Source organism: Micromonospora sp. M42 (genome assembly GCF_000568915.1).
GTDB lineage: Bacteria > Actinomycetota > Actinomycetes > Mycobacteriales > Micromonosporaceae > Micromonospora > Micromonospora chalcea.
The window spans coordinates 470,306-518,873 of record NZ_KK037233.1; the positions used below are offsets into that span (position 1 = coordinate 470,306).

General features: G+C 74.2%; 42 protein-coding genes, 5 pseudogenes and 2 riboswitches (1 of these 49 only partly in view). Of the genes and pseudogenes, 10 read left to right on the plus strand and 37 right to left on the minus strand.

Annotated features, from left to right (window positions below; genetic code table 11):
* Positions 1-1,204: the 3' portion of an epoxide hydrolase family protein gene (locus MCBG_RS01725; RefSeq protein ID WP_051610913.1), read on the plus strand. It extends 26 nt beyond the left edge of the window; only the last 1,204 of its 1,230 coding nucleotides appear in the window; its start codon lies beyond the left edge, outside the window; it ends in the stop codon at positions 1,202-1,204.
* Between the two features lie 53 nt (positions 1,205-1,257).
* On the opposite strand, the gene MCBG_RS01730 is transcribed toward MCBG_RS01725, so the two are convergent.
* A complete protein-coding gene (locus MCBG_RS01730; RefSeq protein ID WP_030499177.1) occupies positions 1,258-2,223 on the minus strand; it encodes a golvesin C-terminal-like domain-containing protein in 966 nt (321 codons plus the stop codon).
* Entirely contained in the window at positions 2,223-2,375 is a 153-nt protein-coding gene (locus tag MCBG_RS32840; protein ID WP_166456009.1) for a hypothetical protein, read from the minus strand. The genes MCBG_RS01730 and MCBG_RS32840 overlap by 1 nt, the downstream gene beginning before the upstream one ends.
* 210 nt (positions 2,376-2,585) lie before the next feature.
* On the opposite strand from MCBG_RS32840, the gene MCBG_RS01735 reads away from it, so the two are divergent.
* Positions 2,586-3,821 (plus strand): glycoside hydrolase domain-containing protein, encoded by a 1,236-nt coding sequence (locus MCBG_RS01735; protein ID WP_043323354.1) that lies wholly within the window; start codon positions 2,586-2,588, stop codon positions 3,819-3,821.
* Between the two features lie 55 nt (positions 3,822-3,876).
* Here the strand turns inward: MCBG_RS01735 and MCBG_RS01740 are convergent, their stop codons facing one another.
* Entirely contained in the window at positions 3,877-4,767 is an 891-nt protein-coding gene (locus MCBG_RS01740) for an SGNH/GDSL hydrolase family protein (RefSeq protein ID WP_043323357.1), read from the minus strand.
* A 411-nt stretch (positions 4,768-5,178) separates the two neighbouring features.
* On the opposite strand from MCBG_RS01740, the gene MCBG_RS01745 reads away from it, so the two are divergent.
* Positions 5,179-6,252, plus strand: a complete 1,074-nt coding sequence (locus MCBG_RS01745) for a hypothetical protein (protein ID WP_043323358.1) — start codon at positions 5,179-5,181, stop codon at positions 6,250-6,252.
* A gap of 63 nt (positions 6,253-6,315) precedes the next feature.
* Here MCBG_RS01745 and MCBG_RS01750 read toward each other — a convergent pair whose 3' ends face one another.
* The 17 genes and pseudogenes from MCBG_RS01750 to MCBG_RS01810 form a co-directional block, all read right to left on the minus strand.
* On the minus strand, positions 6,316-8,259 hold the full coding sequence (locus MCBG_RS01750; protein WP_223200988.1) for an AfsR/SARP family transcriptional regulator: 1,944 nt from the start codon (positions 8,257-8,259) through the stop codon (positions 6,316-6,318).
* A gap of 4 nt (positions 8,260-8,263) precedes the next feature.
* The gene (locus tag MCBG_RS01755) at positions 8,264-9,220 is read right to left on the minus strand and encodes a Gfo/Idh/MocA family protein (RefSeq protein WP_043323360.1); all 957 of its coding nucleotides are present in this window, start codon (positions 9,218-9,220) and stop codon (positions 8,264-8,266) included.
* Entirely contained in the window at positions 9,217-10,050 is an 834-nt protein-coding gene (locus MCBG_RS31025) for an inositol monophosphatase family protein (protein ID WP_223200989.1), read from the minus strand. The genes MCBG_RS01755 and MCBG_RS31025 overlap by 4 nt, the downstream gene beginning before the upstream one ends.
* Positions 10,047-10,844, minus strand: a complete 798-nt coding sequence (locus MCBG_RS34640) for a flavin reductase family protein (RefSeq protein WP_369799348.1) — start codon at positions 10,842-10,844, stop codon at positions 10,047-10,049. Before MCBG_RS34640 ends, MCBG_RS31025 begins: the two co-directional genes overlap by 4 nt.
* 38 nt (positions 10,845-10,882) lie before the next feature.
* The gene (locus MCBG_RS33420) at positions 10,883-11,764 is read right to left on the minus strand and encodes an AMP-binding protein (RefSeq protein ID WP_369799244.1); all 882 of its coding nucleotides are present in this window, start codon (positions 11,762-11,764) and stop codon (positions 10,883-10,885) included.
* The gene (locus MCBG_RS33425) at positions 11,761-12,069 is read right to left on the minus strand and encodes an AMP-binding protein (RefSeq protein ID WP_223200990.1); all 309 of its coding nucleotides are present in this window, start codon (positions 12,067-12,069) and stop codon (positions 11,761-11,763) included. The genes MCBG_RS33420 and MCBG_RS33425 overlap by 4 nt, the downstream gene beginning before the upstream one ends.
* Before the next feature lie 71 nt (positions 12,070-12,140).
* The gene (locus MCBG_RS33430) at positions 12,141-12,530 is read right to left on the minus strand and encodes an acyl-CoA dehydrogenase family protein (RefSeq protein ID WP_369799349.1); all 390 of its coding nucleotides are present in this window, start codon (positions 12,528-12,530) and stop codon (positions 12,141-12,143) included.
* 127 nt (positions 12,531-12,657) lie between these two features.
* Positions 12,658-12,945 (minus strand): annotated as a pseudogene (locus MCBG_RS33435) (acyl-CoA dehydrogenase family protein); the annotation flags it as partial.
* Between the two features lie 295 nt (positions 12,946-13,240).
* Positions 13,241-14,401: an acyl-CoA dehydrogenase family protein gene (locus tag MCBG_RS01780; protein WP_043323364.1), complete on the minus strand. Its 1,161-nt coding sequence runs from the start codon at positions 14,399-14,401 to the stop codon at positions 13,241-13,243.
* Complete coding sequence (locus MCBG_RS01785; RefSeq protein WP_043323366.1) at positions 14,398-14,652, minus strand: phosphopantetheine-binding protein; 255 nt, start codon at positions 14,650-14,652, stop codon at positions 14,398-14,400. Before MCBG_RS01785 ends, MCBG_RS01780 begins: the two co-directional genes overlap by 4 nt.
* A 4-nt stretch (positions 14,653-14,656) precedes the next feature.
* The gene (locus MCBG_RS01790) at positions 14,657-15,904 is read right to left on the minus strand and encodes a type III PLP-dependent enzyme domain-containing protein (protein ID WP_043323367.1); all 1,248 of its coding nucleotides are present in this window, start codon (positions 15,902-15,904) and stop codon (positions 14,657-14,659) included.
* Complete coding sequence (locus MCBG_RS34645) at positions 15,897-16,331, minus strand: AMP-binding enzyme (protein WP_369799350.1); 435 nt, start codon at positions 16,329-16,331, stop codon at positions 15,897-15,899. Before MCBG_RS34645 ends, MCBG_RS01790 begins: the two co-directional genes overlap by 8 nt.
* A gap of 45 nt (positions 16,332-16,376) precedes the next feature.
* Positions 16,377-16,906 (minus strand): annotated as a pseudogene (locus MCBG_RS34650) (AMP-binding protein); the annotation flags it as partial.
* Positions 16,907-16,929: 23 nt separating this feature from the next.
* Positions 16,930-17,394: an AMP-binding protein gene (locus MCBG_RS33450; protein WP_223200991.1), complete on the minus strand. Its 465-nt coding sequence runs from the start codon at positions 17,392-17,394 to the stop codon at positions 16,930-16,932.
* The gene (locus MCBG_RS01800) at positions 17,395-18,639 is read right to left on the minus strand and encodes an acyl carrier protein (RefSeq protein ID WP_223200992.1); all 1,245 of its coding nucleotides are present in this window, start codon (positions 18,637-18,639) and stop codon (positions 17,395-17,397) included.
* Positions 18,640-18,715: 76 nt separating this feature from the next.
* Complete coding sequence (locus tag MCBG_RS01805) at positions 18,716-19,930, minus strand: inositol-3-phosphate synthase (RefSeq protein ID WP_051610915.1); 1,215 nt, start codon at positions 19,928-19,930, stop codon at positions 18,716-18,718.
* Between the two features lie 39 nt (positions 19,931-19,969).
* The gene (locus MCBG_RS01810; RefSeq protein WP_223200993.1) at positions 19,970-21,244 is read right to left on the minus strand and encodes a DegT/DnrJ/EryC1/StrS family aminotransferase; all 1,275 of its coding nucleotides are present in this window, start codon (positions 21,242-21,244) and stop codon (positions 19,970-19,972) included.
* 105 nt (positions 21,245-21,349) lie between these two features.
* Between MCBG_RS01810 and MCBG_RS01815 the strand changes: the two genes are divergently transcribed.
* The 4 genes and pseudogenes from MCBG_RS01815 to MCBG_RS01825 all read left to right on the plus strand — a co-directional run bounded on the left by MCBG_RS01815 (position 21,350) and on the right by MCBG_RS01825 (position 25,210).
* A complete protein-coding gene (locus tag MCBG_RS01815) occupies positions 21,350-22,486 on the plus strand; it encodes a glycosyltransferase (RefSeq protein ID WP_223200994.1) in 1,137 nt (378 codons plus the stop codon).
* A gap of 165 nt (positions 22,487-22,651) precedes the next feature.
* Positions 22,652-22,780, plus strand: a pseudogene (locus MCBG_RS34980) (hypothetical protein); the annotation flags it as partial.
* A gap of 163 nt (positions 22,781-22,943) precedes the next feature.
* Positions 22,944-23,936, plus strand: a complete 993-nt coding sequence (locus MCBG_RS01820; RefSeq protein ID WP_223200996.1) for a condensation domain-containing protein — start codon at positions 22,944-22,946, stop codon at positions 23,934-23,936.
* A gap of 38 nt (positions 23,937-23,974) precedes the next feature.
* The gene (locus MCBG_RS01825) at positions 23,975-25,210 is read left to right on the plus strand and encodes an MFS transporter (protein WP_043323370.1); all 1,236 of its coding nucleotides are present in this window, start codon (positions 23,975-23,977) and stop codon (positions 25,208-25,210) included.
* A gap of 21 nt (positions 25,211-25,231) precedes the next feature.
* On the opposite strand, the gene MCBG_RS01830 is transcribed toward MCBG_RS01825, so the two are convergent.
* Both MCBG_RS01830 and MCBG_RS01835 read right to left on the minus strand, forming a co-directional pair.
* Positions 25,232-26,260 (minus strand): ribonucleotide-diphosphate reductase subunit beta, encoded by a 1,029-nt coding sequence (locus MCBG_RS01830; RefSeq protein ID WP_043323372.1) that lies wholly within the window; start codon positions 26,258-26,260, stop codon positions 25,232-25,234.
* Positions 26,251-28,647 carry a ribonucleoside-diphosphate reductase subunit alpha gene (locus tag MCBG_RS01835; protein WP_043323373.1) on the minus strand — a complete coding sequence of 799 codons (2,397 nt, stop codon included), beginning with the start codon at positions 28,645-28,647 and terminating at the stop codon, positions 26,251-26,253. Before MCBG_RS01835 ends, MCBG_RS01830 begins: the two co-directional genes overlap by 10 nt.
* A gap of 112 nt (positions 28,648-28,759) precedes the next feature.
* Positions 28,760-28,976, minus strand: a riboswitch (cobalamin riboswitch).
* Positions 28,977-29,096: 120 nt separating this feature from the next.
* On the opposite strand from MCBG_RS01835, the gene MCBG_RS01840 reads away from it, so the two are divergent.
* Positions 29,097-29,924 carry a PrsW family glutamic-type intramembrane protease gene (locus MCBG_RS01840; protein ID WP_043323375.1) on the plus strand — a complete coding sequence of 276 codons (828 nt, stop codon included), beginning with the start codon at positions 29,097-29,099 and terminating at the stop codon, positions 29,922-29,924.
* 35 nt (positions 29,925-29,959) lie between these two features.
* Here MCBG_RS01840 and MCBG_RS01845 read toward each other — a convergent pair whose 3' ends face one another.
* The 5 genes and pseudogenes from MCBG_RS01845 to MCBG_RS01865 all read right to left on the minus strand — a co-directional run bounded on the left by MCBG_RS01845 (position 29,960) and on the right by MCBG_RS01865 (position 34,396).
* Positions 29,960-30,586 carry a LysE family translocator gene (locus tag MCBG_RS01845; protein WP_030499184.1) on the minus strand — a complete coding sequence of 209 codons (627 nt, stop codon included), beginning with the start codon at positions 30,584-30,586 and terminating at the stop codon, positions 29,960-29,962.
* Between the two features lie 3 nt (positions 30,587-30,589).
* Positions 30,590-31,102, minus strand: a complete 513-nt coding sequence (locus tag MCBG_RS01850; RefSeq protein ID WP_043323377.1) for an acyl-CoA thioesterase — start codon at positions 31,100-31,102, stop codon at positions 30,590-30,592.
* A 130-nt stretch (positions 31,103-31,232) separates the two neighbouring features.
* Positions 31,233-31,434: riboswitch (cobalamin riboswitch) on the minus strand.
* Positions 31,435-31,671: 237 nt separating this feature from the next.
* Positions 31,672-32,298: a copper resistance CopC family protein gene (locus MCBG_RS01855; protein WP_043323378.1), complete on the minus strand. Its 627-nt coding sequence runs from the start codon at positions 32,296-32,298 to the stop codon at positions 31,672-31,674.
* Positions 32,299-32,331: 33 nt separating this feature from the next.
* Positions 32,332-33,288, minus strand: a pseudogene (locus MCBG_RS01860) (Dyp-type peroxidase); the annotation flags it as partial.
* A gap of 542 nt (positions 33,289-33,830) precedes the next feature.
* Positions 33,831-34,396 (minus strand): annotated as a pseudogene (locus tag MCBG_RS01865) (copper chaperone PCu(A)C).
* Between the two features lie 214 nt (positions 34,397-34,610).
* Between MCBG_RS01865 and MCBG_RS01870 the strand changes: the two are divergent.
* Positions 34,611-35,012, plus strand: a complete 402-nt coding sequence (locus MCBG_RS01870; protein ID WP_043323380.1) for a Fur family transcriptional regulator — start codon at positions 34,611-34,613, stop codon at positions 35,010-35,012.
* Between the two features lie 47 nt (positions 35,013-35,059).
* On the opposite strand, the gene MCBG_RS01875 is transcribed toward MCBG_RS01870, so the two are convergent.
* From MCBG_RS01875 to MCBG_RS01890, 4 genes are all read right to left on the minus strand, one after another.
* Positions 35,060-35,452 carry an SCO5389 family protein gene (locus MCBG_RS01875; RefSeq protein WP_043323383.1) on the minus strand — a complete coding sequence of 131 codons (393 nt, stop codon included), beginning with the start codon at positions 35,450-35,452 and terminating at the stop codon, positions 35,060-35,062.
* Between the two features lie 141 nt (positions 35,453-35,593).
* The gene (locus tag MCBG_RS01880) at positions 35,594-41,053 is read right to left on the minus strand and encodes an ATP-binding protein (RefSeq protein ID WP_043323385.1); all 5,460 of its coding nucleotides are present in this window, start codon (positions 41,051-41,053) and stop codon (positions 35,594-35,596) included.
* A 235-nt stretch (positions 41,054-41,288) separates the two neighbouring features.
* The gene (locus tag MCBG_RS01885; RefSeq protein ID WP_043323386.1) at positions 41,289-41,519 is read right to left on the minus strand and encodes a DUF2188 domain-containing protein; all 231 of its coding nucleotides are present in this window, start codon (positions 41,517-41,519) and stop codon (positions 41,289-41,291) included.
* A gap of 86 nt (positions 41,520-41,605) precedes the next feature.
* Complete coding sequence (locus MCBG_RS01890) at positions 41,606-42,985, minus strand: MBL fold metallo-hydrolase (protein WP_043323388.1); 1,380 nt, start codon at positions 42,983-42,985, stop codon at positions 41,606-41,608.
* A 191-nt stretch (positions 42,986-43,176) separates the two neighbouring features.
* Here MCBG_RS01890 and MCBG_RS01895 point away from each other — a divergent pair, with 191 nt between their 5' ends.
* Entirely contained in the window at positions 43,177-43,827 is a 651-nt protein-coding gene (locus MCBG_RS01895) for a class I SAM-dependent methyltransferase (protein ID WP_043323390.1), read from the plus strand.
* 6 nt (positions 43,828-43,833) lie between these two features.
* On the opposite strand, the gene MCBG_RS01900 is transcribed toward MCBG_RS01895, so the two are convergent.
* From MCBG_RS01900 to MCBG_RS01925, 6 genes are all read right to left on the minus strand, one after another.
* Complete coding sequence (locus MCBG_RS01900; RefSeq protein WP_223200997.1) at positions 43,834-45,036, minus strand: sugar efflux transporter; 1,203 nt, start codon at positions 45,034-45,036, stop codon at positions 43,834-43,836.
* Between the two features lie 68 nt (positions 45,037-45,104).
* On the minus strand, positions 45,105-45,410 hold the full coding sequence (locus tag MCBG_RS01905; protein ID WP_013286808.1) for a DUF2470 domain-containing protein: 306 nt from the start codon (positions 45,408-45,410) through the stop codon (positions 45,105-45,107).
* Positions 45,407-46,072 (minus strand): biliverdin-producing heme oxygenase, encoded by a 666-nt coding sequence (locus tag MCBG_RS33460; protein ID WP_043323393.1) that lies wholly within the window; start codon positions 46,070-46,072, stop codon positions 45,407-45,409. Before MCBG_RS33460 ends, MCBG_RS01905 begins: the two co-directional genes overlap by 4 nt.
* Before the next feature lie 3 nt (positions 46,073-46,075).
* Positions 46,076-46,945: a heme ABC transporter ATP-binding protein gene (locus MCBG_RS33465; protein ID WP_051610918.1), complete on the minus strand. Its 870-nt coding sequence runs from the start codon at positions 46,943-46,945 to the stop codon at positions 46,076-46,078.
* Positions 46,942-48,042 (minus strand): FecCD family ABC transporter permease, encoded by a 1,101-nt coding sequence (locus tag MCBG_RS01920; RefSeq protein ID WP_043323395.1) that lies wholly within the window; start codon positions 48,040-48,042, stop codon positions 46,942-46,944. Before MCBG_RS01920 ends, MCBG_RS33465 begins: the two co-directional genes overlap by 4 nt.
* Positions 48,039-48,568, minus strand: a 530-nt coding sequence (locus MCBG_RS01925; RefSeq protein WP_043323397.1) for a heme/hemin ABC transporter substrate-binding protein, incomplete at its 5' end; no start/stop codon positions are given. The genes MCBG_RS01925 and MCBG_RS01920, both read right to left, overlap by 4 nt.

Here is a 48,568-nt window from a genome sequence, read left to right on the forward strand (position 1 = left end):
GCGTACCGGCGCCGACATCCGCGAGTTCCGCGTCGACGTGCCGGAGGCGGACCTGCAGGACCTGCGGACCCGGCTCGCGGCCACCCGGTGGCCAGAGCGCCAGACGGTGGACGACCAGTCCCAGGGTGTGCCGCTGGAGACCAGCCAGGCGCTGGCCCGGTACTGGGCGACCGAGTACGACTGGCGCAAGGTCGAGGCGCGGCTCAACGACCTGCCGAACTTCGTCACCGAGATCGACGGCCTGGACATCCACTTCATCCACGTCCGGTCCCGGCACGACGACGCGCTGCCGCTGATCGTCACTCACGGGTGGCCGGGATCGGTGATCGAGCAGCTGAAGATCATCGGCCCGCTCACCGACCCGACCGCGCACGGCGGCCGCGCCTCGGACGCGTTCCACCTGGTGATCCCGTCGATGCCCGGCTACGGCTTCTCCGGCAAGCCGGACGGGCCCGGCTGGGACCCGCAGCACATCGCCCGCGCCTGGACCGAGCTGATGCGGCGGCTGGGTTACACCCGGTTCGTGGCCCAGGGCGGCGACTGGGGCGCGCTGATCACCGACATGCTCGGCGTGCAGGCGCCGCCGGAGCTGGCCGGCATCCACACGAACATGCCGTGCGTGGTGCCGCCGGACATCGACGCGCTGCTGCAACGCGGCATCACCGGCGTGAACAACCCCCTCGCGGAGCTGCCGGCCGGGCTCTCGGACGAGGAGCGGGCCGCCTGCGAGCGGATCGACTTCTTCTGGAAGCACTCCGCGTACGCGCTGATCATGACGACCCGCCCGGAGACGCTGACGGCGCTCGCCGACTCGCCGGCCGGGCTGGCGACGTTCATGCTCGACCACGACGCAGCCAGCCTGGATCTGATCTGCGCCGCCTTCGCCGGCCGGCCCGGCGGCCTGAGCCGCGACGACATCCTGGACAACGTCACGCTCTACTGGCTGACCAACACCGGCGTGTCCTCGGCCCGGCTGTACGCGCAGAACGCGCTGTCGTTCTTCGCCGCGAAGGGCGTCCGGGTGCCGGCCGCGGTGAGCCAGTTCCCGGACGAGATCCTGCTCGCGCCGCGCAGCTGGGCGGAGCGGGCGTACCCGAACCTGATCCACTACAACCAGCTGGACCGGGGTGGGCACTTCGCCGCCTGGGAGCAGCCGGAGTTGTTCGCGCAGGAGATGCGGGCGGCCTTCCGCTCGCTGCGCTGACTGCCGGGACGGATGCGGCCGGGTGGGATGTCCACCCGGCCGCGTCCGCGGATTCAGACCTCGGTCAGCCGGACCGCGTCGGCGATGACCAGGCCGGCGGCGGAGCTCCACCGGCTGACCGCCACCCGGTTGGCGTCCCCGGCCGGCAGCGTGAACGTGCCGAGTGAGCGCCACTGCCCGCCGGTCGCCCGCTGGTCGACGGTGACCGTCCGGTTGCCGGTGGTGGTGGCGACGATGTACGGCGTGGCCGCGTTGTAGCCCGCGTTCGCCGGCCACCACGCGTCGACCCGGTAGTTGCCGGTACGGGGGACGTTGAACTTGTACCAGGCGGCGTCGCTCGCGGCGACCGGGTCCGCGTACCGGTAGTCGGCGCCGTAGCGCTGCCCGGAGTAGGTCGAGGTGCCCCAGTTGGCGCTGGCGGTGAACCGGCCCGCGGTGGCGTTGTCCACCGTCGACGTCCAGCCGGTGCCGCCGCCGGCCATCTTGGCGGCCACGTCGGCGCGCATCGTGTTCAGGTCGATGAAGGACGGGTCGATCTTGCCGGTGGTGCTGGTCTCCCGGTGCCCCCGGGCGTAGCTGGAGTCCCGGCCGAGCCGCTTGAGCACGGCGGCGGTGGCCGCGATGCTCGCGTTGTACTGGGCGGTGGTCATCCGCTGGTCGACGCCGTTGTAGTCGATCTCCCAGCCGATCATCAGGGTGTTGCCGTCGCCGGCCGGGATCGGGCCGCTGCCGCCGCTGGTGCCGGCGTGGTTGCACCGGCCGGCCGAGATCACGTGGAACACGCCGTGGTAGTCCACGAGCGCCTGGCAGAGCGGGCCGGGCAGGTCGGAGCGGCCGTTGATGCAGATGTTCAGCGCCGGGTGCGGGTTGGTGGCGCTGGACGTGGCGGCGGTGTGGTGCCAGAGCACGCCAATCGGGTCGAACGAGCCGGAGCGCATCCGGTTGAGCCAGTCGCCCTCGACCACCACCTGCACGCCGGCGGCCCGCAGCACGTCAACGAGCCAGGGAATGGTGGCCATCACTGCTCCCGGAGCAGGTCGGCGAGGCACTCGGCCTTCGGCGCGGCGTGCGCCGTACCGGGGCGGACGGCCACCACGAGGGCGGCGGCCGCCAGGGCGGGTACGCCGAGCAGACCTCGGCGTCGCAGACGGGGGGATCGTGACGTGGGCATGGCGCTCCTCGGGTGACGGCGCAGTATCGATCGACGCTCGTGAGTGTGGGCACGCTATCCCGGCGTCGGGCGCTCTGTCGATACCCTTCAATGATCGTTTCCATTGTGAAAACTTTCGCCACCGCCATCTGTCGTCGTTCGTCGATGCGTGGTAGAAATCCTGCCCAAGTCTCGCCGTCGAGCGAGGAATCCTTCACAGGAGGGGCGCCGATGAGAGCGTTCGTCACGGCCCTGACACTTCTCGCCGTGGCCGCGGCCGCGGCCCCGGCCACCGCGGCCGCCCCGGCCGAGGCCGCCGCCACTGTCGCCGCGGTCGGCCCGCAGCCCGGCACCTTCACCGGCAAGGGCTTCGACACGTGCACCGCGCCGTCGCAGGCCGCGATGGACGCCTGGCTGACCGCCTCGCCGTACCGCGCGGTCGGCGTCTACATCAGCGGCGCCAGCCGCACGTGCGCCCAGCCCAACCTGACCGCGACCTGGGTCGCCGACCAGACCCGCAAGGGCTGGCGGCTGATCCCGATCGAGCTGGGCTACCAGGCGCCGTGCGGCACCCGTACGCCGAAGATGTCCGCCGACCCGGCCACCGCCCGCGGGCAGGGCCGGACCGCGGCGGACAGCGCGGCCGCCGCCGCGGCGGCGCTCGGCATCGGCGCGGGCAGCACGCTCTACAACGACATCGAGCAGTACCCGTCGAACGCGAGCTGCCGCGCCGCCGTGCTCTCCTTCCTCTCCGGCTGGGTCGAGCGGCTGCACACGCGCGGCTACCTCGCCGGCATGTACTCCAGCGGCTCGTCCGGCATCACCGATGTCTGCGCCGCCTACGACGACACCCGGTACCTGCGCCTGGACCAGATCTGGATCGCCTGGTGGAACGGCGTCGCGGACACCGACGGGGGCACGTACTGCGCCGACGACCGCTACGCCGACCAGCAGCGCCTGCACCAGTACGCCGGGGACGTCACCGAGACGTGGGGCGGCGTGACCATGAAGATCGACCGCAACTACCTGGACGTACGGGCCGGCACCCCGCCCGCGTCGTGGAGCGTCACGGTCGACAACGCCACGTCGGGCGGGTTCAGCGCGGGCGCGGCGTGGGGCGCCTCCGCGTACTCCGGGCAGCGCTACGGCGCCGACTACCGCTTCGCCACGCCGGTGGCGGCCAGCGATGTGGCCTGGTTCCGGGCGAGCCTGCCCGCGACCGGCGCCTACGAGGTGTCGGTGTGGTACCCGGCCGACCCCGGCTACAACGACCGCACCCCGTACCTGGTCGCCACCACGACCGGCAACCGGTCGGTGGCGGTCGACCAGCGCACCGGCGGCGGACGCTGGGTCTCGCTCGGCGTGTTCACGCTCGCCGCCGGCGCCGGGGACAAGGTCGGGGTGAGCCGCTGGAGCGCCGGGACCGGGTACGTGGTCGCCGACGCGGTCCGTATCACCCGGCTGTGAACCCGCGGGCCGTGAGCCGGTTCCGCCTCGGCGGGGCCGGCTCACGGCGTCCGGGTCAGCTCAGGTGCGCCAGCAGGGCGGTGGCCATGCCCTGCTCACCGCGGGCGTTCGGGTGGAACGGCGCGGCGGAGTTCTGCGGCACCAGCCCCTCCACCCAGCGGGTGCCGCTGCTCTTGCACGCGTCCCGGCCGATCGACGGGGTGTAGACGTCGGCGTAGCTGGCCCCGCCCGCCGCCGCGGTGTCGGCGAGCATCGTGTTGAGCGCCTTCTGGACGCCGCGCAGGTACGGCACGTCCTGGTAGGCGATCGGCACCACCGGCCAGCAGCCGTACCCGCTGTCGGGCAGGATCGCCGGATAGCCGAGCACCACCACGCGCGCGTTCGGCGCGGCCTGGCGGACCGCCCGCAGCACAGCCGTCACCTTCGGCGCGGCGGCGGCGATCCGGGCCCGCAACTGGTCGGTGCCGCCCGCGGTGAACCGGTCCTTGCAGGGCGACCCGAGCGGGCTGCTCACGCTCGCCTCGGCGCAGTCGCCGATGATGCCGGAGAAGCCGATGTCGTTGCCGCCGATCTGGACCGTGACCAGCGCCGTGCTGGCGGTGACCGCGTTGACCTGCGGTGGCAGCGCGATGCCCAGCGCGCCGTCGCCGCCGTACAGGATGTCCTCGGTGGTGGCCCCGGAGCAGCTCACGTCGGTGAACGACGACGAACCGGCGGACGCCGCGACCAGGGACGGGTAGTTGCGGTTGGAGCGCAGGCAGTTCAGGTCGACCTGGGTGGGCACGAGCGGGGCGGAGGTGTAGGAGTCGCCGAGCGCCACGTACCGCCCGGTGGGCGCGGCGGCGACGGCGGGCGCGGTGGCCGCGAGCAGCACGCCGGCGGTGGCGGCGGCGACCGCGGCGAGTCTGGTGGCGGTCCGCATCAGCGGCAGGCGGGGACGGTTCATGGGGCCCTCCCGGAGGGGTCCTGGTGGTGGTGCTGGGATTCTGTCCACGCCTGTGGCGCACGTCAATATAGACAGCGCTCACTAAAGCGTGTCCCGGGATGTGGTCCGGCACTGCCTGGGGGAGGGTTGCCGACGCGGCCTCAGGTGTTGTGTGTGTCACACTTTTCGGCGTCCCCGGAATCGGGTGCCGGGAGCCCGTCGACGGGTCGATTCGTTGCGGCGCAACGCTCCCCGGCACTGTCGCTCCTGGTGGCTGGACCGGGGCCGGATTCGCGGAGGCACGCACCGGAGCCACCCCGGCACGGCTGGTGAGCGACCGATCGAACGTCGGCGATCCCGGATTTGCGGCCGTCATTACGCTGCGAAGTGGTTGATCGCCGGAACCACGGACGACAGGTGGAAGAACCTCAGATGAGTGACAATCACCCTCCCTACGGAGGCTATCCGGACCCGAACGCCGGAGCGTGGGGCAACCAGCCCGACCCGAACGCCCCGTACGGCGCGCAGCCGGCCTCCGGCGCGCCCTACGGCTCGCCGCCGGCGTCAGGTGCCCCCTACGGTTCGCAGCCGGCGTCGGGCGCGCCCTACGGCGCCCAGCCGGCCTCCGGCGCACCGTACGGCGCCCAGCCCGCTTCCGGCGCGCCCTACGGATCGCAGCCGGCCTCCGGCGCGCCGTACGGGGCGCCGCAGCCCGCGGTGTCGTACCCGGGGCAGGCCGGCTTCCCGCCGCCGGCCGCGCCCTACGCGCCCGGCACGCCCCAGGGCGGCGGCGGCAAGAGCAAGGGGCTGATCGTCGGCCTCGCCGCCGGTGCGGTGACGCTGACGCTGCTCTGCTGCGGCGGCGGGCTCGCCTACGTCGCCTTCAACGGCGACGAGGAGGACCCGAAGCCGGTCGCCTCCGGCAGCGCCACCCCCGGGCCGGACGGCAGTCCGTCCGCGACCCCCAGCGCTGACGGGCCGGAGTCGCCCGGGCCGGACGGTCCCACCAACAACGACGCGATCACCGCGCGGTACGCCAGCGAGATGTCGGCGGTCTGCGACGGGGGACCGATCCTCAACGCCGCCCCGTACACCGCGCCGGCGGGCTCGAAGGCGTACGTCTTCTCCAACTCCCCGGACCGGCCGACGTTCTGGTCGCAGAAGACGATCAGCTCGGCCAAGCCGTACTACGCCAAGTCGGCGGACTTCGCCACCGTGTCCGTCATCGGCTGCCTGAAGATGGTCGAGGGCAGCGAGGGCACGCCGAAGAAGTGCCAGTACAAGAACAGCGAGGACAAGGTCGTCACCGTCGACTACATCTCCTCGCGGTACACGCTGACGTTCCACGCCGCCAAGACCGCCGAGAAGGTCGGTGACGGCGGCACGGTGAACGCTCCGGCCGCCCGCTGCCCGAGCTTCATCTCCTACAACAAGGTGACGATGAAGTCGTACGCGACGCCGGACAGCGGCACCATCGAGGCCGCGCTGGACCGCTTCCTCAAGTGAGGAGACCCGGATCGGGGTGTGCGCGTCGGCTGACCCGCACACCCCGATCCGGCTGCCGGCGGGTCAGGTGGCCGGCAACGGGCGGCCGTGCGCGTCCACACACTCGCGGGCGAAGAGCCGCAGCAGCTCCGGCAGGTGGAAGTGCTGGCCCGGATCGTCCGAGTCGACGGGCAGCAGCAGATTGTGCTGGACCAGGTGCTCCACCATCCGGTTGGCCTGCTGCCGGGGCAGGCGCAGGATCTCCACCGCGCTGGCCGGGGTGATGAACGAGCCGGCGCGGGCCAGCGCGCGCAGCGCCCGGCGGGCGTCGACGTCCAGCGCCTGGTAGCTGACCGAGAGGCTGCCGCGCACCGAGATGTCCCCGACGGCCAGCTCGGACAGCCGGTTCTCCTCGTCCTCCAGGTGCGCGGCGAAGCCGGGCAGGGCGACGTCGGGCTGGGTGACGAGCCGGCTGCCGACGATCCGCAGCGCCAGTGGCAACAGGTCGCAGGCCGCGGCGATCCGGCCGAACACCTCCGGTTGCTCGCGTACCCGGCGCTCACCGGCGATCGTGGCCAGCAGTTCCACCGCGTCGGCGCGGTCGAGCGCGCCGAGCGTCAACCGCCAGCCGACGTCCAGGTCCAGCAGGCGCTGCCGGCTGTTGATCAGCACCAGGCTGCGGCCCGCGCCGGGCAGCAGCGGGCGCACCTGCTGCGCGCAGTGGACGTCGTCGATGATGAGCAGCAGCCGTCGGCCGGCGAGCGCGCACCGCAGCGCGGCGGAACGCTCCCGGATGTCCTCGGACACGTCGGCCAGCGGTACACCCAGCTCGACGAGCAGCTCCCTGATCAGTTCGCCGCTGCCGCGGGGTGTCTCGTCGCTGCTGTCGAAGCTGACGAAGAGCTGACCGTCGGGAAAGAGGTCGGCCAGGTCGTACCCGCTGGACACCGAGAACGACGACTTGCCGACGCCCGGCGCGCCGGACACGAGCACGACCCCGGCGTGCTCGTCGGCGCCGGCCGGGTCGGCGATCCCCTCGGCGATGGTGCGGAGCTGGCTGGCCGTGGTGTCCCGGCCGACCAGGGACGGCGGCTTCATCGGCAGGGCCTGCGGGCTCGGCGGCGGGCCGGGCGGCGCCGCGGGCCCGGCGCCGAGGACCGCCGGCCAGCCGGACGGTGGTCGGACCTCGGCGGAGTCCCCGTCCAGCGCGGCCTGGAGGGCGCCCTGGAGGGTGGGACCGGGGTCGACGCCGAGCTCGTCGACGATGCCGCGCCGGGCCTGCTGGTACACGGCCAGCGCCTCGGCCACACGCCCCTCCAGCGTCAGCGCGGTCACCAGCTGCGCCTGCCGGCGTTCGTCGAGCGGCTCCTCGGCCACCATCCGGCGCAGCGACGGGATGACCCGGGCCGGTTGCCGCAGTCGCAGGCGCAGGTCGAACAGCTCGGTCGTGATCTCCCGGTGCTGCTCCCGCAGCGCCGTGACGGTCGCGCCCAGGTCGGTGCCCGGATCCGCCAGGTCCTCCAGCGGGGGCCCGCCCCACAGCTCGACCGCCTGGTCGAACAGCTCGGCGGCGACCTCCGGCCGGTCCCCCCGCGCGGCCCGGCGGGCGTCGTCGGTGAGACGCCGGAACCGCAGCAGGTCCAGCTCGTCCTCGTCGACCCGCAGGTGGTAGCCGGCGCCGTCGTGGACCAGCCGGTCGGCCGAGTCGCCGCCGCGGTCCAGCGCCTGCCGCAGCCGGTGTACGTACGTCCGCAGGTTGCGTACCGCCGACGCGGCGCCCGGCCAAGGCCGTCGACCAGCCGGGAGGTGGCGACTTTTCGCCCCGGGCTCAGCAGCAGCACGGCGAGCAGAAGGCGGGGCTTGGTGCCGGTGAGCGTGATCGGGTGATCGTCCACGTGAAGGGCCAGCGGGCCGAGGACACTGAACCGCATCGATGTATTCCCCCGCTCCGCAGGACCGTCCACAGTGTGGTGCACGGCTGGAATTCCCACCTTCGGCTGGGGAATACCTCGATCCCAGATGGTGCAAGTTGTCACCGATCGGTGTGTATCTCGTGACCCCGGGTGAGTTGCGCCGTCGCCCGGTGCGCCGCGTCGAGCACCGCCACCGCGTCCGCCACCCCGGCGCCCGCCGACCGGCCCGCGCGGACCAGCTCGGCGAAGTCCTCCGCCTGGCAGGCCAGGGCCGCGTACATGGTGGCGTCCCCGTCGGCCGGGTCGAGGAAGGTCAACCGCTCGTGGTCCCGGGTGCCGAACACCTCCACCGTCGCCATGTCGCCGCCCCTGTGGTGCCGGCCGAGCGAGACCAGCGCGGTACCGCCGCCGGACAGGCCGAGCAGCGCCTGCGCGCTGTCCACGTCCCGGCCGCGTACCGCCGGGTCGGTGACCGGACCGGCGGGCTGCGCGGCGACCCGGTCGATCTCCTGCCCGGTCAGCCACCGGATCTGGTCGAACTCGTGCACGCCCATGTCCACGAAGATCCCGCCGCTGCCGGTGCGGAACGCCGCCGCCGGCGGCTCGCCGTCCCACTGCGACGCGGCCACGAACAGGACCTCGCCGAGCGCGCCGCCGGCGATCCGCTCGCGCAGCCGGCGCAGCTGCGGGACGAACCGCCGCCAGTAGGCGACCTGGAACGGGATCCCGGCGGCGGCGGCCACCCGCCCCGCCTGCGCGGCCCCGGCCGGGTCGAGCCCGGCCGGCTTCTCGCACAGCACCGGCAGCCCGGCCTCGGCGGCGGCCGCGACCAGCTCGCCGTGCCGGCCGGTGGGCGCGGTCACCAGGAGACCGTCCGGCGTGGCGTCCGCGAGCAGGTCCGCCACGCTCGGGTACGCGGGCAGCCCGGCCGCGGCGACCTCCGCCCGTGCCGCCGGAACCGGGTCGACCACGTGCCGGATCCGGACCGTCCGGTGGTCGGCCAGGGCCCGCAGGTGGTGGCGGCCCATCCGGCCCGCCCCCACAAGTGCCAGCCGGAACTCATCGCTGCCGGTCATCGTCGGTTCCCTTCTTCTCGTCGGCGTCGTCCGTACGGTCGGGGCTCAGCCAGCCGGCCAGCGCGGCCACGACGGCCGGCGCGCCGGTGGCCAGGACCGCCATCCCGTCGTGGCGCCACCGTCGGGTCACCCCACCGGCGGGCCTCGACCAGCGCGGTGCCGGCCGCGACGTCCCACGGCGCGGGGTCGAAGCTGACGAACGCGTCCAGTTCCCCCCGGGCCACCGCCGCCAGGTCGCAGACCGTGGAGCCGGAGTTGCGCAGGTCCGCGACGAGGGGCGCGACGCCGACGAGCGACTGGTACGCCCGCCGCCGCGGGCCGGGCGCGTTCGGCACCGCGAACGCCACCAGGGCGTGCCCCGGCGCGGCCTCCCGGTCGACGGTGACCGGGACGTCGCCGTCGAGCGCGCCGTCGCCGTCGAGCACCAGGCAGGCGCCGGTTGCCGGTTGCAGGATGGTGGCGGCGACCACCTGGCCGTCGCCGTCGTCACAGCCGGTCGCCACCGCGATGCTCACCGCGTAGCGGCTCGCCCCGTGGCTGAAGTTCAGCGTGCCGTCGAGCGGGTCGACGATCCAGCGCAGGCCGGAGCAGCCGGCGCTGAGCCCGGACTCCTCGGCCAGGACGGCGTCCTGCGGCCGGTCGCGGGCGAGCAGGTCGAGGATGGCCCGTTCGCTGGCGTGGTCGGCGGTGGTCACCGGGTCCTGCGCCGCCCCGCCCTTGTGCATGGTCCGGAAACCCTGGCTCCGTGCCTCGCGGATCGCGTCCGCCCCGGCCCGCGCGGCGCGCAGGCTCAGGTGGCGCAGGTCGCCGGGAGCGGCGCCGATGCTCATCGCGCCACCTGCGCTTCCGCCGGTGCGGCGACCCGCGCGTAGTGGCCGTCCACGAACAGCAGCGGTGGGGTCGGCCGGAGCAGGCCGGCGGAGCGGACCGCGCCGATCAGCACGGCGTGGTCACCGGCCGGGTCGGCGGAGACGGCCTCGCAGCCGAAGTACGCCACCCCGTCGGTCAGGCGCGGGCAGCCGGTCGCCCGCTCCGCGTCGTAGGTGACACCGGTGAAGCCGTCGGCGCCGCTGGGCCGTCCCCGGCTGGCGAACCAGGCCGCCTCCGCGCGCTGGTCGTCGGCGAGCACCGTCACCGCGAAACGCCCGGTACGCCGGACCGCGCCGAGCAGCCGGCAGTCCCGCCGCAGGCAGACCAGCAGCATCCGGGGCGACAGCGACACGGTGGTGAAGGAGTTGACCGTCATGCCCACCGGGCCGTCGGGTCCGACGGCCGTCGCCACCGCCACTCCGGTGGCGAACCGCCCGGCCACCGAGCGGAACGCCCCTTCCTGCTCGTGTCCGTCTCCTGTCCCGGTCATCGTCGTTCTCCTCTCGTCGCGCTGCCGACCAGGTCGGCGGTCCGGCGCCGGTCGGTCTTGCCGTTGGCGTTCGTGGGAAGCGCGGCCACGTGGTGGATCCGGGCCGGCACCATGTAGCCGGGCAGCCGGTCCGCGCACCAGGCGGGTCAACTCGGCGGTGATCCCGGCGGCGCCGGTGTAGACGGCGCGCAGGGCGACGTCGGCGCCCGCGCCGAACGCCAGCACCACCGCGTCCTGCACCCCCGGGTGGCCGCGCAGAACCATTTCGATCTCGCCGAGTTCGATCCGGTAGCCGCGCAGCTTCACCTGGTCGTCCAGGCGGCCGTGGTGCACGAGCGTGCCGTGCTCGCGGCGGACCCGGTCCCCGGTGCGGTAGTACCGGCGACCGGCGTACGTGACGAACCGGTCCTCGTCGTCGGCCGGGTCGAGGTAGCCGTCGAACCGCTGCGGCCCGTGCACGCACAGCTCCCGTCGTCACCGCCGACGGTGCCGTCCTCGCCGCGCAGGATCGCGTCGAGCCCGGGGTGCGCGTCACCGATCGGCACGGTGCCGTTCGAGGTGGCCGGCCAGTCCGCCGGATCCGCGGGCAGCCGGTGACCGGTGCAGGTCACGGTCAGCTCGGTGGGACCGTAGAGGTTCTCCACCACGCTGCCCGGCGCCGCCGCCGCCCACGCCCGCGCCTGCTCCAGCGTCAGCGCCTCGCCGGCGAAGAGGCTGTGCCGCAGGCCCGGCATGGCGCCGGGGGAGAGCATCCGCATCCGGCGGGCCAGCGAGACCACCGAGGGCACCGAGAACCAGTGCGTGATCCGTCGTTCGTTGACGAACCGCACCGGCGTCAGCACCTCGTCGGGCTGCGGCACCACGAGCGTGGCGCCGCCGCCCCAGGCGACGAACATGTCGAAGACGGACGGGTCGAAGGTCAGGTCGAAGGTCTGCGACAGCCGGTCGCCCGGGCCGACCGGGTAGCGGTCCCGGCAGCACGTGAGGAACGCGTCGACGTTGCGGTGCCGGATCGGCACGCCCTTGGGCCGCCCGGTCGAGCCGGAGGTGAACAGCAGGTACGCCACCTCGTCCGGCGCCACCGGGGCGGCCGGCGGCGGGACGCCCGGCGCGCCGTCGAGGCGTACCGTCACGGCGTCGCCCGCAACCTGCGCCGCCGTCGCGGCGCCGGCGTCGTCGATCACAGCGCGTCCACCCTCGCGTCCCGGCACAGCCGGGCGGTGCGGGCCGGCGGGAAGGCCGGGTTGAGCGGCACCACCACCGCTCCGGCGCGCAGCGCGGCCAGATAACCGGCGTACGCGGGCAGGCTGCGGGCGGCCAGCAGGCCGACCGCGCGGGGGCGTCGGCCCACCTCGGCGTGGATCCGGCCGGCGAGACCGTCGGCGAGCTCGCGCAGCCGGTGGTAGGTCACCGACTCCCCGCCGACCTCCAGCGCGACCGCCTCCGGCACCCGTGCCGCGGTTCGCTCGAACCACTGGTAGAGACTCACGGCGTTGCTCCCTTCGCTGTGCTGTCGTCGATCGGCGTCCCGCCGCCACCGGGCGCGGGACGCCCTTCAGGTCACCGCGCCGGCAAGCTCGTCGGCGTGGTCGGCGATGCCGGCGAGCATCGCTCCGGTGGCTCCACCGGCGATGCCGAACATGGCCGCCTCGGTGCGTAGCTGAGCCTCCCCGCCGTCGCGGACGCGTCCGCGCCGCGCAGGCGCACCGCCTCGGCGGCGACCCGGTCCACGGTCTCGGCGGCGCTGACCTTCAGCAGCATCCCGGCGACCGCGGACGGGACGGCCGCCGGCGCGTCCAGCAGCGGCGCGCACAGCGCGTCGAGCTGGTGCACGGCGACCAGGCACCGGGCGTACCGCTCGCGGACCGCGGGGCGGTCCCACAGCGTGCCCGTCCCGGCCGGCCGCCGCCGCAGCCAGTCGCGCAGGCCCGTCAGCATCCGGTGGCACATCGCCCGGGCCCACAGCGCCCCGGCTATCCGTTTTTACGCCGACCTGCCGGGCGAACCCGGCCAGCGCCCGGCCGGGGCGGCCCAGCACGGCGTCCGGGCCCAGCGCCACGCCGGCGAAGCACAGGTGGCCCACGCCGGACCCGGCGAACGCCCGGCCGGCGGATCCGACTGTCACGCCGGGCGCGTCGGCCGGCACCAGCACCCAGCAGAAGCTGGTGAAGTGCCGCGCCTCGCGGTGCCGGGCCAGCACCAGCGCCGCGTCACAGCTCGTCGCGTTGGTGATCCAGTCCTTGCCGCCGTCCAGGACGGCGCCGTCGTCGCCCAGCTTCACCCGGGTCGCGGCGTCGAGCAGGTCCGAGCCCGACCCGGCGGAGTCGGTGACGGCCAGCGCCACCACCGTCTCGCCGCGCAGCATCCCGCGCCGCGCGCGCTCCGCCGGCCCGGTCGCGCCGGCCAGCAGCGGCAGCACCGTGGCGACCTGGACGCAGACCGACAGCGTCACGCCGAGCGGGCACCGGGCGTCCAGCTCGGTGAGCAGGGCCGACAGTCGCCGGGGGTCGGGCTGGACGCCGTCGGGGTAGAGCGCCTCGACGATCCCGGCGGCGCCCAGCGCGCGCCACACCGCACCCGGATCGGTGGGGTCCACTCCGGACAGCGCGGCGCCCACCGGGGCGGCGTGGTCCCCGGCCGGCGTCGGTGTCGGTGTCGGCTCAGGCAAGACGCACCCCCGGGTCACGCAGTGACAGCGCCCCGTTCGCCAGGCGCAGCCGGTCGTTCGCGTAGTTCAGCGAGGCCGAGCGCAGATCCCGGAACGTGCGCTCCAGCGCCAGCGGGGAGTCGGTCAGGTAGCCGTGGCGCAGGCCCGCCAGCTCGACCAGTTCGTGCGCGGCGGCGAAGGACTCCTCGGCCGCGCGGATCTTCAGCGTGTTGAGCAGCATCTGCACCGGCGCCGCCGACATGTCCGGCGCGTCGGTGACCACCGAGACGGTGTGCCGCAGCAGCGCGTGCGCCGCGTCCAGCCGGGCCCGGATCCCGGCCAGCCGCAGCAGCACCAGCTCGGAGGAGGGGGCGAACTGCCGCCGTCCCGCCTCGCTGCGGGCGTGCCGCAGCACCCGGGCGTACGCGCCGGCCGCAGCCCCGATCCAGGCCGCCGCCCAGCCGACGTGCGCCAGCGGCGCGAAGACAGTGGTGGCGATCTCCCGGAACCCGCCGTGTTCGCCGATCACCTGCCACTGCGGCACCGCGCCGCGCAGCCGCATCGGGACGCTGTGGGTGGCCCGCATGCCCAGCGGACGCCACCCGCCGATGACCTCGACCTCCACCTGGTCCCGGTCGGCGTAGACCAGGTCCACCTGGGCCGCCGAGTCGGCACCCGGGGCGCGGGTGGTGATCAGGAAGGCGTCCGCGTACGGGCCGCCGGTGACGATCGGGGCCTGCCGGTCGACGCGCAGCATCTCGCCGTCGTGCTCCAGCGCCGACTCGGCGGTCAGCAGGTGACCGCCCTTGCCGGCCTCGGTGGTGACCGAGCCGAGATACCGCTCGCCCCGGGCCACCGACGGCAGCACCTCGGCGCGCAGCTTCTCCCCGCCGTACGCGGTGATCGCGGCGACCTGCTGGCAGTGCATGGCGAAGACCATCGCCACCGACATGTCCACCCGGCCCAGCGCCAGCGTGACGTCGACCAGGTCCGGCAGCGTCCCGCCGGCGCCGCCCTCGGCGACCGGCACCAGCAGCCCCAGCAGCCCGCTGTGACGCATGGCGGCCAGCGCCTCGGTGGGGAAGGCAGCGGTCTCGTCGGCCTCCCGGGCGTGCTCCGCCGCGATCTCGGCGACGGTCTCGACGGCCGGGGCGTACCCGGCGACGGCCGTCATCGGGAACCACCGCCGACCGGTGTGCGCAGCTCCTCGACCACGCCCCACAGCCCGCCGGCGGTGGCGAACGTGGAGTCGACCAGCTTGTCGTCGGGCACGGCGACCCCGAACGTCTCCTCGATGGCGAACAGCAGCTCGATCTCGCGCATGGAGTCCAGGCCGAGGTCGCGCAGCCGGGCGTCCTCGGTGATCTCCTCCGGGCCGGCGAACTTGAGGAACGGCCGGAGCAGCTCGGTGAATTCGGTGTTCATGACGTCACCTTTCTTCTCGTGGTTCGTCAGTGGCTCCCGGCGGGTCGACCGGGTGCCGTGTCAGGGTCAGCCGGGACGTCTCGACGACGCGGTCGCCGTCGCAGACGACCTCGACCGGCGCCGGGTGGCCGAGGAAGGCCAGCAGGCTCGCCGAGAGCCCGTACGCCCCGACGTTCGGCACAGCGAGCACGTCGCCGGGCCGTACGTCGGGCAGGCTCGCGGCTCGGGCCCAGGTGTCCAGCGGCGTGCACAGCGGCCCGGCGACGATCGCGGCCTCCAGTGGCGCGCCGTCGCGGTCGTCAGCGGCGTGCAGGGCGGGCACGAGCGGCGGCAGCCGGCGCAGGCCGGACATCCCGCCGAGGTGGTTGATGCCGGACTCCAGCACCACCACCGGCGTGCCCTGCGACCGCTTGACGTCCAGCACCCGGGTCAGCAGCGTGCCGGCGGTGGCGGTGAGGAACCGTCCCGACTCGAAGGCCACCGTGGGCGCGCCGTCGCGCCAGCCGGGGAAGAGCCCGTCCAGGGCCGGGCCGACCCGGTCGGCGAGGCCGGTCAGGTCCGCGTTGTGGCCGGGCCGGGCGAACGGCGCGCCGAAGCCGCCGCCGAGGTCGAGCAGGTTCAGGTCGATGTCGAGCAGGTCCCGCAACCGCCGGGCGGTACGCGCCGCGGCGGTGAACTGGGACACCAGCGCGTCCACCGAGTCGACGTTGCTGCCGGTGTAGAGGTGGAACCCGCGTACCGGGGCCGACGGGCGGGAGCGGAACCGGTGCGGTTCCCGCTCGATCCAGTCGGCGTCGGCGCCGAACTGGGACGCGACGCCGGTCATGGTGAGCCCCTGACCCGGGTTGGGCACCCGGTCGTTGACCCGCAGCAGGCAGCGCAGTTCGACGCCGTGCGCGGCGGCGATCCGGTCGGCCTGGTCCAGGCCCTCGGGCGAGTCGACGGAGAACCAGCGGACACCGGCACGTACCGCCTCGGTCACCTCGGCGTCGCGCTTGCCCGGTCCGGTGTAGAGCATGCGCTCGCCCGGCACGCCGGCCCGCAGCGCCGCGGCCAGCTCGCCCGGCGAGCAGATCTCCGCGTCGCAGCCGGCGGTGTGCAGCGCCGCGACCAGTGCCGGGTGCGGGTTGGCCTTGAGCGAGTAGAACAGCCGGCTCGGCGCGGGCAGCGCGGCGACCAGGGCGGCGTGGCTGGCGCGTACCCGGGCCAGGTCGTAGCGGTAGGCCGGGGTGTCGAAGGGCAGGTCAGCCATCGTGCTCACCCGCCAGCCGGGCCAGCGCCCGCCGGTCCACCTTGCCGTTGCCGGTGAGCGGCAGGTCGGGCAGCACGACGCAGCGCGCCGGCACCTTCATCTCCTCCAGCTGCTCCCGTAGCCGGCGCAGCACGTCGGCGGGGGTGAGCGCGGCCACCACGAACAGCGTCGCGCCGTCGCGGCCGTCGGCCGGCGGCAGCACCCCGGCCGCGGCCACGCCGTCGACCCGGTACGCCGCGGCCTCCACCTCGGTGGCGCTGACCCGGGTGCCCTTCTCCTTGTAGACATCGTCGCGCCGGCCGGCGAAGTGGACGTACCCGTCGTCGTCCACGTGGCCGTGGTCGCCGGTGTGCAGCTGCGGGAAGAGCCCGTGTACGCGCCGGAACCGCTGGGCGGTCAGCTCGGGCCGCCGCCAGTAGCCGGCCATCACGTGCGGGCCGCGTACCACCAGCTCGCCGGGAACGCCCGGTGGTTGACGCCGCCCCTCGGCGTCCACTGTGAAGATCTCGGTGCCGGGCAGCGCCCGCCCGCAGGCGCCGGGCCGGCGCAGGTCGGCGTCCGGCGGCATGATCGCCGCGCGTTTGCACTCGGTGAGGCCGAACATGAGCTGGACGCTCAGGCCGGGCAGCAGCCGGCGCAGGCCGCCAGCACCTCCGGGGGCATGGCGGCGCCGGTGTTTGTGAGCAGGCGCAGCGGCGGGCGCGGCGCGCCCGCGCGGCCGAGCAGCCGCAGCAGGTTGATCGCCAGCGACGGCACGCAGGGCAGCACCGTGGCGCCGGACTCGACCAGGCTCACCAGCAGGCGGCCACCGGTCTCCGCGCTGTCGCCCAGGCGCAGCCGGGCGCCGGCGACGGTGCTGAGGAAGATCTGGTAGAGGCCGTAGTCGAACGACGGCGGCAGCAGGACGTGCACCACGTCGTCGGGCCGGTAGCGCAGCTCCGACTGGATCGCCCGGACCGCGAACGTGACCTGGGCGTGCGTGGAGACCACGGCCTTGGGCATGCCGGTGCTGCCGGAGGTGTAGATCAGGCAGACCGGGTCGACGGCCAGCGGGCCCGGCCCGGCCGGCGCGTCGCCGCCGGCCGCGCCGGAATGCCGCGCGCCCGCAGCGCGGCGGCCCCTCGCGCCGGGACGCCACGGGCGTGGCACAGGCCGGTGAGCACCCGGTCGTCGGTGAGGACCAGGACCGGTTCGGCGTCGTCCAGCACGTGGGCGAGGGCGACCTCGGGGGCCGGCGTCCGGAGAACGACGAAGACCGCGCCGGTACGGGCGACCGCGTACAGCAGCGCCGGCAGCGTCGCGTCGGCGGGCAGCGCCACCAGCACCCGGTCGCCGCGCCGGACGCCCTGCCCGCGCAGCCAGCCGGCCAGGCGCAGACTGTCGGCCCGCACCTGACGGTACGTGCGCTCGACGGTCCCGTCCCCGGCGGCGGGCGCGTCGGGGCGCGCGCCGGCGGTGCGGTCCAGCAGGTCGTGCAGCAGTTTCGGCACTCATCGGGGCATCTCCGTGTGCGGCGCTGAACATGGCGCACAGGGAAGCCGTACGTCGCGCAGGTCGGCCGCGAAGAGCGCGTGTCTGGACTCGACGTCGAGTCCGCCGCTCGATCCCGTCGATGACGTCACCAGCCGGAACGAGTCGAAGCCGGGAAGCTCCCGGAGCACGTCGGTGGTGCGCAGCGTCGAGCCGTCCAGGTCCAGGGTTTCGCCGAGCGCGCCGAGCACCGCGGCGCGTACGCCCTCCCCACCTGCCGGGTCCGGCGCGGGCGGCACGGCGTCGTGGCCGGGCGTGGCGGCCGGTTCGGCGATCGACTCCAGCGCGTCGAGGTGGTCGGAGATCAGCTCGCCGAGCGCGTCCGCCAGTTCCGGCGCGGCCGGCCGGCCCGCCTGGGCCCGCCGCAGCGCCACGTAGCTGCGCGTGGCGAGCTGCTGCCAGCGCGCGGCCTGCCCGGCCAGCGCGGCGGCGGCCTCGGGCGCGACCGCCGCGAGCCAGCGCTCGTGCAGGTCGCGTGCGCGGGCCAACAGCCAGACGTCGAGCACGAAGCGGTGCAGCCCGGCCACCGTGTCCAGGGCGGCGCCGGTGCGGTCCAGGTAGCGGGCGATCTCCGGGCGGGCCCGGCGAGCCCGGGCGGCGTTGCCGGCGAGCATGGCGGGCACGTCGATCGCCGGCGCCGGGTGCGCCGTCACCGCCAGCGTGTGCGCGCCGCCGGCCAGCGCCGCGTCGAACGCGGCGATGGGCAGCCGCCACACGCCGGGCCGCGCGGGGCCCCAGGCGGTGTCGTTGTGGTAAGCGTCGACCACTGTGACCTGATCCGGCCCGGCCTCGGTGGCGAGGAAGCTGTGCCGCATGTGCTCGTGCCCGTGGTAGGGACACCACGGCAGGTCGTACGCGTCGGCGGTGACGTAGAGCGGCTGGCCGGGCGCGCACAGCCGGCGGACCTGCGGGCCGTCGAGCTGCATCCACCGGCCCTCGACGCGCAGGCCCAGCAGGTCGACCGCTTCGGCGGCCCGGTCGTCCGAGGTCGCCTCGACGGAGATCAGAGCGTCCTGATCCCGGGTGCGGAACCCGTACCGGGCGCCGAGGGCGAGATGGCTGCCGGACCCGTTCGCGTAGTCGGCGAGCAGAGCGAAGCTCGTCTGGAGACAGTCCAGCGCGGTCGCGTGCAGACCGGTCAGGATCGGCGTCCACACCGGATCCGTGCTCGGCCGGTCCGGCGCGTTCGGGACGTGTGGGGACATGGGAGGCTCCTCGATGCGGATACGTGGGGCGGGGCCGCCGGCGCGGGAGTCGCCGCGCCGGCGGCCGGTACGAAGGTCAGCTGTCGCCGCGGCCGTCCAGCCCGTTGGCCCAGCTGGCGAGCGCCTGCGCCTGCTCGGCCAGCGCGTGCTCGTCGGTGCCGATCGGGTCCTTGAAGAAGAACCCCAGCTCCTCGATCGGGCCGACGTGCCCGGCGCGGTGCGCCGCGGCGGTCAGCCGGGCCAGGTCGAGCACCAGCGGGGCGGCCAGCGTGGAGTCCACCCCGCTCCAGGTGAGCTGCATGGACATCCGGACGCCGAGGAAGCCCTCGAACGAGACGTGGTCCCAGGCGGTCTTGTGGTCGCCGAGGTCCGGCACGTTGTCGATGTGCAGCGGGGCGGTGACGTCCTCACCGAGCAGCGCGGGCAGCACGCCCGACTTCGAGCTGAGCTTGCTGCGGGCGTTGCGCGGGTCCTCCAGCGTCGCCCCGTCACCGCCGCCGAGCAGGTTCACCCCGGCCCAGGAGAGCACGTGCAGGGCGCGGCTGGTGAACATCGGCGCCAGGGCGGTACGCAGCAGCGTCTCCCCGGTCTTGCCGTCGGAGCCGGCGAACGGCACCCGCTCCCGCTGCGCCAGCATCTCCAGCGCGGGCAGCCGGGCGCCGGTGGACGGGGTGAAGTCGACGAAGCCGCAGCCGGCCCGGAACGCCGCGTACGCGACCACCGAGCTGGCCGGCAGCGCCTTGTCGTCCGGGTCGGCCAGGGCGCGGGTCAGCGCGTCCAGGTCGTCGTGCTCGGGCCGGTGGTCGGCCGGCGGCTCGGTGGAGGACACGTTGATGACGACGACCCGGGACAGCCCGTGGCGGGCGCGGAACTCCTCGATGTCGCCGGCCAGCCGGTCGACCACCTCGGCCAGCGGTCCGGTCTCGGTACGCGCGTCGTAGCCGGTGCGCAGGTTCTGCTCGACCTCGGGCAGGCTGCCCCGCACGGCGGCCAGCACCGGCGCCGGGATGACACCGGAGTCGACGAGCGACTCGGCCTTCTTCTCCAGCGGCGTGTCGACGATGTCGTGCCCGCCGACCACCAGGTCGGTCCAGCTCACCAGCGGCGCGTCGCGCAGCATTCCGGTGTCGGTGACGCAGCCGGTCGAGTCGGCCATGCCGGCGCGCAGCGCCAGCAGACCGGTGATCGCCGTGGTGGCGACCGAACCGCGGGCGCCGTTGAGCCACACGCCGACGGGTGCGTCCGTTTCGGGGGACGGGGCGTGCGAGGTCTCGCGTTGGGTGACGGTCACGGGAAGACTCCTTCTCTGGGTGCGCCGGGACGGCGCGGTTCAGCGGGTGAGCACCTTGGTGACGGCGGCGGCGATGTCCTCCATGTCCTGTTCGGTGCCGAGGAAGGTGCTGTGGTGTGTCTGGACGGTGTGTGCGGCGAGCCACTCGGTGTTGGGGTACGTGCGCTCCCGGTGGATCGCCGCGAAGCGCTCGGCCAGCGGCGCGAGCAGCGGCTTCGTCCACGGCTGCAGCAGCCGGCTGCGGTGCAGCGGCTCGTCGGTGCAGTAGAACCGCCGGCCCAGCTCGGCGGTGAGCGCGGCGGCCACGGCGGCGTTGTCCAGGCCGGCCGGCAGCTCGTCGAAGACGATCGTGCCCTCGTAGATCGAGATGCGGGTCTGCCCCGGCGCCGGTTGCAGCAGCCGTACGCCGTCGACACCGTCCAGCAGGTCGCCGAGCAGCCGGTAGTTGTGGTTGCGCACGTCGTGCTGGCCGTCCAGGACGGCCAGTTGCGCGCAGGCCACGGCGGCGGAGAACTCGCTCAGGCAGAAGTTGGCGCCCTGCACACCGGCGCTCTCCTCCAGGTCCAGTTCGCCGGCCGGCGTCCGGTCGTCCCGGTAGCGGCGCGAATCGGCCCGCAGCTCCTCGAGCACCGGCGCGAGCGTGTCGTCGTCGGTGACCACGGCCCCGCCCTCACCGCAGGTGAGGACCTTGCCGTGCTGGAAGCTGAAGCAGCCGAGCCGGCCGAGCGAGCCGGCCTGGCGGCCCTGCCAGGTGGCGCCGTGGGCCTGCGCGCAGTCCTCCACGACGGAGATGCCGCGCGGCCGGGTGACCGCGTCGAGCGCCGGCACGTCGGCCATGTTGGAGGCCCAGTGCACGGCGACCACGGCCCGCGGGTCCACGGACAGGTCGAGGTGGTCCGGCCCGACGCAGCCGGTTTCCCGGTCGACGTCGACGAGCACCGGGACCAGGCCGGCGCGCAGCGCGGCGGTCGCGGAGGCGGTCCAGGTCAGCGCCGGTACGAGCACCGTCTCGCCGTAGCCGAGGCCGAGTGACTCCAGGGCCACCACCAGGGCACTGGACCCGTGGTCGACCGGCACGCAGTGGCGGGTGCCGACGTAGCGGGCGAAGTCGGCGGCGAAACGTCGCTCGAACAGGACGGTGTCGCCGACGGACGGGCTGCTGATCGCCCACCGGCCGCCGGTCAGCACCGCGGACAGGTTGGCGGCGGCATCCGGCGCGGGGGTCGGCCAGCGTGGCCATGGGCGGTCCGGCGGGCGGACCGGTCGGCCGCCGTCCACGGCGAGCCGCCGATCGATGGGGATGGAGGTCGTCATGCCTTCGACCTTGATGGCCATCGATACATCAGCGGTACATGCGCGATGGCCGCAACGGCCGGCGCTGTGTATCGGCGCTGTACCCCGGTGGTCGAACCTCGGGGCATGAGCCGATCCGCATCGCCCGTGGGCGAACCGACCGAACCCCGCGCCGTCACGCGCGGCGTCTCCGTGGTCATCCCGGTCAAGGACCGGGTGGCGGAGATGCGCCGCCAGCTCCGCAGTCTGCGCGACGCCGCCCCGAACTGCCCCGAGCCGGTGGAGGTGGTGGTCGTCGACGACTCGGCGCCCGCCGCGGCCGCCGCCCACCGGGCGGCCTGCGCCGAGTACGGCGCCCGCTACGTGCGCGGGCCCCGGCACGTCGGGGCCAAACGGAACCTGGGCGTCCGGCACGCCCGCCACGACCTGGTGCTGTTCACCGACTCCGACTGCCGGGTGCCGGCCGACCTGATCACCCGGTACGCGGCCCGGCTGCGCGCCTCCGGCGAGGAGGTCGCCGGCGTCACCGGCCCGGTGATCGTCGAGCCCGGCGACAGCGCGTTCTTCCGCGTGATGCGCCGCTCCTACCTGCTGCTCGGCGACCTGACCCGGCCGCTGCACTACGAGCGCGTGTCCTGGGGCGCCGGCGCGAACATGGCCGTCAAGCGCGCCGTCTTCGAGGCGGTCGGCGGGTTCCCGGAGGACTCCCCGATGCCGCTGGGCGGGGAGGACCTGCACCTCGGGCTGCTCCTCACCGACGCCGGCTACGTGCTGCTCACCGACCCGGACGGCGTGGTCACCCACGACACCGGCGTCGCCGACACCTTCCGCGCGGTCGCCTACCGGTTCACCACGTACGGGCGCTCCGAGCAGTGGCTCTGCCTGGCCCACCCGCACCGGCGCCGGTTCGTGCTCAACACCGCCAGCACGCTCGCCGTGACCGCGCTGGCCGGGCTGCTGACCGCCCGGCGCAGCGGGGGACGCAGCCTGCTCGCGGTGCCGGCCGTCGCGGCCGCCGTGATCGCCGCGAAGACGCCCGGCCGGCTCGGCGGCGACCGGGGACCGCGTGCGGTGGCCGAGTCGGCGGCCTGCGCGGCGATCGAGACGCTCTTCGACGGGGCCGCGTTCGTCACCTCGCTGCGGCTCGGCCGTCCCGACCTGCTCTTCACCGGCTTCCGCGCGCCGGACGAGGCGGACTACCAGCCGGACGAGACGGACCACCGGCCGGTCGCGCCGGTGGCCGCGCCGCCGGTGGCGGCCTGACGGGGGAGTGGCAGTGCCGACGACGTACCCGCTGGCCCCCGGCCAGCAATGATGTGGGAGTTCATGACCGCGCTCGACCCGGCCCGTCCCGGCGCCTCACGGCTCGTGGTGGTGGAGTTCCGCCGGTTGCGGGGCGCGCTGCGGGTCGACGTGCTGCGGCAGGCGATGCAGGACGTGGTGGACCGGCACGACGCGCTGCGGATGCGGTTCGACCGCATCGGCGTGCAGCCCGAGGTGCGGATCCTGCCGCACGTGGAGTCGCCGCTGGAGTACGTCGACCTGTCCGGACTGCCGCCGGCCGAGCAGCAGGCCCGCGTCGAGCAGATCGCGTACGCGCACCGCAACGACGCGTTCGACCCCGGCCGGCGCCGCTGTGGCGGGCCGCGCTGGTCCGGCTCTCCGCGACCCGGCTCATCCACCGGACAGCCTTCTTCCACATGGTCTCCGACGGCTGGTCGTGCCGCGTCGTGGTTTGAGGACCTGTGCCACGCGTACGCGGCCCGGCTCGGCGCGGCCGACCCGCAGCCGCCGCTGGGCGTGGACCCGGCCGCGCTCGCCGCGCTCCAGGAGGCGGACAGTCCGGCAACGGCGTCGACGCCGCCGCCCGGGCCGCGTACTGGCGGGACCGGCTGCGGCCGGTGGAGCCGTACCAGCTCTTCCCGGCGTCGCCGCCGGCGCCGGACGTCGCGCTCAGCGCCGAGGTGGCCACCCGCTTCGCGTTCCCGCCCGAGATCACCGCGCGCTGCGCCCGGCCGCACGGCGGGCCCGCACCAGCCCGTACGTGCTGCTGCTCGCCGCGTACCTGGTGCTGCTGTCGCGGCGGGCCGGCCGGTCCCGGGTGGTGCTGGGCACCACCACGCTGGGCCGGGAGAGCCCGCTGTCCCGGCAGCTCGTCGGGCAGTTCACCAACAACGTCTACCTGCCGGTCGACGTTGCGCCGGACGCGCCGATGAGCGCTGTGGTCGGCGCCGCGCACGCCTCGCTGGCCGGGGCCGTCGCGCACGCCACCGCGTACCACCGGCTGGCCCGGGCGGTCCGTCCCGGCTTCGCGGCGATCCGCCCCTGGCCGGACAACCACCTGTTCGACGCCTGGTTCCAGTCCGCCGCGTCGGCGTCGCCGGTGCTGCACTGCCCGGATCTGCGGGTGGAGCCGGTCGACATCACCGCCCGGGCCGCGCCCGGCACCCCGCCGCCGGTGGTCGCCGCCGACGTGCCGCCCGAGTGTCTGCCCGTCTGGGTCAAGCGGGGTTCACCGATCGTCGTGGTGGACGACGACCGGGCCGGCGGCGTGGTGATCCGCAACCGGGGTGTCTTCGGCGACGACCTGGTACGCGGGCTGATCGACGACTACGTCGCGGTGGTCTCGGCGCTCGTCACCGACCCCGGCACCACACCGGAACGGGTACGCCTTCCTGACGGTGCGTGCTTCCTCGACCACGCGATCGGGTAGGAGTTCCGACGGACCGATCCCAGAGAGGTACGACGACCATGACGGACACCTCGACGAACCAGCACACGACGGAGCAGCCCGCGCCGCCGGTGCCCCGCTCGGCCGTACGGGCCCGCTGGTCGGTGGCGCTGCTCTTCGTCATCATGGGCCTGGCCATCGGCGGGTGGTCGGCCCGCGTGCCGGAGGTGCGGGACGCGGTAGGGGTCGGCAACACCGGCTGGGGCCTGGCGAACATCGCCACGAACGCGGGGGAGCTGGTCTCCCTGGTCGTGGTGGCGGTGCTGATCAGCCGGATCAACACCCGCCGGCTGGCGCTGGCCGGGGCCGCGCTGATCCTGCTCAACGCGCCGCTGCTGGCCGCGTCCACCACTGTGGTGGCGCTGGTCGGCGGCCTCGCGGTCTGGGGCTTCGCGGCGAACCTGCTGGCCACGCCGATGAACGCCCAGTCGGTCGAGGTGCAGAAGCGGTACGGGCGGCCCATCCTGTCCACGTTCCACGCGGGCTTCAGCATCGGCATGCTGGTCGGCGGCCTCTGCGGCACCGGGGCCGCGGCGATCGGGATGTCGCCGTCGGCGCAGATGGCCGTCACCAGTGTCCTGCTGGGCGCGCTGCTGATCGGCACGCACCGCTGGCTGCCCGACACGCCCCGCCAGGAGACCAAGGACGGCGAGGCGCGGCGCCGGCTGCGTGACCGGTTCACCCCGCAACTGCTGCTGCTCGCGGTGATCGCCTTCCTCGCCTCGTTCATCGAGATGGCCGGCGCCCAGTGGAGCGCGCTGTACGCGACCGAGGTGGCCGGCGCCACGGCGGTGCTCGCCGCGGCCACGTACACCTGTCTCTCGCTGGCCGCGACCGTCGCCCGGCTGTTCGGCGACCGGCTGGCCGGCCGGGTCGGGCGGATCCGCTTCGTCCGGCTGTCCGCGCTGGTCGCGACGGCCGGCGTGGCGCTGCCGGTGGCGTACCCCCATCCGGCGGCGGTGATGGCCGGGTTCGGACTGCTCGGGTTCGGCCTGGCGTGCGTGACCCCGACGGTGCTCGGCTTCGCCGGTGAGCAGCCGGGCCTCACGTCCGGCGAGGGCGTCTCCGTGGTGGCGATGGGCCAGTGGCCGGGCGCGCTGCTCGCGGCGCCGGTGATCGGCCTGCTCGCCGGCGCGCTGGACCTGCGTACCGCGTTCGTGGTGGTGGCCGTGCTGGCGCTCGCCGTGGTGGCGTTGATCGGGCGGGTGCGGGCGGCGGCGCTGCCCGGCGAGAGCCCGGCCCCGCCCCGGCCGTGACGGCCGGGGCGGGGGCGGCGGTCAGAAGTCGTCGTCGAACGTGACGCTGCCGGTCACCCCGACCTGGTACGCCGACACCCGCCGCTCGAAGAAGTTGGACAGCTCCTGCACGTCCTGCAACTCCATGAACGCGAACGGGTTGGCGCTGCCGTACATCGGGGCGATGCCGAGCACCGCCAGGCGCCGGTCGGCCACGTGCTGGAGGTACTCGCGCATGTCGGCCAGCGACATCCCCGGCACGCCCTGGCCCAGCAGGTCCGCGGCGAAGCTCACCTCGCACTCCACCGCCTCGGCCAGCATCTCCTTCACCTGCTTCTCCATCTCGGCGTCGAACAGGTCCGGTTCCTCGGCGCGTACGGTCTCCACCACGTCGAACGCGAACGCCATGTGCATGGACTCGTCCCGGAACACCCAGTTGGTGCCGGAGGCCAGCCCGTTGAGCAGGCCCCGGGACCGCAGGAAGTAGACGTAGGCGAACGCGCCGTAGAAGAACAGGCCCTCGATGCACGCGGCGAAGCAGATCAGGTTGAGCAGGAACGCCCGCCGGTCGTCGCGGGTCCGCAGCTCGCGCAGCTCGAAGATCGAGTCGATCCACCGGAAGCAGAACTCGGCCTTGCGGGCGATCGACGGGATGTTCTCCACCGCGGCGAACGCGGCGAACCGTTCCTTCTCGTCCGGCACGTACGTGTCGAGCAGGTTCAGGTAGAACTGGACGTGCACCGCCTCCTCGAACAGCTGCCGGGACAGGTAGAGCCGGCCCTCGGGCGAGTTGACGTGCTGGTAGAGGTTGAGCACCAGGTTGTTGGCGACGATCGTGTCGCCGGTGGCGAAGAACGCCACCAGCCGCGACACCAGGTGCCGTTCGGCGGGGGACAGCTTCGCCAGGTCGGCGAGGTCCGAGTGCAGGTCCACCTCCTCGACCGTCCAGGTGTTCCTGATCGCGTCCTTGAACCGGTCGAAGAAGCGCGGGTAGCGCATCGGCCGCAGGGTCAGGTCCATGCCGGGGTCGAGCAGCATGTGCCGGGTCGGTGCGGTGGTGGTCACTGGCATGCCTCGCAGCTCTCGGGGTTCTCCAGGGAACAGGCCAGCGCCTCGTCGTCGCTCACGGCGGAGACCACGCCGGGCACCGGGGCGGGCACCGGGGCGACGGTGGCCTGCTGGATGCGGGTGGCGGGACGGGAACGCAGGTAGTAGGTGGTCTTCAGCCCGGCCTTCCAGGCGTACAGGTACATCGAGGACAGCTTGCCGATGGTCGGCGCGCTCAGGAACAGGTTGAGCGACTGGGACTGGTCGACGAACGGCGCCCGCGCGGCGGCCAGGTCGATCAGCGCCCGCTGCGGCAGCTCCCAGGCGGTGCGGAACAGCTCCCGCACCGGCGCGGGCAGCTCGGTGATGTCCTGCACCGAGCCCTCGGCCCGCTTGATCCGGTCGCGGACCTGCGGCGTCCACAGTCCGCGGGCCTTCAGCTCCCGCACCAGGTACGTGTTGACCTGGAGGAACTCCCCGGACATCGTCTCGCGCTTGAACAGGTTGGACACCTGCGGCTCCACGCACTCGTAGCAGCCGGCGATGGAGGCGATGGTGGCGGTCGGTGCGATCGCCACCAGCAGCGAGTTGCGCAGCCCGCCTGCGGCGATCCGCTCGCGCAGCGCCGCCCACCGTCCGGCCTGCGCCGGCTCCGCGCCCCACAGGTCCGGGTGCAGGTCACCCTTCGCGGCCCGGGTCTGCGGGTACGCCGGATGCGGCCCGAACTGCTCGGCCAGCCCGGCGGAGGTCTCCAGCGCGGTCAGCAGGATCTCCTCCTGCACCCGGGTGGACAGCTCCTTCGCCTCGGGGGAGTCGAACGGCAGGCGCAGCGTGAAGAACGCGTCCTGCAACCCCATCAGGCCGAGCCCGACCGGCCGCCAGCGCGGGTTCGACGCCGCCGCCTGCTCGGCCGGGTAGTAGTTGATGTCGATCACCCGGTCGAGGAACACCACAGCGGTGCGGACCGTGGCGCGCAGCCGCTCCCAGTCCACCCCGTCGGCGGTGACGTGGGCGCCGAGGTTCACCGAGCCGAGGTTGCACACCGCCGTCTCGGCGTCGTCGTTCACCTCCAGGATCTCGGTGCACAGGTTGGACAGGTGGATCACGTTGCCCGGCTCACCGGTCTGGTTGGACAGCCGGTTCGCGGCGTCCTTGAACGTCATCCAGCCGTTGCCGGTCTGCGCGAGCGTGCGCATCATCCGCCCGTACAGGTCCCGGGCCCGTACCGTGCGGACCGCGTTCTTCTCCGCCGCCCGGTACGCGGCGTCGAACGCCTCCCCGTACAGGTCGGGCAGCTCCGGGGCGTCCGACGGATCGACGAGCGACCACTCGCCGTCGGCCTCGACCCGGCGCATGAACTCGTCCGGGATCCAGTTGGCCAGGTTGAGGTTGTGCGTACGCCGGGACTCCTCGCCGGTGTTGTCCCGCAGCTCCAGGAACTCCTCCACGTCCGGGTGCCACGGCTCCAGGTAGACGCAGGCCGCGCCCTTGCGCCGGCCGCCCTGGTTGACCGCGGCCACCCCGGCGTCGAGCGTCTTGAGGAACGGCACGATGCCGTTGGACCGGCCGTTCGTGCCCCGGATCAGCGCGCCCCGGCCGCGCACCCGCGACCAGGCGATGCCGATACCGCCGGAGAACTTCGACAGCTTCGCCACCTGGTGGTAGCGCTCGTAGATCGAGTCCAGCTCGTCGCGCGGCGAGTCGACCAGGAAGCACGACGACATCTGGGTGTGCCGGGTGCCGGAGTTGAACAGCGTGGGGGAGCTGGGCAGATAGGCCAGGCTGGACATCAGCCGGTAGAAGCCGACCGCCTCGCCCGGGGTGCGGGACAGCCCGCAGGCCACCCGCAGCAGCCAGTACTGCGGCGTCTCCACCACCAGCCGCGACTGCGGGTGCCGCAGCAGGTAGCGGTCGGCCACGGTACGCAGTCCGAAGTACTCGAACCGCCTGTCGCCGTCCGGGTCCACGGCGTCGTCGAGCTTGCGGGCGTGCCGGGCGACGAACGCGGCCGTCTCGTCGCCGATCAGCCCCAGCCCGTGCGCGTACGCGATCGACTGGCTGAAGCTCGCCACGCCCTGACCGCGGACCTCCTTGTCCACGTACGCGGCCAGCAGCCTTGCCGCCAGCTTCGAGTACTGCGGCTCCTCGCCGATCAGCTCCGCCGCGGTCTGGATCGACAGCCGGTCCAGCTCGGCGGTGGTCGCCCCGTCGTAGAGCCCGCTGATCGTCTTGGTGGCCACCCGCAGCGGGTCCACCTCGTCCAGGTCGGCGACCCAGCGTTCGACCGCCCGGACGATCTTGCCGACGTCCACCGGCTCGGTGTCGCCGTCCCGTTTGCGTACCCGCATCGCCGGCCGGCGGGCCTCGGACCCGCCGCCGGTGGCCGGCGGGCTTTCCTGCACGACAGTCATGACCTCTCCTCGCTGTCACCGTCTGGAGACGGCGGGAGACGCCAACGGGCACGGCGCGGCCGGCCCGGCTGCTGGCGTCGGTCGTCCCGCGCGACCTCCGGCCGCCGTACGCGGAGGCGCACGGCGCGCTGGCAGGTCTTCGGACTCGCGGGCCCGACCGGGGTCGCCGGTCGCCTACCGGCCGTCGCTTCCCAGGCCGGTGGCCCAGTGCTGTTGACGGCTGTCGTTCCCACTCACCGCTGCGGGGCAGTCCCGGATTTCCACCGGGTTCCCTCTTGCCTCGGCCCCGCCCCGGAGGGCTCGGCCGAACCAGCTGCGGCACCACCATATATGGCGGTGGGGGCGGTTGGGCAACACCAGATGTCGTGTCGGGCGTGTCGCATGGATCTCACTGTCCACAGTGCCTACCCCCGATGCCGGCGCTCGCCGCCGGGCGCGATACTCGGCGTATGGGGAATACCGGACGCCGCTGGGCGTGGGTGGCGGTCCTGCTCGTCGGCGTCGGGCTTCACCTGCTGGTGCTGGAGACACTGTCCGGCACCGGCACCGTCACGTTCGTACCGGCGCTGATCGTGCTCGGCGCGTGCGTCGCGCCCGCCACGTTCCTGGCCTTCGCCCAGGGGCGGCCGGCCCGCCGCCCGGTCCCCGGCTCCGTCGTCGGCGTCGCCGCGCTTCTCGGCGGCGTGGTCGGCGTGGTCGCCGCCGGCTGGCTGGAGTACGGCACGCTGCACCGCCTCGGCGTCCTGCCGATGGCGCTCGTCGGCCTGGCCGAGGAGACCGCGAAGCTGATCGTGCCGGCCGGCATCCTGCTGCTGTGGCGGCGGCACCGGTCACCGGCGCAGGGCCTGGTGATCGGCGTGGCCTCCGGCGCCGGGTTCGCCGCGCTGGAGACCATGGGGTACGCGTTCGCCGCGTTCGTCGGGTCGGAGGGCAACCTCGGCGCCGTCGAGCGGACGCTGCTGGTTCGCGGTCTCACCGCGCCCGCCGCGCACCTGGCCTGGACCGGGCTGACCGCCGCCGCGTTGTTCACGTTCGCCGCCGCGCCCGGCGGCCGGAGACTGGCGGCGTTCCTGCTCACCTTCGCCGCCGCCGTCACGCTGCACACCTGCTGGGACACGTTCGGCACGCAGCCCGCGTACGTGTTCATCGGCGGTGTGTCGCTGGGCTGGGTGCTGCTGCGCCTGCACCTGGACCGCGAGCGGCCCGCCGCCCCGCCCCGGGCGCCGGAGCGTGATCCTCACCAGCTCGCCGAGGTGGCGGGGTCGGAGCCCTCCTGATGCCGCCATCTCGGCGAGCTGGAGTCGAGCAAGCGTCAGCCGGCGGCCAGCCGGACACCGAGCGCGACGAAGGCGACAGCGCAGAGCCGGTCGACCCGCCGCGACCAGCGGCTGTCGCCCCAGCGGCGGGCGAACCGCCCGGCGCCCACGCCGAGAGCCAGGTCCACGGTGAGCTGCACCGCGACGAACAGCGCGCCGAGCAGCACCAGCTGTGCCGCCACCGGGCCCGCGTCGGGCCGGACGAACTGCGGCAGGAACGCCACGCTGAACAGGATCATCTTCGGGTTGAGCAGGTTCGTGAGCAGCCCGCGCCGGAACGCCCGCCCGGCGCCGCCGCCGTCCGCCCCGTCCGCCGCGACGCCGGGCCGGCCCGTGCCGCGCAGCGCCCGCAGGCCCAGCACGATCAGGTACGCCGCACCGGCCCACCGGATCGCGGTGAACAGCACCGGGGACGCGGCGATCACGGTGGCGAGTCCGGCCACCACGGCGGCGACGTGCACCGCCTCCCCGGCCGCGACCCCGAGCGCCGCCACCGCCCCGGCCCGCGCGCCGTACCGGGTGGCGTTGGCGAGCACGAACATCATGTCCGGCCCGGGGGTGAGCATGAGCACCACGATCGCGGCCAGGTATCCCGCGAGCGTGGCCGCCGACAGTCCGAGCACGCCTCAGCCCTCCTCGGCGCCGTCGAGCAGCGCCCGGCGCAGCGCCAGCCGGTGTTCGCGCCGGATCTGCGCCTCCCGGTAGCACCGCCGGTCACCGTCGGTGCCGGGCAGCAGCGGCGGCACCGGCCGGGGCTGGCCCTCGTCGTCCACGGCCACCATCACCAGGTGCGCGGTCGCCACGTCCACCGGCGGCACCGCGCGGTCCCAGCGGTCCGCGCTGACCTTCACGGCCACCTCCATCGAGCTGCGGCCGGCCCAGGTGATCCGGGCGTCCACGTGCACCACGTCACCGACGCGGACAGCGCGCAGGAAGGCCGTCTCGTCGATGGCGGCGGTGACGGCCGGTCCGTCGGAGTGGCGGGCGGCGACCACCCCGGCGACCGAGTCGATCAGGTTGAGGATCCGGCCGCCGTGCACCGTGCCCATCAGGTTGGTGTGGTGCTGGTCCATGATCTGCGACAGGGTCAGGTGCGACGCCGACGGTGGTCGGCCGGTGAGGGTGATGGCATCGGTCACGGTGCGGTTCCGTCCTCGCAGAAGCGGACCGCCGACCGGACGGGGGAGTTGCACGTCGAGGCACGCCGACGGCTCCCGCCCGGCGTGTCACCCGCCCGACCCACCCGCGAGGTCGACGGCAGCGCGCACCGGTGGTACGCGCGACGCGGGCAGGTCTTCGGACTCGCGGGCCCGACCGGGGTCGCCGGTCGCCTACCGGCCGTCGCTTCCCAGGCCGGTGGCCCAGTGCTGTTGACGGCTGTCGTTCCCACTCACCGCTGCGGGGCAGTCCCGGACTTCCACCGGGTTCCCTCTTACGACACCCGGCCGTCGCCGACCGGGTGAACCAGCGCTCCCGGCAGCCTAACCCAGCCCCGACCCGCCCTCGCCGCGACCCGCGTTCCGCCCGTCCCGCAGACGCGCAGGCTCTTCGGCGCACCCGTTGCCGGGCCGCCGACGCGGACGCGGTCCACAGAAGGGGACTCGCCTCCCGCTTTGTAGGACGCCCGGAGATCTTGGAAGGAAAGCGCCCCTAGAGGGGCCGTTTCGTACCAAGATCTCCCGGGCCGTCCGCATCGGCGGGTGACGGGTCAGGACGAGCGGCGACGGCGGAGCAGCAGTGCCGCCGCGCCGGCCACCGCCACCGCGGCGACCGCTGCGCCGGCCAGCAGGCCCACCGGCAGACCGTCGTCGGCGTCGGCCGAAGCGTCGGCGCTCGCCGGAGAGGCGTCGGCGCCTGCCGCAGCGCCCGCCGAAGCCGAAGCGCCCGCCGAGACGTCTGCGGAGGCGGCCGGCGAGGGAGCGTCGGTGGTCGAGGACGTGGCGGCCGCCGGGGGAGCGGCCGGGTCGGCGACGGTGAAGCGGTACGAGCCCTGGACCGGGTGGCCGTCGCGGGAGACCACGCGGTAGGCGACGGTGTAGGTGCCGTTGCCCAGCGGCTCCTCGATCGTCACCGTGCCCGTCGCGCCGTCCACGGCGGGCGCGCTCGCGGGCACCTGACGGTCGGTGGCGTCGCGCAGCGTGATGGTGGTGAAGGCCGGGTTGAGCCGTTGCAGGAACCGCAGCGTCACCTGCGTCGGCGCGGTGGTGAGCCGGGCGTCGCGGGCCGGCGTGGCCTCCTGCAGCGAGTTGTGCGCCGCCGCGGGCGTGGCCGGGACCAGCAGCAGCGCCGCGGTGAACAGCGCGGCGAGGAGTGCGGAGACGGTACGGGTACGCATGACGCGCCTTCCTGGTCGTGGTCAGCGTCGTGGTCAGCCGAGCAGTTGCTGGCCGATCCAGCCGCCCTCGGGGCAGCCGGGCGGTACGGCGAACACGGCGGAGCCGATCGGGGTGGTCCACTCGTTGAGCAGGTCCCGTTCGGCCAGCCGCCGCTGGATGGGCAGGAACTGCCGGGCGATGTCGGCCTGGTACGCGGCGAAGACGAGCCCGCTGTCCGCGTGTCCCTCGGCGGTCGGCGCGCCGTCGTAGTTGTAGGGCCGGCGCAGGATCTTCTGCCGGTCGTCGGTGACGCGGGCCCGGGTCAGGTGCGAGAAGTCCGGGATCACGGTGAGCCCGTCCGGCCCGAGCGCGGCGAAGTCGGGCTCGTCGTGCTCCGCCTCGCCGGTCAGCGGCGCGCCGGTGTCGAGGCGCCGGCCCACCGCGAGTTCCCGGTCGGCGCGGCCGAGCAGGTCCCACGTCTCCAAATTCATGCTGATCCGGCGCACCACCAGGGTGGTGGAGTCGCGCAGCCAGTCCGGCCCGTCGGTCACCCAGACGGCGGTGTCCGCCGACACGCCGGGCCTCGGGTTGGCGGTGCCGTCGAGCTGGCCGAACAGGTTGCGCTGGGTGCGTCCGGGCTCGGCACCGGCGGCCCGGCGGAAGCCCTGCTGCACCCAGCGGACGGTGGCGAACGGGCGGCTGTCCTTGGTCAGGACCCGTTGGGCGTGCGCGACGGTGAGCGGGTCGTCGGCGCAGATCTGCAGCAGCAGGTCGCCGCCGGACCAGCGGGGCTGCAACCGGTCGATCCGGAACGCCGGCAGGTCGGCCACCGACGTGGGGCGGCGGTCGTCGAGCCCGGCGGCGGCGTAGAGCCCGGGGCCGAAGCCGAACGTGACTGTCAGCCGGGCCGGCAGCAGGCCCAGTTCCGGCTCGGTGTCGGCCAGCGCCGGGCGACCCTGGGTGAGCCGGGCGGCGTCGTCGGAGAGCAGTCGCAGCATCCGCCCGCTGGCAGGTATGCACGCCAGAGGCTAGGGACTTTGCTATGATCCTGTAATGAGACCATTGTAGGTATTATCAGGCCCACCATCGTGTTCGCATTGGTGCTCTTTCAAGCCTCAATTGGGTATTTTGGGATGCGCAAGAGTCGACGTACCGACCACAGTTGGCTCGTCATTTACTCAGCCTTCCACGCTCACTCAATTCAGCTGGTTGCATCTCGAGACGCCTAGACCTGCGTCAGAAACAAGACAATACCCGCGACTCACTGCATTATTCTTATAATACACGGGAGTTAACCGTGTCCGGGCGCAGCGTGAACGCGACGAACGGGGAAGAGCCTGGGGCTCGGTGGTGACACCGGACTGGCGCGCGCCGGGGAACGGCTCGACAGCGCTGCCGACCTGGGCCACCGGGACGGCGTCGTCGGGGCGTACCCCGTGGGAACTGAGGGCGGCGAGGGCACCCGCGCCGGCCAGCGCGCCCCCGGCGGCCGCCGCGCCGCCGGTGAGCAGGCCGCGCCGGCTGACCCGGCGCGCGGGCGCGCCGGTTCCGGTCATGACGCGGGGCTCGCGCCGTGTCCGGGCGCGTACGTCTCCTGGGCGCCGGTGAACGGCTTGGCCCCGCGGTGAACGTCTGGGTGCGCCCGTCGGCGAAGGTGAGCGTGACGTCGAGCTGGTCGCCGGGGCGCACCGGGCGGGTCAGGTCCATCAGCATGAGATGGTCGCCGCCGGGCTCCAGCGCGGCCTGGGACCGGGCGGCGACCACGACGCCGCCCTGCTTCTGCCGCATCGCCATCTTCCCGTCGGTCATGGCCATCTCGTGGATCTCGGCCCGGGACACGTCGGTGGTCACCCCGGTGATCGTGACGTCGGCGTCGCCGTCGTTGACGAGCGTGGCGAACGCAGCGGTCATGCCCTTGTCGGCGGCCTTCACCCACGGGTCGCGGATCGTCAGCACGCCCGCTGCCGCGCTCGCCGGGGCCGAGGCGGGCGCCGACGCCGACGGCGCGGTTGTGGGCGTGGCGTCGGCGGAGCCGCAGGCGGCGAGGGACGCGGCCAGGACGGCGGCGCCGATCAGGGCCGCCGTGCGTGGGAAGCGTCGACTGGTGGTGCTGGGCATGCGGTCGTCCCCTCGAAGATCCGGTGTTCGTACCGTTGGTCGGGGCGGCGCCGCGGATAGTTCCGGCCCGGGGAGTCGGTCGCGTCACATGCCGGCCGGGCTCACCGCGACCGGGGACCGGGGAGCGCCCGGAAGGCATAATGGTTCCGGGTGTCACGTGGCGCGCCGGGCGCGGCCGTGGCCGGAGAGGGCGCCCGGACGAGGGAGGCGGACGGTGACGGCGACGACCGGGGCGACCCGCAACACCCGGCAGCGCGCCGAGGTGCTGGCGCTGCTGCGGGAGCTGGACGGCTTCCACAGCGCGCAGCAGTTGCACCAGATGCTCGTGCAGCGGCAGGCGAAGGTGGGTCTGACCACCGTCTACCGGACGTTGCAGCTGCTCGTCGACAACGGCGAGATCGACTCGGCTCGGCTGCCCGGCGGCGAGCACCTCTACCGGCGGTGCAGCCAGAGCCGCCATCACCACCACCTGGTCTGCCGCCGCTGCGGCCGTGCGGTGGAGGTGGCCGGCCCGGCCGTGGAGCGGTGGGCCGACCAGGTCGCCGCGCAGCACGGTTTCACCGACGTCGGGCACACCCTGGAGATCTTCGGCACCTGCGACCGCTGCGCCGCCTGAGCCACCGGCGCGGGCGGGCCGGTGACCCGCCCGCGCCGGACCGCCGGTCAGCAGTTGCGCAGCGCCGGTGACTGGTTCAGCAACTGGCCGCGGCTGGAGGTGAACCGGCGGTACGCCTCGGAGCCGGCCGCGCCGGGGCGGAACGCGGCCACCCGGTGGCAGTTCTGGAACGCCAGCGTGATCCCGAAGTGCCGCTCCAGCCCGGCGCGGATCGCGTCGCTGGCCATCGCGCGCAGCAGTTGCCCGCGCTCGGCGTCGCCGGGCGGCGGCACGACGTTGTCGGCGAACTCGGCGTCGGTCGCGGCCAGGTCGGCGGCGACCCGGCTGACCGTCTCCCAGGCGTACGGCAGGGAGTCGCGGACACAGGCGACGAACGCCTCCTCGTCGACGGGACCGGTCTCGGCGGCGTGCAGCAGGGCGGGCGGAACGGTGAGCGACATGGGTCCTCCGGCAGCTCTAACGAACACGGTTTCCATTACCATCTGAGGACACCACGTCACCGGACGACCGTCAAGGACCGGCGCACGCGAAACGGCGGACGGACCCGAAGGCCCGTCCGCCGTGTGACGTCGCGGAACGTGTCAGCGCAGGTGCGCCTCGATCGCCTCGATGACCCGGGGCCGCAGCTCGGCGGCGCGGATCACCGCGTCGACCGAGCCGACCTCGACCGCCCGCTGGATGCTGTGCACCCGGTCGAACTCGGCGGCCACCTCGCCCAGCTTCTCCGCCCGCACCGACCCGCGCAGCTCGTCCAGCTCCGCGCTGAGCGTGGCCCGCTCGGTACCGGTGGCGGACGCCACCCGGCTCTCCAGCTCGCGTACCCGGGAATCGGCCGCGGTGCGGGCGGCGACCTCACCGGCGAACACCACGGCGGCGGCCGGCGCGCCACCGAGCACCGAGGCGAACGACCCCTCGATCGCCAGCACCGTCATGTCCGGGTTGAGCGCCTTGGAGAAGACCACGAACGCGCCGCCGTGATAGCGCGAGATCACGCAGAACACGATCGGGCCGCGGAAGTTGACGATCGCCCGGCCGATCTCCGCGCCGTACTCCAGCTGCAGCTTGCGCATCGACTCGGGTGAGCCGTCGAAGCCGGACAGGTTCGCCAGCACGACCAGCGGCCGGTTGCCGCTGGCCGCGTTGATCGCCCGCGCGGCCTTCTTCGACGAGCGCGGGAACAGCGTGCCCGCGGTGTAGGTGTCCGGGCCGTCGGTGGGCGGGAAGCCGTGCCGGGGCACCGACCGCGACTCGATGCCGAGCAGGCACACCGGGATGCCGCCCAGGTGCACGTCCTGCACCACAGCGGTCTCCGCGTCGGCCATGCCCGCCCACCGCTCCAGCACCGGATGGTCCTGGTCGGCGAGGGCCCGCATGACGGTACGGATGTCGAACGGCTTCTTGCGGTCCGGGTTCGCGGTGGCGGAGAAGATCTCGCCCACCGTGGCGAAGTCGCTGCCGGCCACCGCGTGCGGGTAGCCGCAGATGTCCCGGTCCACCGGGTCCATGGTGACGGCCCGGCGCGGCGCGTGCTCGCCCGGCACGACGTACGTGTGGTCGTAGTGCGCCATCAGCACGTCCCGTGCGCCCGGCAGGTCCGGCGCCCAGTACTGCGCCTGCCCGTTCGGGCCCATCACCCGGTCGTAGCCGCCGATGCCGAAGTTGTCCTCGGCGGACACGCCGCCGGAGAAGTCCAGCGACTGCTTGCCGGTGAGCACCATCGCCGAGTCGGGCGTCATGACCAGCACGCCCTTGGTGTGCATGAGCATCGTCGCCTCGGCGTTCCAGTACGGCTGGGCGCCGACGTTGATGCCCGCGACCACGATGTTGATCTCGCCGCCGTCCTGGGTGAACTCGACGATCCGCTTCAGCGCCGCGGCCACCCAGTCCATGTTCTCGGTGCCGGAGGTCATCGAGATCCGGGCGCCGGCGCTCAGCGCGTACCACTCCAGCGGCACGCCCATCCGCTGCGCCAGGTCCAGCGCGGCGATCACCCGCCGGCACTCCGGCTCGGACAGCGCGCCGAGCGACTTGGTCGGATCGCCGAGCAGCACCACCCGGGTCACGCCCTGCGGGTGGCGGGGCGTCGGCGTGGTGACCACGCCGGCCACGATCGCCGCGCTGTTGCGGCCCTTGGGCCGGTCCACCGGCACCAGCTGGTGGTCCGCGTCCAGGTCGTGCTCGACGAAGTCGCCCAGCAGCCCGGTCAGCTCGTACGGGTAGACGGTGTTGCGGCTGGCCGCCCGCAGCACCTTCAGCCGGTACTCGTCCAGCGGCTCGACCGGCTCGCTCGGCGGCTCACCCACGTCCAGCCGGGCGTGCCCGGTGACGTCGAAGGTGATCCGCACGCCGACCTTGGTCAGCTCGCCGGTACGGCGGTCACGCTGGCGCGCGATGAACAGGATCTCCTCCAGCTCCGCGCCCACCGTGGTGGGGCGTACCCGGCCGGCGATCAGCTCCATCTCCTCGCGGGTCAGCTCGCTGGGCGGCCACACGTAGATGACGATCCGGTTGGTCGGGAACCGCGACTTCGACGGCCGCCGCGACTGCGCCCGGCGGATCGAGTCGATGCAGGCCGCCACCGTGTCCTCGGTGGTGGGCAGCGACACCAGGCGGCCGTCCTGCTCCCGCAGCCCGGTCAGGTCGCGTACCTGCGCGAACGCGACCAGCCGCTGGTCGGACGGGTTCTGCCGGGCCACCGCCTGGAACAGGTAGACCTCCTCGTCCAGCGACGGCAGGCGGGTCAGGTCGAACTCGCGCAGCCGCTCCAGCTGCATCCGCTGCGCGATGTGCGGGTGCAGGCCGCGGATCAGGCGCTCCTCGGCCATCCCGTCCGCGCCGGGCCGGAACGTGAAGTGGTGGTGCATCACCGCGCCGCCGCGCCCGGCGACGGTGGTGGTGATCCGGCGTACCGCCGCCGGCAGCGGGTGCGCGTTCAGCACGTCGAGCAGCGCGGCGGCGGTGGCGTCGAAGTCCTCGGGCTGGTTCTCCCAGGACAGGTAGACGTCCGCGTCGACGGCGTCGCGCTCGCCGGCCACCTCGGCCAGTCCGCGCAGCGCGTCGCCGAGCGCGTCGAACCGCACCGCCGCCGACACGACGCTCGAACCGTCCCGCCCGGCCACCACGAACGTGCAGCCACCGGTGGCCCGGGTGGTGACCTCGGTGAGCGCCTTGTTGCCGTAGTAGCGGCGGGTCAGCACCTCCAGCATCGTCGCGTTGTCCAGGTCGTCGCGGACCAGGCGCTGGCCGAGCAGCCGGACCAGCGGCTCGGTGCTGCGTACCATCTCGGCGACCCGGTCGGCGCGGTCCGGCGCGTCCGGGTGCGTGTCGAGGTGCCGCAGGTGCGCGCGGACCCGCGCGTAGACCCGGGCCCGGTTGCGGCGCAGCAGCGGCTGGGCGAACCAGGCGAACACCACGCCGCGCGCCAGGTCGGCGACGACCGGGAAGCGGACCTGGGTGGCCGCGACGAGACGCTCCAGGGTGAGGCCGGCGGGCTCGCGCAGCGCCTCGTCCGGCGGCGGCTCGCGCAGCCACGAGCGCAGCAGCGCGGCGATCACCGTGGCGTCCGCGGCGGCCCGCTGCAGGGCCAGGAAGATCCGGAAGACCGCGGCCTCCAGCTCGGGGGAGCGGTCCAGCTCGGTGACGCCGTAGTGGGCGAGCGCCTTGGCGAGGCGGGCCCGGAACGAGTCCGGGGAACCGGCCCGCTCGACGTCGAGACTCTGCAGGTAGGTGTGGAAGTACTCGCGGGCGCTGTGCACGTGCCCGGCCGGCCCGTCGTCGCCGGGACGGTTGCGGCTCAGCTCGGCCAGGTCGGCGAAGACGCCGACCAGTTCCAGCTCCTCGGCCAGCGGCCGGTGCCCGGCCTCGGTGGCCGCCCGGCGCGCGTCCAGGTAGTCGTCGAGCACCCGGCGCTCGTCGTGCGGGTCGACGTCGTAGCCGAGCAGCAGCGCGCACAGGTCCTCCTGGCCGCGCTCGGCCCGGGACCGCGCCGGCACGTCCGCCGCAGGCGCCGGCAGGTCCAGCTCGACAGCGGGACCGGCCGGGCCGTCGGCGGCCTCGGCGCCTTCCTCCGCGAGCGGCTCCAGACGCAGCAGCGGCGCACCCGCCTCCACCTGGGTGCCGACCTGAACCGACGACTCCTTGAGGCGGGCCCGGAACGGCGCGCGCAGCACCGTCTCCATCTTCATCGCCTCCAGCACCAGCACCGGCGCGCCGGCCTCGACCTCCGCGCCGACCGCAAGTGGCGTGGCGACCACCAGCGCCGGCATGGGGGAGCGCACCACGCCGCCCTCGTCGCGGCTGATCCGGTGCGTCACGCCGTCGACCTCGACCAGGTGCACCGGGCCGTGGGTGTCGGTGAGCAGGCGGAACCGGGCGCCGTTGACGGCGATCTGGCCGGTGTGCCGGTCGAAGCGGTCCAGCTCGACGTCGGCAGTGCGCACGTCGCCACCGGCCTCGACACCGACCCGGAACCGGTGCGCGCCGACCCGGGCCACCCGCATCCGGTAGGTCACGCCGCGCAGCTTCAGGTCCAGCGGCCGGCCGCTGCGGTGCTGCACCTGCGGGCGTCCACCCGCCGCTGTGGACAGCAACCGCTGCCGCTCGGCGGTCTCGTCCTCCTCGTACGCCTCGATCGCGGCGGCGGCGAGCGCGACGGCGGAGTGCCGGTGCGCGACCAGGCGGCCCTCGCCGCGTACCCGGTCGATCCAGCCGGTGTCCGCGCTGGCGTCGATCACCTCGGGCTGGTCGAGCAGGTCGAGCACGAAGCTCTTGTTCGTCGCGCCGCCGGCGATGACCACTGTGGTGTTCGCCATCGCCCGGCGCAGGCGGCCCAGCGCCTCGTCCCGGTCCCGGCCGTACGCGATGATCTTGGCGATCATGGAGTCGAAGTCGGCCGGGATGGTGTCGCCCTCGCTGACTCCGGTGTCGACCCGGATGCCCGGCCCGGCGGGCAGGTCCAGCCGGGTGATCCGGCCGGGGGAGGGCGCGAAGTCGCGGTCCGGGTCCTCGGCGTTGAGCCGCGCCTCGATCGCGTGCCCGCGCTCGACCGGCGGCTCGCCGGTGAGCCGGCCGCCACCGGCCACGTGCAACTGCGCCTTGACCAGGTCGAACCCGGTGGTCGCCTCGGTGATCGGGTGCTCGACCTGAAGGCGCGTGTTGACCTCCAGGAAGGCGAACAGCCGGTCGCCCGGGTGGTAGAGGAACTCGACAGTGGCCGCGCCCCGGTAGCCGACCGCCACCGCCAGGCGCTCCGCCGACGCCTTCAGCTCCGCCGCCTGCTCCGGGGCGAGCACCGGCGACGCGGACTCCTCGATCACCTTCTGGTTGCGCCGCTGCACCGAGCAGTCCCGTACCCCGAGCGCCCACGCGGTGCCCTGGCCGTCGGCGATCACCTGCACCTCGACGTGCCGGGCGCCGGTGACCAGGCGCTCCAGGAACACCACGCCGCTGCCGAACGCCCGCGCCGCCTCCTGGCTGGTGCGCTCGTAGGCGTCGGCCAGTTCGGCGTCGCTGCGGATCACCCGGATGCCGCGCCCGCCGCCACCCGCCGTGGCCTTCAGCATCAGCGGGTAGCCGATGTCGGCCGCCGCGCGCAGCGCGTCCTCCAGGCTCTCCACCGCGCCGCGGCTCCACGGCGCGACCGGCACGCCGACCTCCTCGGCGATCAGCTTCGCGCCGATCTTGTCGCCGAGCTTGCGCATGGCGTCCGGGCTCGGCCCGACGAACGTCACGCCGATCTTCTCGCACAGCTCGGCGAACGCCGGGTCCTCGGCCACGAAACCCCAGCCGACCCAGGCGGCGTCCGCGCCGGTCTCCACCAGCGCGCGTTCCAGCGCCTTCAGGTCCAGGTACGGGCGGGCGGACGCGGGGCCCAGGTCGTAGGCGACGTCCGCCTCGCGGACGAAGGTGGCGGTACGGTCGACGTCGGTGTACAGCGCGACGGTCTCGATCCGGCTGCCGGTCTCCGCGGCCAGTTCCCGGACCGCGTGGATGAGCCGCATCGCGGACTCACCACGGTTGACGATGGCGACACGGGTGAACACGTGACCGTCCCCTTCGATAGAACCACGGTGGCGCGCCGGGTGGCGACGATGCCCCCGGCTTGCCTCACCCTTCCGCCTGCGCGCGTACGGCGCCATGTCGTAACGGCCGAAGCCTGAGCGGGAGCCGTTGTAGGAACCGAACAAAACTTTTTAGCCAGCCACTCACTACCCGCCGGTACGCGCTACGGCGCCGGACCCGTGCGGGGCCGGCGCCGTGGCGTGGGAGGGTGCGGGCTCAGCCCGGGATGTCCCGGGGGTCGCGCTCGCGGGGGTAGGTGTTCTTCTCGCCGATGGTGCCGTCCTGCTTCTTGATCACGTGCTCGGTGCCGCGCTCGACCGCCATCTCCCGGCCGGCCGCCTCCGCCTCCGCCTTGGTGTCGTGGCGGCTGCTCGCGCGCTCGTTGCCCTCCGGCCGGTTCTTCCACTGCCCGTCCTGCTGGTAGGTGTCGATGTCGCCCTTCGCCATGCCGTCAGCTCCCTCGATCGCGTGTCCGATGACAAATGTCTGCCCATGCGAGGGGAGTGCTAATCCTGGCGGCCCGGATCCGTGCCTCACGCCGTGGCGTGCAGGCCCTGCCAGGCGCCGTAGCCGCCGAGCAGATCGGACACGTCGGCGTGACCGGCGTTGCGCAGCAGGCTGGCGGCGACCGAGGAGCGGTAGCCGCCGGCGCAGTGCACGACGATCGGGCGCCCCACGGGCACCTCGCCGAGGCGGTGGGTCAGCTCGGCCAGCGGGATGTGCCGGGAACCGTCCACCGCGCCCTGCTCCCGCTCGCCGGCGTTGCGGACGTCCAGCACCACCGGCGCGTCCGGGCCGTCGAGGGCGTCGCGCAGTTCGGTGGCGGTGATCCGGCTGGCCCGGGTCATCTCGGTGACCATCTCCAGGAAGGCGTTGTCGGGTTCGCGGAGGTAGCCGATCACGTGGTCGAAGCCGATCCGGGCCAGGCGGACGACGATCTCCTCCTCGCGGTCCTGCGGGGCCACCACGAGCACCGGCCGGTCGGGTGCGACGACGCTGCCGGCGGTCTCGGCGAACCGGCCGTCGGCCGGGACGTTGAGCGCGCCGCGCAGGTGCCCGGCGGCGTACTCCTGCGGGTCGCGGGCGTCGACCACGACGGCGCCGTCGGCCCGGGCGGCCAGGAACTCGGCCGGGGTGAGTGGGCGGGCCGGCCGGGCGTGGTCGAACAGCTCCCGGGTCTTGCGGTTGAGCACCGCGTCGAAGGCGAAGTAGCCGGGCGCGGCCGGCTGACCGCCGGTGACCAGGGCGAGGAAGCGCTCCTCGCTCATCGGCGCGCAGGCGTAGTTGGTGCGGCGCTGCTCGCCGATGGTGGACTGCCGTTCGGTGGACAGGTTCTTGCCGCAGGCCGAGCCCGCGCCGTGGGCGGGAAAGACGCGTACCTCGTCGGGCAGGCCCATCAGCTTGCGCTGCACGCTGTCGTAGAGCATCCGGCCGAGTTCCTCGGCGGTCACGCCGAACGAGGCGAGCAGGTCGGGGCGGCCGACGTCGCCGATGAACAGCGCGTCGCCGGTCAGCACGCCGTACGGGACCGGGTCGTCGGCGTGTTCGTAGACGAGGATGCTGATCGACTCGGGTGTGTGGCCCGGGGTCTCCATGATCTCCAGGGTCACGTCGCCGAGGCTGATCCGTTCCCCGTCGGTGAGCTTGCGGCTCGGGTACTCGGTCTCGGCCCGGTGCCCGTAGCCGATCCACGCGCCGGTCGCGGCGGCCACCTCGAGGTGCCCGGCGAGGAAGTCGGCGTGGAAGTGGGTGTTGACGACGCCCTCGATCGTCAGGCCGTGCGCCTTGGCGTCGGTGAGGTACTCGTCGATGTCCCGGCGCGGGTCGACGAGCACGGCCCGGCCGGTGCGGTCGTCGGCGATCAGGTACGAGGCCTGGGACAGGCAGTCGAGGTAGTACTGGGTGAACAACATGAGCCGCACTCCTTCGCGCAGTGATGTCGGGCGATACGACAACTGTAGCGCATACCCCGGGGGGTATATTCCGAGGCGGCTGTCGCCCGGAAGTATTTGCCGGAACGGCAAGGTTCCTTGCTGGCCGGTGGACCCCGGCGCACGATGGCGAGGGCCCGGGCGGGCAGACGCCCGGCGGCGAGGAGGCGGACATGACGGGGCACCACCACGAGCACCCGGCGGCGGACACCGACGCGGCCCGGTTCTGGGACGAGCGGTACGGCCAGCGGGACCGGATCTGGAGCGGCCGGGTGAACCCGGTCCTGGCCGAGGTGGCCGCCGCGCTGCCCCCGGGCACCGTGCTCGACCTGGGCTCCGGCGAGGGCGGCGACGCGGTGTGGCTGGCGTCGAAGGGATGGCGGGTCACCGCCGTGGACATCTCGTCCGTCGCGCTGGACCGCCTCGCGGTGGAGGCCGAGCGGGCTGGGGTGGCGGAGCGGATCACCACCGTCCGGCACGACCTCACCCAGGGCTTCCCGCCCGGCCGGTACGACCTGGTGTCCGCGCAGTTCTTCCAGTCGCCGCTGGTCCTGCCCCGGGAGAAGGTGCTGCCCCCGGCGGCCGAGGCGGTCGCTCCCGGCGGCCGGCTGCTCGTCGTCGAGCACGGCGCGCCGCCGCCCTGGGCCGGGCCCGACACCGGCCACCACCGGTTCGCCGAACCGGAGGAGATCCTGGCCGCGATGAGCCTCGACCTGGACGGCTGGGACACCGAGCGGCTGGGCGCGGCGCGCCGTACCGCCACCGGCCCGGACGGCCAGACCGGCGAGCTGATCGACCACGTGGTGCTGGTGCGGCGCCGCTGACCCCGGTCAGGCCCGCGCGGGCGGCCGGGTCAGCACCAGCACCAGCAGCCCGGCCGCGCACAGCGCGGTGCTCATGCCGTACGCCCACCGGTAGCCGACCTGCGCGGAGAGCCCGAGCAGCGGCCCGGCGAGCATCGCGCCGATCGGAAACGTGTTGGTGAACAGCGTGGTGGCCCGGCCCGGCTCGCCCGGCAGCAGATCCTGCACGTAGGCGATCCCGACGCCGGACACCGCGGCGATGAACAGCGCGTTCACCGGCTGCGCGAACAGCAGGAACGGCACGCTCGGCGCCAGCGCGGCGGCCGCGTAGTAGGCGACCCCGCAGCCGCCGCCGACCAAGATCAGCGGCCGCAGCCGGACCCGCGCGGTCAGCGCGCCCAGCCCGAGGATCAGCGGGATCTCCAGCGCCGCGCACAGGCCCAGCACCAGCCCGGCGCGGGAGGGGTCGTCGTGCAGTTCGGTGTCGATGAACAGCGGCATCGCCTGCACACCGACCGTCAGCGGACACTGGAGCAGCACGAACGTGAGCGCCGTCAGCGCCAGCCGCAGCCGGGACGCGCCGCGCGGGCCGGGCGTGGCGCCGTCCGGATCGGCCGCGACCGGCCGCGCCGGCAGCGGCAGCTCCTCCAGCCGGAACGCGGCCACCAGCGCGGCCAGCGCGTACATGACGGCGGCCATGCCGTAGACCAGGCGGAAGCCGCCGACGTCGAGCAGCACCGCGGCCAGCGCCGGCCCGGCCACCCAGGCGACCGAGAACACGGTACGCATGAGGCTGACGCCGAACGCCGCCCGCGCCGGATCGTCCCTGTCGAACAGCGCCCGGGTGTACGCGAACGACTGCGGGAACAGCGAGTTCGCCAGCGCGGTGGCGGTCGCGGTCAGCCCCAGCAGGATCCAGTAGTCCCGGACGTACGCGGTCAGGCCCGCGCCCAGCACGCCGGCCAGCGCGGCGCCGACCAGCAGCGCGCGCCGGATCGGCAGGCGGTCCGACAGCCGGCCGATCAGCGCGGAGGCGACCACCCCGGACAGCGGCGCGACGACCAGGAACACGGTCACCCGTAACGGACTGGCGTGGACCTCCCGGTCGAGGAACAGCGACAGGAACGGCAGCACCACGGCGGTGGACAGACCGACGGTCAGGAAGACCACACCCAGCGGGAGCAGCCGGAATCGGCCGGCGCGCACCGCCGGCCTCGTGTCCACAGCCATGCGGCGGACTGTACGCCGCGGCGGCGCGGCGGCCGACCGGGTTTCCGCGGCCCGGACGGTCCCGGCGCTCAGCCGGCCGGGCGGGGCGGTACGCCGGCCCGGTCGCAGGCCTCCCGGTACATGCGCACCACCTCCCGGCGGATCTGCGCCCGTTCGGTGAGCCGGTGGGCGAACGGGACGCGCACCGGAACCTCCGTGCCGCCGACGGTGACGGCGAAGTCGATGCCGTCGGCGTCCAGGCCGGTGGTGCGGGCCGCGGTGGCGTCCGGCCGGCCGCCGAGCGTACGGCAGATCAGCAGCGCGTCCCCGGCGTGGTCGTCGTTCATGTGCCGGCTGACGGCGGCGACCACCTCCGGCGGAAAGCCGGCGCTCACGCGGCGCCCTCCCGGCTGCCCGCCGCCACCAGGCGACCCAGGTCGGTGAAGACCGCGATGTTGTGCTCGTACGCCACCAGCACCTCGTCGCGCAGCGCCGCCCGGCCGGTCTCGTCCAGCGCGAGCGCGTCCAGCCTCGCCCGGTAGGCGTCCTTGTACGACTTCGGATCGGTGATCCGCGGGAAGCGGTAGAACGACGCCCCGGCCTCGCCGGTCACCCCGTAGTACCGGGCCACGCAGCGCCCGATGTGCCGCCCGCCGGACAGGTCGCCGAGATAGCGGATGTAGTGGTGCGCGATGAACCGCTCGGGCGATCCGGCGCAGGCCGAGGTGATCCGCGCGGCGTACGCGACAGCGGCCGGGACCGGCTCCATCACCTCGCGCCAGCGCGGGCCGAGCAGGAACCGCAGGTCGGCGGCGAGCGCGGGCAGCCGGGTCAGCGCGTCGTCGACGAACGGGCCGGCCAGCGGGTTCTCGCGCATCGTCTCCGCGACGCCCTCCAGCGCCGCGTAGATGCCGTGGTGCGCGACGACGAGCGCGGTGTAGCCGGCCACGTCGAGCTCACCGGCGGTGAGCGCGGAGACGTACCGCTGGGACTCGGCGCTCTGGTGCGCGTCGCGGGTCTCGGCGCGCAGCCGGGCCGCGAACGTCTGTGTATCCATCTGCTATCTCTCCTCGTCGGCTGACGGTCTTGCGGGCCGGCCGCGTCGGGGCACGATCAGCGGCAGCCCGTCACGCGGGTGGGGGACGACGTCGATGTCGTACCGGTAGACCCCGCTGAGCAGCGGGGCGGTGAGCACGTCGCGCGGCGCCCCGGCGGCGCGGACGCGACCGTCGCCGAGCAGGGTCACGGTGTCCGCGTACGCCCCGGTCAGCGTCAGGTCGTGCAGCACCACGACCACGGCGTCCCCGGCGCGGGCCCGCTCCCGGGCGATGTGCATGACCAGTTCCTGGTGCCGCAGGTCGAGCGCGGCGGTCGGCTCGTCGAGCAGCAGCGTGGTGGCCCGCTGCGCCAGGACCCGGGCCAGCGCGGCGCGGGCCTGCTCGCCGCCGGACAGCGCGGGGTACGGCCGGGCCGCGAAGCGGGCGACGTCGCAGCGGTCGAGCACGTCGGCGACGACGGCGTCGTCCTGGTCCCGCTCGGGTCGCCCGGCCCACGGCGCCCGGCCCATCCGCACCACCTCCCCGACCGTGAACGGGAAGCTGAGCGTGTTGCGCTGGGCGAGGACGGCGCGGCGCCAGGCCAGCTCCACCGGGCTCCACGACTCGCGGGGCAGCCCGTCGACCTCGATCCGGCCGGCGGCGGCCGGCACGTCACCGCTGATCGCGCCGAGCAGCGTCGACTTCCCGGCGCCGTTCGGCCCGACCAGGGCGTGCACCTCGCCGGCGCGTACCCGAAGGTCGATCCCGTCGAGCACGGTCCGGCCGGCGCGTTCGACGCGCAGCCCGGCCACCCGGATCCGGACGTGCCCGGCGGGCGCCGGGCGCGGCGGACGGGCGGCGGCGAACCGGCGCGGTGTACGCGGAAGGCTCATCCCCAGCCTCCGGCCCGGTCGCGGGTGCGGCGCAGCAGCCAGAAGAACGCCGGGCCGCCGATGACCGCGGTGAGCACGCCGAGGGGCAGCTCCTGGTGTTCGACGAGGGTACGCGCCGCGAGGTCGGCGCCGATCACCACGACGGCCCCGCCGAGCGCGCTGGCGACCAGCAGCACCCGGTGGCCCGGTCCGGCGACCATCCGGATCAGGTGCGGCACGACCAGTCCGACGAAGCTGATGATGCCGGTGAACGCGACAGCGGCGGCGCCGAGCAGCGCGGTGACGACGATCAGCCGCAGCCGCAGGCGTTCGGTGTTCACGCCGAGGTGCCGGGCGGCGGGTTCGCCGAGCGCGAGCAGGTCGAGCCGGCGCGCGTCGGCGCAGGCGACGGCGAGGCCGACGAGCAGGCACGGCGCGGCGAGACCGACGGCCGTCCAACTGGCCTGGGCGAGGCTGCCGAGGTTCCAGAACGCGATGGCCTGCACGCCGGACTGGTCGGTGACGAACATGAGCAGCCCGATCACCGAGCCGGCGACCGCGTTGACCGCGACGCCGGTCAGCACCAGCGTCACCACCTCGGTCCGGCCGCCGGCGCGGGCCAGCGCGTACACCAGGTAGGTGGTGGCGAGGCCGCCGGCGAAGGCGGCGAGCGGCACGGTCCATCCGCCCAGGACGGTGACGCCGGTGACGATGGCCAGGGCGGCGCCGACGGCGGCGCCGGCCGACACCCCGATGACGCCGGGCTCGGCGAGCGGGTTGCCGAAGACGCCCTGCATGACCGCGCCGGCGCAGCCGAGGGCGGCGCCGACGACGGCCGCCAGCAGCACCCGGGGGAAGCGGACGATCCAGAGCGCGTTCTCGCCCTGCGCCGCCGACGGCAGCGGACCGAGGTCCAGCCCGAGGCGGTGCAGCACGGAGCCGAGCACCTCGGCGGGGGAGATCGCCACCTGGCCGCGCCCGGCGGCCAGCAGGGCGACGAGCACGAGGGCGGCGCCGAGCCCGGCCACCAGGACGGCGCCCCGCCGGCCGGGCGACCGGGGCGCGCCGGTGACTGGCGCCGGGGCGGCGGGTGCGGGCCGCTTCCGTAGCGTGGTCACGACGGGTCCTCGCACGAGTAGACGGCGCGGGCCAGGGCCTGGACGACCCGGCCGGAGCGGACGCCGAAGGTGAGCAGCGTGCCGTCGGCCATGTCGACGACGCGCCGGTTCGCCCCGGCCGGCGTCTGCGCCACGCCGGGCAGCTTCACCAGACCGTCGACGCCGCCGACGGAGGCGAGCCCGGCGCTCATCACCAGGATCACGTCGGGCGCGGCGTTGATGAGGCCCTCGCTGGTCAGCGGACGGAACTTGGACAGCCCGGCGGCGCTGCCGGCGTCGACGCCGCCGACCGCCTCGATCATCGCGTCGGACCCGGCGCCCCGGCCGCCGATCAGGTAGACCCCGGCGGTGCCGCGCAGGTAGAGGAACGCGATCCGTGGCGCGCGGCCCGCCGGGGCGGTACGCCGGGCCTCGGCGATCTCGCTCCGCACGCGGCTCACCAGCCGTTCTCCGGCCTCGGGCACGCCGAGCGCCGCCGCGATCGCGCGGATGTGCGCCGGTACGCCGTCGAGCGTCGGCTCGGCAG

Bases quoted from the DNA above. Each gene is read 5' to 3' on its own strand.
- MCBG_RS01730 (WP_030499177.1), bottom strand. From the start codon at position 2,223: ATGGCCACCATTCCCTGGCTCGTTGACGTGCTGCGGGCCGCCGGCGTG.
- MCBG_RS32840 (WP_166456009.1), bottom strand. From the start codon at position 2,375: ATGCCCACGTCACGATCCCCCCGTCTGCGACGCCGAGGTCTGCTCGGC.
- MCBG_RS01735 (WP_043323354.1), top strand. From the start codon at position 2,586: ATGAGAGCGTTCGTCACGGCCCTGACACTTCTCGCCGTGGCCGCGGCC.
- MCBG_RS01740 (WP_043323357.1), bottom strand. From the start codon at position 4,767: ATGAACCGTCCCCGCCTGCCGCTGATGCGGACCGCCACCAGACTCGCC.
- MCBG_RS01745 (WP_043323358.1), top strand. From the start codon at position 5,179: ATGAGTGACAATCACCCTCCCTACGGAGGCTATCCGGACCCGAACGCC.
- MCBG_RS01755 (WP_043323360.1), bottom strand. From the start codon at position 9,220: ATGACCGGCAGCGATGAGTTCCGGCTGGCACTTGTGGGGGCGGGCCGG.
- MCBG_RS31025 (WP_223200989.1), bottom strand. From the start codon at position 10,050: ATGAGCATCGGCGCCGCTCCCGGCGACCTGCGCCACCTGAGCCTGCGC.
- MCBG_RS34640 (WP_369799348.1), bottom strand. From the start codon at position 10,844: ATGGTTCTGCGCGGCCACCCGGGGGTGCAGGACGCGGTGGTGCTGGCG.
- MCBG_RS33430 (WP_369799349.1), bottom strand. From the start codon at position 12,530: ATGTGCCACCGGATGCTGACGGGCCTGCGCGACTGGCTGCGGCGGCGG.
- MCBG_RS01780 (WP_043323364.1), bottom strand. From the start codon at position 14,401: ATGACGGCCGTCGCCGGGTACGCCCCGGCCGTCGAGACCGTCGCCGAG.
- MCBG_RS01785 (WP_043323366.1), bottom strand. From the start codon at position 14,652: ATGAACACCGAATTCACCGAGCTGCTCCGGCCGTTCCTCAAGTTCGCC.
- MCBG_RS01790 (WP_043323367.1), bottom strand. From the start codon at position 15,904: ATGGCTGACCTGCCCTTCGACACCCCGGCCTACCGCTACGACCTGGCC.
- MCBG_RS34645 (WP_369799350.1), bottom strand. From the start codon at position 16,331: ATGGCCGGCTACTGGCGGCGGCCCGAGCTGACCGCCCAGCGGTTCCGG.
- MCBG_RS01800 (WP_223200992.1), bottom strand. From the start codon at position 18,639: ATGTCCCCACACGTCCCGAACGCGCCGGACCGGCCGAGCACGGATCCG.
- MCBG_RS01810 (WP_223200993.1), bottom strand. From the start codon at position 21,244: ATGACGACCTCCATCCCCATCGATCGGCGGCTCGCCGTGGACGGCGGC.
- MCBG_RS01815 (WP_223200994.1), top strand. From the start codon at position 21,350: ATGAGCCGATCCGCATCGCCCGTGGGCGAACCGACCGAACCCCGCGCC.
- MCBG_RS01825 (WP_043323370.1), top strand. From the start codon at position 23,975: ATGACGGACACCTCGACGAACCAGCACACGACGGAGCAGCCCGCGCCG.
- MCBG_RS01830 (WP_043323372.1), bottom strand. From the start codon at position 26,260: ATGCCAGTGACCACCACCGCACCGACCCGGCACATGCTGCTCGACCCC.
- MCBG_RS01835 (WP_043323373.1), bottom strand. From the start codon at position 28,647: ATGACTGTCGTGCAGGAAAGCCCGCCGGCCACCGGCGGCGGGTCCGAG.
- MCBG_RS01840 (WP_043323375.1), top strand. From the start codon at position 29,097: ATGGGGAATACCGGACGCCGCTGGGCGTGGGTGGCGGTCCTGCTCGTC.
- MCBG_RS01855 (WP_043323378.1), bottom strand. From the start codon at position 32,298: ATGCGTACCCGTACCGTCTCCGCACTCCTCGCCGCGCTGTTCACCGCG.
- MCBG_RS01875 (WP_043323383.1), bottom strand. From the start codon at position 35,452: ATGTCGCTCACCGTTCCGCCCGCCCTGCTGCACGCCGCCGAGACCGGT.
- MCBG_RS01885 (WP_043323386.1), bottom strand. From the start codon at position 41,519: ATGGCGAAGGGCGACATCGACACCTACCAGCAGGACGGGCAGTGGAAG.
- MCBG_RS01890 (WP_043323388.1), bottom strand. From the start codon at position 42,985: ATGTTGTTCACCCAGTACTACCTCGACTGCCTGTCCCAGGCCTCGTAC.
- MCBG_RS01895 (WP_043323390.1), top strand. From the start codon at position 43,177: ATGACGGGGCACCACCACGAGCACCCGGCGGCGGACACCGACGCGGCC.
- MCBG_RS01900 (WP_223200997.1), bottom strand. From the start codon at position 45,036: ATGGCTGTGGACACGAGGCCGGCGGTGCGCGCCGGCCGATTCCGGCTG.
- MCBG_RS33460 (WP_043323393.1), bottom strand. From the start codon at position 46,072: ATGGATACACAGACGTTCGCGGCCCGGCTGCGCGCCGAGACCCGCGAC.
- MCBG_RS33465 (WP_051610918.1), bottom strand. From the start codon at position 46,945: ATGAGCCTTCCGCGTACACCGCGCCGGTTCGCCGCCGCCCGTCCGCCG.